Source organism: Trinickia terrae (genome assembly GCF_005144415.1).
Lineage (GTDB): Bacteria > Pseudomonadota > Gammaproteobacteria > Burkholderiales > Burkholderiaceae > Trinickia_A > Trinickia_A terrae.
In genome coordinates this window covers 57,672-111,882 of sequence record NZ_SWJE01000021.1, presented here as the reverse complement: position 1 = coordinate 111,882, position 54,211 = coordinate 57,672, and the positions used below count along the sequence as shown (strand labels likewise).

The 54,211-nt window shown below is 62.6% G+C and carries 49 protein-coding genes (1 of these 49 running past the window's edge); 16 read left to right on the top strand and 33 right to left on the bottom strand.

The window, feature by feature from the left end; translation table 11 throughout:
• From FAZ69_RS29815 to FAZ69_RS29805, 3 genes are all read right to left on the bottom strand, one after another.
• On the bottom strand, window positions 1–376 hold a 376-nt coding region (locus FAZ69_RS29815; RefSeq protein WP_136898682.1), incomplete at its 3' end, for an NAD(P)/FAD-dependent oxidoreductase.
• A 17-nt stretch (window positions 377–393) separates the two neighbouring features.
• Window positions 394–1,632, bottom strand: a complete 1,239-nt coding sequence (locus FAZ69_RS29810; protein WP_136898681.1) for a CaiB/BaiF CoA transferase family protein — start codon at window positions 1,630–1,632, stop codon at window positions 394–396.
• Between the two features lie 14 nt (window positions 1,633–1,646).
• Window positions 1,647–2,834, bottom strand: a complete 1,188-nt coding sequence (locus FAZ69_RS29805; protein WP_136898680.1) for an acyl-CoA dehydrogenase — start codon at window positions 2,832–2,834, stop codon at window positions 1,647–1,649.
• Between the two features lie 127 nt (window positions 2,835–2,961).
• On the opposite strand from FAZ69_RS29805, the gene FAZ69_RS29800 reads away from it, so the two are divergent.
• Window positions 2,962–3,873 (top strand): LysR family transcriptional regulator, encoded by a 912-nt coding sequence (locus tag FAZ69_RS29800; protein WP_136898679.1) that lies wholly within the window; start codon window positions 2,962–2,964, stop codon window positions 3,871–3,873.
• A gap of 18 nt (window positions 3,874–3,891) precedes the next feature.
• On the opposite strand, the gene FAZ69_RS29795 is transcribed toward FAZ69_RS29800, so the two are convergent.
• From FAZ69_RS29795 to FAZ69_RS29765, 7 genes are all read right to left on the bottom strand, one after another.
• The gene (locus FAZ69_RS29795) at window positions 3,892–4,812 is read right to left on the bottom strand and encodes a LysR family transcriptional regulator (protein WP_136898678.1); all 921 of its coding nucleotides are present in this window, start codon (window positions 4,810–4,812) and stop codon (window positions 3,892–3,894) included.
• Window positions 4,813–4,841: 29 nt separating this feature from the next.
• Entirely contained in the window at window positions 4,842–5,534 is a 693-nt protein-coding gene (locus FAZ69_RS29790; protein WP_136898677.1) for an EthD family reductase, read from the bottom strand.
• Entirely contained in the window at window positions 5,531–6,070 is a 540-nt protein-coding gene (hpaC, locus tag FAZ69_RS29785; RefSeq protein ID WP_136898676.1) for a 4-hydroxyphenylacetate 3-monooxygenase, reductase component, read from the bottom strand. Before hpaC ends, FAZ69_RS29790 begins: the two co-directional genes overlap by 4 nt.
• Before the next feature lie 42 nt (window positions 6,071–6,112).
• Window positions 6,113–7,333, bottom strand: coding sequence for an acyl-CoA dehydrogenase family protein (locus tag FAZ69_RS29780; protein WP_136898675.1), 1,221 nt, complete (start codon window positions 7,331–7,333; stop codon window positions 6,113–6,115).
• Window positions 7,334–7,398: 65 nt separating this feature from the next.
• Window positions 7,399–8,748 carry an MFS transporter gene (locus tag FAZ69_RS29775; protein WP_136898674.1) on the bottom strand — a complete coding sequence of 450 codons (1,350 nt, stop codon included), beginning with the start codon at window positions 8,746–8,748 and terminating at the stop codon, window positions 7,399–7,401.
• Window positions 8,749–9,078: 330 nt separating this feature from the next.
• Window positions 9,079–10,200 carry a 4-hydroxyphenylpyruvate dioxygenase family protein gene (locus FAZ69_RS29770; RefSeq protein ID WP_136898673.1) on the bottom strand — a complete coding sequence of 374 codons (1,122 nt, stop codon included), beginning with the start codon at window positions 10,198–10,200 and terminating at the stop codon, window positions 9,079–9,081.
• Between the two features lie 154 nt (window positions 10,201–10,354).
• Window positions 10,355–11,782 carry a cytochrome P450 gene (locus tag FAZ69_RS29765; protein ID WP_136898672.1) on the bottom strand — a complete coding sequence of 476 codons (1,428 nt, stop codon included), beginning with the start codon at window positions 11,780–11,782 and terminating at the stop codon, window positions 10,355–10,357.
• Window positions 11,783–11,898: 116 nt separating this feature from the next.
• On the opposite strand from FAZ69_RS29765, the gene FAZ69_RS29760 reads away from it, so the two are divergent.
• Both FAZ69_RS29760 and FAZ69_RS29755 read left to right on the top strand, forming a co-directional pair.
• A complete protein-coding gene (locus FAZ69_RS29760; protein ID WP_136898671.1) occupies window positions 11,899–12,837 on the top strand; it encodes a helix-turn-helix domain-containing protein in 939 nt (312 codons plus the stop codon).
• Window positions 12,838–13,287: 450 nt separating this feature from the next.
• On the top strand, window positions 13,288–14,430 hold the full coding sequence (locus tag FAZ69_RS29755) for a porin (protein WP_136898670.1): 1,143 nt from the start codon (window positions 13,288–13,290) through the stop codon (window positions 14,428–14,430).
• 88 nt (window positions 14,431–14,518) lie between these two features.
• Here the strand turns inward: FAZ69_RS29755 and bktB are convergent, their stop codons facing one another.
• The 3 genes from bktB to FAZ69_RS29740 form a co-directional block, all read right to left on the bottom strand.
• Window positions 14,519–15,706: a beta-ketothiolase BktB gene (gene bktB, locus FAZ69_RS29750; protein WP_136898669.1), complete on the bottom strand. Its 1,188-nt coding sequence runs from the start codon at window positions 15,704–15,706 to the stop codon at window positions 14,519–14,521.
• A gap of 16 nt (window positions 15,707–15,722) precedes the next feature.
• Window positions 15,723–17,513, bottom strand: coding sequence for an acyl-CoA dehydrogenase (locus FAZ69_RS29745; protein ID WP_136898668.1), 1,791 nt, complete (start codon window positions 17,511–17,513; stop codon window positions 15,723–15,725).
• 198 nt (window positions 17,514–17,711) lie between these two features.
• Complete coding sequence (locus tag FAZ69_RS29740; protein ID WP_136898667.1) at window positions 17,712–18,728, bottom strand: AraC family transcriptional regulator; 1,017 nt, start codon at window positions 18,726–18,728, stop codon at window positions 17,712–17,714.
• 220 nt (window positions 18,729–18,948) lie between these two features.
• On the opposite strand from FAZ69_RS29740, the gene FAZ69_RS29735 reads away from it, so the two are divergent.
• Entirely contained in the window at window positions 18,949–21,678 is a 2,730-nt protein-coding gene (locus FAZ69_RS29735) for a winged helix-turn-helix domain-containing protein (protein ID WP_136898666.1), read from the top strand.
• A 20-nt stretch (window positions 21,679–21,698) separates the two neighbouring features.
• On the opposite strand, the gene FAZ69_RS29730 is transcribed toward FAZ69_RS29735, so the two are convergent.
• From FAZ69_RS29730 to FAZ69_RS29680, 11 genes are all read right to left on the bottom strand, one after another.
• A complete protein-coding gene (locus FAZ69_RS29730) occupies window positions 21,699–22,055 on the bottom strand; it encodes a BON domain-containing protein (RefSeq protein WP_169708811.1) in 357 nt (118 codons plus the stop codon).
• Between the two features lie 73 nt (window positions 22,056–22,128).
• Complete coding sequence (locus FAZ69_RS29725) at window positions 22,129–23,187, bottom strand: porin (protein WP_439654814.1); 1,059 nt, start codon at window positions 23,185–23,187, stop codon at window positions 22,129–22,131.
• A gap of 330 nt (window positions 23,188–23,517) precedes the next feature.
• Window positions 23,518–24,987: an aldehyde dehydrogenase family protein gene (locus tag FAZ69_RS29720; protein ID WP_136898663.1), complete on the bottom strand. Its 1,470-nt coding sequence runs from the start codon at window positions 24,985–24,987 to the stop codon at window positions 23,518–23,520.
• Window positions 24,988–25,037: 50 nt separating this feature from the next.
• Window positions 25,038–25,619, bottom strand: coding sequence for a YceI family protein (locus FAZ69_RS29715; protein WP_136898691.1), 582 nt, complete (start codon window positions 25,617–25,619; stop codon window positions 25,038–25,040).
• A gap of 73 nt (window positions 25,620–25,692) precedes the next feature.
• Entirely contained in the window at window positions 25,693–26,940 is a 1,248-nt protein-coding gene (locus FAZ69_RS29710; protein WP_136898662.1) for an MFS transporter, read from the bottom strand.
• Window positions 26,941–26,980: 40 nt separating this feature from the next.
• Window positions 26,981–27,970: a fumarylacetoacetate hydrolase family protein gene (locus FAZ69_RS29705; RefSeq protein WP_169708810.1), complete on the bottom strand. Its 990-nt coding sequence runs from the start codon at window positions 27,968–27,970 to the stop codon at window positions 26,981–26,983.
• 79 nt (window positions 27,971–28,049) lie between these two features.
• Complete coding sequence (kce, locus tag FAZ69_RS29700) at window positions 28,050–28,994, bottom strand: 3,5-dioxohexanoate:acetyl-CoA acetone transferase (protein ID WP_136898660.1); 945 nt, start codon at window positions 28,992–28,994, stop codon at window positions 28,050–28,052.
• Entirely contained in the window at window positions 28,991–30,034 is a 1,044-nt protein-coding gene (locus FAZ69_RS29695) for an NADP-dependent oxidoreductase (protein WP_136898659.1), read from the bottom strand. The genes kce and FAZ69_RS29695 overlap by 4 nt, the downstream gene beginning before the upstream one ends.
• A gap of 29 nt (window positions 30,035–30,063) precedes the next feature.
• Window positions 30,064–31,086 (bottom strand): amidohydrolase family protein, encoded by a 1,023-nt coding sequence (locus FAZ69_RS29690; protein ID WP_240702523.1) that lies wholly within the window; start codon window positions 31,084–31,086, stop codon window positions 30,064–30,066.
• Window positions 31,083–32,018 carry a VOC family protein gene (locus tag FAZ69_RS29685; RefSeq protein ID WP_136898657.1) on the bottom strand — a complete coding sequence of 312 codons (936 nt, stop codon included), beginning with the start codon at window positions 32,016–32,018 and terminating at the stop codon, window positions 31,083–31,085. Before FAZ69_RS29685 ends, FAZ69_RS29690 begins: the two co-directional genes overlap by 4 nt.
• A gap of 197 nt (window positions 32,019–32,215) precedes the next feature.
• The gene (locus FAZ69_RS29680; protein WP_136898656.1) at window positions 32,216–33,214 is read right to left on the bottom strand and encodes a GlxA family transcriptional regulator; all 999 of its coding nucleotides are present in this window, start codon (window positions 33,212–33,214) and stop codon (window positions 32,216–32,218) included.
• Between the two features lie 93 nt (window positions 33,215–33,307).
• Here FAZ69_RS29680 and FAZ69_RS29675 point away from each other — a divergent pair, with 93 nt between their 5' ends.
• From FAZ69_RS29675 to FAZ69_RS29655, 5 genes are all read left to right on the top strand, one after another.
• Complete coding sequence (locus FAZ69_RS29675; protein WP_136898655.1) at window positions 33,308–34,033, top strand: NAD(P)H-dependent oxidoreductase; 726 nt, start codon at window positions 33,308–33,310, stop codon at window positions 34,031–34,033.
• On the top strand, window positions 34,030–35,214 hold the full coding sequence (locus FAZ69_RS29670; protein WP_136898654.1) for an acetyl-CoA C-acyltransferase family protein: 1,185 nt from the start codon (window positions 34,030–34,032) through the stop codon (window positions 35,212–35,214). Before FAZ69_RS29675 ends, FAZ69_RS29670 begins: the two co-directional genes overlap by 4 nt.
• Before the next feature lie 99 nt (window positions 35,215–35,313).
• Window positions 35,314–36,165 (top strand): 3-hydroxybutyryl-CoA dehydrogenase, encoded by an 852-nt coding sequence (locus FAZ69_RS29665; RefSeq protein WP_136898653.1) that lies wholly within the window; start codon window positions 35,314–35,316, stop codon window positions 36,163–36,165.
• Window positions 36,166–36,186: 21 nt separating this feature from the next.
• Complete coding sequence (locus FAZ69_RS29660; RefSeq protein WP_240702520.1) at window positions 36,187–36,999, top strand: enoyl-CoA hydratase/isomerase family protein; 813 nt, start codon at window positions 36,187–36,189, stop codon at window positions 36,997–36,999.
• 136 nt (window positions 37,000–37,135) lie between these two features.
• Window positions 37,136–38,068 carry a helix-turn-helix domain-containing protein gene (locus FAZ69_RS29655; RefSeq protein WP_169708809.1) on the top strand — a complete coding sequence of 311 codons (933 nt, stop codon included), beginning with the start codon at window positions 37,136–37,138 and terminating at the stop codon, window positions 38,066–38,068.
• Window positions 38,069–38,103: 35 nt separating this feature from the next.
• Here the strand turns inward: FAZ69_RS29655 and FAZ69_RS29650 are convergent, their stop codons facing one another.
• From FAZ69_RS29650 to FAZ69_RS29625, 6 genes are all read right to left on the bottom strand, one after another.
• Window positions 38,104–39,306: a DUF445 domain-containing protein gene (locus tag FAZ69_RS29650; protein WP_136898651.1), complete on the bottom strand. Its 1,203-nt coding sequence runs from the start codon at window positions 39,304–39,306 to the stop codon at window positions 38,104–38,106.
• Between the two features lie 83 nt (window positions 39,307–39,389).
• Complete coding sequence (gene phaZ / locus FAZ69_RS29645) at window positions 39,390–40,232, bottom strand: poly(3-hydroxyalkanoate) depolymerase (RefSeq protein ID WP_136898650.1); 843 nt, start codon at window positions 40,230–40,232, stop codon at window positions 39,390–39,392.
• An 82-nt stretch (window positions 40,233–40,314) separates the two neighbouring features.
• Window positions 40,315–40,737, bottom strand: coding sequence for a phasin family protein (locus FAZ69_RS29640; RefSeq protein WP_136898649.1), 423 nt, complete (start codon window positions 40,735–40,737; stop codon window positions 40,315–40,317).
• 57 nt (window positions 40,738–40,794) lie between these two features.
• Window positions 40,795–42,501, bottom strand: coding sequence for an alpha/beta fold hydrolase (locus FAZ69_RS29635; RefSeq protein ID WP_136898648.1), 1,707 nt, complete (start codon window positions 42,499–42,501; stop codon window positions 40,795–40,797).
• Between the two features lie 30 nt (window positions 42,502–42,531).
• Entirely contained in the window at window positions 42,532–42,996 is a 465-nt protein-coding gene (locus FAZ69_RS29630) for a MaoC family dehydratase (protein ID WP_136898647.1), read from the bottom strand.
• Window positions 42,997–43,026: 30 nt separating this feature from the next.
• Window positions 43,027–44,670 carry a fatty acid--CoA ligase gene (locus FAZ69_RS29625; protein WP_136898646.1) on the bottom strand — a complete coding sequence of 548 codons (1,644 nt, stop codon included), beginning with the start codon at window positions 44,668–44,670 and terminating at the stop codon, window positions 43,027–43,029.
• A 554-nt stretch (window positions 44,671–45,224) separates the two neighbouring features.
• Between FAZ69_RS29625 and FAZ69_RS29620 the strand changes: the two genes are divergently transcribed.
• The 6 genes from FAZ69_RS29620 to FAZ69_RS29595 all read left to right on the top strand — a co-directional run bounded on the left by FAZ69_RS29620 (window position 45,225) and on the right by FAZ69_RS29595 (window position 49,011).
• A complete protein-coding gene (locus tag FAZ69_RS29620) occupies window positions 45,225–45,896 on the top strand; it encodes a PAAR domain-containing protein (protein ID WP_136898645.1) in 672 nt (223 codons plus the stop codon).
• 207 nt (window positions 45,897–46,103) lie between these two features.
• Window positions 46,104–46,679 carry a PAAR domain-containing protein gene (locus tag FAZ69_RS29615; RefSeq protein WP_136898644.1) on the top strand — a complete coding sequence of 192 codons (576 nt, stop codon included), beginning with the start codon at window positions 46,104–46,106 and terminating at the stop codon, window positions 46,677–46,679.
• Between the two features lie 131 nt (window positions 46,680–46,810).
• Window positions 46,811–47,749, top strand: coding sequence for a 3D domain-containing protein (locus FAZ69_RS33625; protein ID WP_206171247.1), 939 nt, complete (start codon window positions 46,811–46,813; stop codon window positions 47,747–47,749).
• A 4-nt stretch (window positions 47,750–47,753) separates the two neighbouring features.
• Window positions 47,754–48,176 carry a hypothetical protein gene (locus tag FAZ69_RS29605; RefSeq protein WP_136898643.1) on the top strand — a complete coding sequence of 141 codons (423 nt, stop codon included), beginning with the start codon at window positions 47,754–47,756 and terminating at the stop codon, window positions 48,174–48,176.
• A 12-nt stretch (window positions 48,177–48,188) separates the two neighbouring features.
• The gene (locus FAZ69_RS29600; protein WP_136898688.1) at window positions 48,189–48,497 is read left to right on the top strand and encodes a lysozyme inhibitor LprI family protein; all 309 of its coding nucleotides are present in this window, start codon (window positions 48,189–48,191) and stop codon (window positions 48,495–48,497) included.
• A 205-nt stretch (window positions 48,498–48,702) separates the two neighbouring features.
• Window positions 48,703–49,011 carry a tautomerase family protein gene (locus FAZ69_RS29595; RefSeq protein WP_369407768.1) on the top strand — a complete coding sequence of 103 codons (309 nt, stop codon included), beginning with the start codon at window positions 48,703–48,705 and terminating at the stop codon, window positions 49,009–49,011.
• Here FAZ69_RS29595 and FAZ69_RS29590 read toward each other — a convergent pair.
• Window positions 48,999–50,471 carry a benzaldehyde dehydrogenase gene (locus FAZ69_RS29590; protein ID WP_136898642.1) on the bottom strand — a complete coding sequence of 491 codons (1,473 nt, stop codon included), beginning with the start codon at window positions 50,469–50,471 and terminating at the stop codon, window positions 48,999–49,001. The two genes, FAZ69_RS29595 and FAZ69_RS29590, sit on opposite strands and share 13 nt — an antisense overlap.
• Before the next feature lie 187 nt (window positions 50,472–50,658).
• Between FAZ69_RS29590 and FAZ69_RS29585 the strand changes: the two genes are divergently transcribed.
• Complete coding sequence (locus tag FAZ69_RS29585) at window positions 50,659–51,351, top strand: Crp/Fnr family transcriptional regulator (RefSeq protein WP_240702519.1); 693 nt, start codon at window positions 50,659–50,661, stop codon at window positions 51,349–51,351.
• A 27-nt stretch (window positions 51,352–51,378) separates the two neighbouring features.
• On the opposite strand, the gene FAZ69_RS29580 is transcribed toward FAZ69_RS29585, so the two are convergent.
• Both FAZ69_RS29580 and FAZ69_RS29575 read right to left on the bottom strand, forming a co-directional pair.
• A complete protein-coding gene (locus tag FAZ69_RS29580) occupies window positions 51,379–52,527 on the bottom strand; it encodes a porin (protein ID WP_136898641.1) in 1,149 nt (382 codons plus the stop codon).
• Window positions 52,528–52,817: 290 nt separating this feature from the next.
• Window positions 52,818–54,211 carry the 3' portion of a long-chain-fatty-acid--CoA ligase gene (locus FAZ69_RS29575; RefSeq protein WP_136898686.1) on the bottom strand. The gene runs 310 nt beyond the window's last position, so the window shows 1,394 of its 1,704 coding nt (coding positions 311–1,704); its start codon lies beyond the right edge, outside the window; the stop codon is at window positions 52,818–52,820.

Below are 54,211 nucleotides of genomic sequence, written 5' to 3'. Positions count from 1 at the left end.
CGTTGGCGAGGCTGATCACGTAGTTGCCGTGGTTCTTGAAGTTGTCCGGCAGCGCCCAGTTCGGGGTCTTGACGGCGCCTGTCTCGGTGAGAAAGAGGAAGCGGTCCTCGGTCACTTCGACGTTCAAAGGCGCGCCTTTTTCCTTCCAGTCGGGCATCAGCTCATTCAGCGCTCGTGGGTCCATCACCGCGCCGGAGAGGATATGCGCGCCGATCTCCGAGCCCTTCTCCAGCACGCAGACGCCAATCTCGACGCCCTTTTCCGCCGCCAATTGCTTCAGGCGGATCGCCGCCGAGAGCCCCGCGGGGCCGCCGCCGACGATCACGACGTCGTACTCCATCGACTCGCGCGGGCCGTATTGCTCGATCAGATTCATGTTTTCGCCCGTGCGCGTCATACGATTTTCTTGAGATGCAGATCGGCGATTTCCCCCTCGGTCATGTCGAGCCAGCCATGCAGCACGTCCTCCGTGTGCTCGCCGAGCGTGGGCGGAGAGCGCCGGTATTGCACCGGCGACTCGGACATCCGGATCGGGTTGGCGACCAGCGGCACATGATCTGCAAGCGCATGCGGCATCTCGATGCGCATCTCGCGGGCCTGCACGTGCGGATCGGCGAACACCTTGTCGAGGCTGTTGATCGGGCCACATGGCACGCCCGCCGCTTCCATCACCGCGACCCACTCAGCGGTAGTGCGGCTCACCGTGACACTGTGAATCAGCGCGATCAGCGCGTCCCGATGCTTCACGCGCTGCGGATTCGTCGCAAAACGTTCATCCCCCGACCATTCCGGCCTGCCCAGCGAATTGCAGAGCTTGGCGAACTGGCCGTCGTTGCCGACCGCGATAATCATGTATCCGTCGGCCGTCGGGAAATCCTGGTAGGGCACGATGCTCGGATGCGCATTGCCCATGCGTCGCGGCACCATGCCGCCAACCAGGTAATTCGCCGCCTGGTTGGCGAGGCAGGCGATCTGCACGTCGAGCAGCGCCAGATCGATATGCTGTCCCTCGCCGGAGCGCTCGCGGCGCGCCAAGGCGGCAAGGACCGCCACCGTCGCATAAAGCCCGGTCATGACGTCCGTCAGCGCCACGCCCACCTTCAGCGGGCCTTCGCCTTCAGTGCCATCGGCGCGCCCGGTCAGGCTCATCAATCCGCCCATGCCCTGGATCAGAAAATCGTAGCCGGCGCGCGCGGCATAGGGCCCGGTCTGGCCGAACCCCGTGATCGAGCAATAGACGAGCCGCGGATTCGCTTCCTTGAGGCTCGCATAGTCGAGGCCGTACTGAGCGAGTCCGCCGACCTTGAAGTTCTCGAGCAGGACGTCCGCCTTGCTCGCCAGCTGCTTCACGAGACGCTGCCCGTCGGGCTCGCTGAGATCGATCGTGACGGACCGCTTGTTGCGATTGGCGCTGAGATAGTAGGCGGACTCTCCCGTTGGCTGCCCGTCGGCGTCGTTCAGCCAGGGCGGCCCCCAGGCGCGCGTGTCGTCGCCCCCGCCGGGGCGTTCGACCTTGACCACGTCCGCGCCGAGATCCGCGAGCAGCTGGCCAGCCCAGGGACCCGCCAACACGCGCGACAGGTCGAGCACGCGCAGGCCCGCCAGCGCCCCTTGTTGCGATGTGTCGTTCATGGCCTTGGCTTCATTCAGAAAGCGGCGATGCCGGTGATGGCGCGGCCGAGAATCAGCGCGTGAATGTCATGCGTTCCTTCATACGTATTGACGACTTCGAGATTCACGAGATGCCGCGCGATCCCGAACTCGTCGCTGATGCCGTTGCCGCCGAGCATATCGCGCGCGACGCGGGCAATATCGAGCGCCTTGCCGCACGAATTGCGCTTCATGATCGAAGTGATCTCCACCGCGGCGGTGCCCTCGTCCTTCATGCGTCCGAGGCGCAGGCAGCCTTGCAGGCCGAGCGTGATTTCCGTCTGCATGTCGGCGAGCTTCTTCTGGATCAGCTGGTTCGCCGCCAGAGGCTTGCCGAATTGCTTGCGATCCAGGACATATTGGCGCGCGCGATGCCAGCAATCCTCGGCGGCGCCCAGCGCGCCCCAGGCAATGCCGAAGCGCGCGCTGTTCAGGCAGGTGAACGGCCCCTTCAAGCCGCGGACTTCCGGAAACGCGTTTTCCTCAGGGCAGAACACCTCATCCATGACGATCTCGCCCGTGATCGAAGCCCGCAGGCCGACCTTGCCGTGAATGGCGGGCGCCGACAGCCCCTTCCAGCCCTTTTCCAGCACGAAGCCGCGGATGGCGCCTTCGTCGTCCTTCGCCCAGACGACGAACACATCGGCGATCGGGCTGTTGGTGATCCACATCTTGCTGCCCGTAAGCTGGTATCCGCCCGGCACCTTCTTCGCGCGCGTCACCATGCCGCCCGGATCGGAGCCGTGATTCGGCTCGGTCAGGCCGAAGCAGCCGATCCACTCTCCGCTCGCCAGCTTCGGCAGGTATTTCTGCTTGGCCGCCTCATTGCCGAACGCCTCGATCGGCACCATGACGAGCGACGATTGCACGCTCATCATCGAGCGGTACCCCGAATCGACGCGCTCCACTTCTCGCGCCACCAGCCCATAGCAGACGTAGTTGAGCCCCGCGCCGCCATAGGCTTCCGAGATCGTCGCGCCAAGCAGCCCCAGCCCGCCCATCTCGCGGAAGATCGCCGGATCGGTGCTTTCATGGCGAAACGCCTCGAGCACGCGCGGCGCGAGACGCTCCTGGCAATACGCCCGAGCCGATTCGCGCACCATGCGCTCGTCTTCGGTCAATTGCTGGTCGAGGAGCAGCGGATCGTCCCATTGGAAGGATGCCGACTTGTGCTGATTACTCATTTCATACTCGCGAGAAGTGGGTCGTGCGGCTAATCTAACGATGCCCATACGCCACCGCAAGCGATTTGTTCGCACCCACCTGTGCGAAAATCGCACAAATCAGCCACCCCTCGTATGAGCCCGCGCCATGCGCCGAAAAATCCCCTCCACCGCCGCGCTATCCGCCTTCGAGGCCGCGGCGCGCCATCAGAGCTTCACCAAGGCCGCGGACGAGCTGGCCGTCACGCAAAGCGCGGTCTGCCGGCAGATCGGCTCGCTGGAGGATTTTCTGGGCGTCAAGCTGTTTCGCCGGGACCGGCGCGGCGTGACCCTGACCGAAGCGGGTCTCGCGTATAGCCGCAAAGTCGCTTCCCGTCTCGACGGCGTCGAGCAGGACACGCTGGAGATCATGGCCAAGGGCGGCCACGGCGGAACGCTCGAGCTCGCCGTCGTGCCGACGTTCGCGACCAAGTGGCTGCTGCCGAGGCTGCCGCTCTTCATCGGCGAGCATCCGGACATCACCGTCAATCTCACCGCGCACACGCGGCCATTCCTGTTCGACGATACGGAGTTCGATGCGGCGATCCACGCGGGTGTCGCCGCATGGCCGGGAACGGAGGGGCAGTTCCTGATGCGCGAGAGCCTGATCGCCGTATGCAGTCCGTCCCTCATCGCGCCGCGCACGCGGCTCGCGCCCACGGACTGGAAGCGCTACCCGCTCCTGCAGCAGAGCACGCGGCCCTACGCGTGGCGCGACTGGTTCGCCTCGCGAGGCCTCCAGATCGAAGGGGACATGTCGGGCCCAAAGTTCGAACTCTTTTCGATGCTCGCCGAAGCCGCGGTGCATGGCATCGGCATCGCGCTCATCCCGCGACTGCTCATCGAAGACGAGCTGCGGCGCGGCGTCCTCGCGCAGGTGGTCAAGTATGAACAGCTGAGCGATCGCTCTTATTACTTCATCTATCCGGAGCGCAAGTCCGACAACGCGGCATTGACCGTGTTTCGCGATTGGATCGAGGGCCAGGCGCGCCGATACCGGGAATCCGCCGGGTTGAGCTGAGGGCGATTAGCGGGGGCGCTACGCGCCCGGGAGATGAAACATGCCGTAGATCGCGTCGCGCAGCCACGCGATGCCCGGGTCCGCCGAAAACTGCGTGTGCGAGTGCACCTGAATCTCGATCGGCGGCAGCGCAAACGGCAGCGGCAGGATGCGGAAAGCCTTGTTGCGATTGAAGCGCTGCGCGATGCTCTTCGGAAAAATCACGGCGAGGTCGGTATGGGCGACGATCTCCGGCGCGACCACGAAATGCGGCAAGCGCAGCACGATATCGCGCTTCAGGTTCAATTCGGAAAGCCATTGCTCGACCATCCTGTGCCCAGTCGCATTCGTGCTGGCGTAGACGTAGCGCAAGCCGGCGAGATCCTCCTTGGTGGGCTTGCGCTTCTTCAACGGGTGACCGGCGCGCACGACGCAGACATGTTCGTCGACGAACAAGGTCCGGCTCACGCAGCCCGCGTCGAGGCCGGGCACGTAGCCGAGCGCAAGATCGATCTCCCCGCCGCGCATGGCCGCGCTCACCGATTCGACCGGCACGTTGGCGATCTCGATCCGGATGCCGCGCGCGGTCCGGTCCAGCATGGCGGCAAGCGGCGGAAGAAAGTAGAACTCGGACATGTCCGACATCGACACGCGAAATACACGCTGGGCCGTCGACGGATCGAACTTCGACAGCTGCTGCACCGCGAGGTTGATGATGGCGAAGGCCTGCGTGAGCGGAGGATGGAGGCGCTGGGCCGCGTCGGTGGGCACCATGCCCGAAGGCGTGCGCACGAACAACGGGTCTTCGAACATCAGCCGCAACCGGCGCAGCGCATGGCTGACGGCCGGCTGAGTCAGGCCGAGGCGGTCGCCCGCGGCGGTCAGGCTGCGCAGATCCCATATCGTCAGGAACACGCGCAGCAGATTCAGATCGGCAATGCTCTGGTTCGCCTTGGTCATGGCCTTCGATACCGGTTTGCGTCGATCGGTCAGCTCGCCGGCAGATTACCGTAAATGCTGTGCATCGGGTAATGGAGGGCGTCGCCTCGATATCGCGGCAAGGCGTCGAAATCGGCTTTCATCTTCGCGCGGACCGGCGAGGCCAGGGCTGCCGACAGCGCGGAAAAATCGTCGAACGCCACCTTGTTGCGCTGCATCGCGGCCGCGCGCGCAAAGGCGAGGCCCGTCCGGTAGTCGACGCGCGTATAGATCTCCAGCTCGCGGAGCCCCGGCAGCTGCATCATGAGCGGCGGATGATGCGTCATGTAATGCGTGAGCCACGCGTTGAAATCGTCCGCTTCGCCTTCGTAGCTGACGAGGTAGGTGCAGCGCTCGGCCGGTGCCTGTCCGTCCTCGGCTTTGAGCTTGCGCACCGCCATGACCTGCTGCACGAATGCGCCATGATCCAAGAGCATCCGAGCGGCGACTTCAAGTGCGGACTGAATAGCCCCTTGACGTTGCAGCGCCGCCTCGAGCAGACCCAGATCGTCGAAATACCACTGGAAAACCAGGTTCGGATGATTCGCGGGCGACTTCAGAAAAGGATCGCCGCTCGGCGATTCATCGCGGCAATGAAACACGAAGCGCTTGAGTCCCGCGATCTCCTGTGCGGCGGAACTCAACGCCCCGACATCGATGCCGGGGCCGCCGCCAATCAGAAAGAGACACGCCTCCACGCTCATTCCCCCTGACTCGCAACAGCAACCGGCGACACCATCTCGCCTGGCCGCGCCAGCCGATGGAACTGCCTGCCGAAATAGATCAGCCCGTCGCCTCCCCCTCGCATCGAAATATGATCGATGCGCACGAACATGACCGAGTGCGATCCCACGGTCTTGATGTCGACGATCTCGCCTTCGAGGCTGGCGATCGCGTCGGACAGCACAGGCACCGCCAGGCTCCCGTGCTCCCAGGCGCATCGATCGAAGCGCTCGGCCATCGAGCCCCCCGTCATGCCGGCGAAGCTGCGCGCAAGCTCCTGGCACTCCGCTGCGAGCACGTTGATGCAGACGTTCCGGTTCTCGCACAGCACGCCGTGCACGTAGCTCGTCTGGTTGATGCAGACGAGCATCGTCGGCGGCGTGTCGGTCACCGAGCAGACCGCGGTGGCGGTCATGCCGCAGCGGCCGTGCGGCCCGTCCGTCGTGATGACGTTGACGGCGGCCGGCAGGCACGCCATCGCGTCGCGGAATTGTCGTCTGGATTCGTCGTTCTCCATCTCGTCCGGCTCCTTTCTCCTATGGCGAGGCTGCGGCTGCGCTCAGGGATACGGCGTCACGACAGGCGCAATGCCGACGAACAGCGCCCCCGACGCGTCGTAGGTGCCCTCGCCGAGAAACGCATGCTGTGTGACGACGATCGAATCGCGAACCAGTTGCTGCAGACGGTTTTCGCGGTAGATCGCGGCAATGCCCGCCATCTGGTAGGCCTGCATCACGACGTCGGCGCAAACCTGCGCCGCGTGCGTCGCGCTGAGCCGCAGCAGGTTGGCCTGCGCCGGTGTGACGGGGTCGCCCGCCATGATGGTTTCCCACGCCGCGTAGGCGGATTCGAAGAAGAACGCTCTCGCGGCGCGCCAGTTCGCCTCGCCTTTCGCGAGGCCCGAGCGGTAGTACGCGCGGTCGGCCAGACGGGGCGCGCCCGTCGTGGTTTGCGTCACGCCCGACATCTCCGTCAGCAGATCGAGCGCGGCGCGCGCGAGTCCCACGTTGACCGCAGCGTGCACCTGCGCCTGATAGGCGACGGCGGGATAGCGGTAGAGCGGCTCGTCGATCAGCGCTTCGCTGCCGCGGAAGAATGTCCAGCGGGCGTCGACGAACTTGTCCTGCAGGCGCAGATCGTGACTGCCGGTGCCTTGCATGCCGACGACGTTCCAGTTCTCGACGATCTCGACCTCGCTTGCCGGGAAGACCGCTGTGAACGGCTTTCCGACGCCGGTTCCGCCCGCGTCAGCAGGCGCTGCGCCGATGCCCACGCCGATCCAGTCCGCGCCTTTGCAGCCGCTTGCGAAGCGCCATCGGCCGCTGACCCGGTAGCCCCCCGGCGCCGCTGCCGCTTTTTGCGGCGGATAGAGGCCGCCTGCGAAGACCTGGTCGGGCCCGGACGCGTAGATCTGCTCCTGGGTTTCGACGGGCAGTGCGGCCAGGTACGTGTTCGCCGACCCGAACGCGGCGACCCACGCGACCGATCCGTCGGCGATCGCCAGCCGCTCGAGCATTTCGAGGAAGCGCGGCGGCGGCAAGGCATCGCCGCCGAACCGGCGCGGCGTGCTCGCCCGGAAAATGCCGGCGCGTTTCATCTTGGCGATCATGTCGCGCGGAACGTGCGACAGCCGGTCGAATTCGTCCCTGCGGCGCTCGATCTCCTCGATCAGCACGTCGAGCGGGATGGGGCCAGGGTACTCGGGATAGTCGGTGTTCGCGTTGGCCTCGCGGGCGTCATAAGCCCAGGTCGAAACGCTCGCGCGTTGGACGCTTTGCATGATTCGGTACCTCGATGGATGGTTGAAGCGATGTGCGGATTGCCGCTTTTGCCGCGACGTCGTTATCAGGCGTCGCCTTGAACGCTTTGCTTGGCCCCGGGCCTCAGCGGCTTCGGCAAGGTCTCCGGCGCGAGACACGTGGCCAGCACGGTCACCAGCCCGAGTGCGACGAGATAAATGGCGACGGGCGCCGCATTGCGGTAATGGGCCAGCAGCGCCGTGGCGATCATCGGCGACAGCCCGCCGCCGAGCACGGAAGAGATTTCGCGGCCGATGCCGAGGCCCGAGAAGCGCAGATGCACGGGCAGCAATTCGCTGATGAACGCGGGCTGCGCGCCTTCGAGGATGCCGAGCGTGATGCTGTTGGCGAGGATGAGCGCCGCCATCACTTTCCACAGCTCGCCCGATTCGAGCAGCGCGAAGTAAGGGTAGGCGACCAGCACCATCGCAATCGCCCCGGCGAGATAGACGGGCTTGCGGCCGACCTTGTCGGTGAGGCGTCCCATCGCGAGCGCGACGGGAATCATCAGCAGCATGGAGACCGTGAGCCCGCCGAGCACCCACGACGATTTCAGGCCGAGAAACTGGCCGTATGCGATCGAGAAAGCGAAGAAGACATACGACGCGCCGCCTTCGCCGAACCGCAAGCCAAACACCGTCAGCACCTGGCGCGGGCAGCGGCGCAAGACCTCGACGATCGGCATGCGGGCGTCGCGATGCGCGGCGCGGCTCTCGGAGAATTCCGCGCTTTCGCCGACGGAACGGCGCATCCAGAGGCCGAGCGCGACGAGCGCCGCGCTGGCGAGGAACGGCACGCGCCATCCCCAGCTCTGGAAGTCCGCGGGCGGCAGCGTCTTCACGAGCATGAACGCGCCGGTGGACAGCACGAAACCGAAGGCCGCGCCGCTGGGGCTCCACGCGGCCAGCCCGCCACGCTTGGAGGCGGGCGCATTCTCGTAAATCAGCAGAATGCTGCCGCTCCATTCGCCGCCCGCCGCCAGGCCTTGAAGCACGCGCAGCAGCACGAGCAGGACGGGCGCGAGGATGCCGATCTGCTGGTAAGTCGGCAGCAGGCCCATGCACACGGTCGCGATGCCCATCGTCAGCAGCGTGAGCATCATGACCGTCTTGCGTCCGTGACGGTCGCCGATGTGGCCGCACAGCACGCCGCCGATCGGGCGCGCGATGAAGCCGACCGTAAAGCCGCCGAAGGCGGCGATCGTTCCCGTCAGCGGATCGGTGCCGACAGGGAAGAACAGCTTGCCGAACACCAAGGCGGCAGCGGTGCCGTAGAGAAAGAAGTCGTACCACTCGAGGATCTGGCCGAGCACCGCCGTCGTGACCGCGCGGCGAAGCGCGCTCGTCGGGCGATGAGTCGAAGGGGAAACGAGCGGGGCTATCGCGTCAGGATTCATGGTGTCGGGCAAGCATGAAGTGGAAGTGCCTGCCTCGTTGCAAGCGCAATCGGCAGGGTGGCGATACACGTCAAAGCGACTTGGAGCCAACGATAGGAGTGCTGCCGTACGCGGTCAAATTCGGGACAAAAATGAACGGTATGAATGGCTTTTATGGGGAAAAGCCGCTCGCGCACAGGTCAGGCAGGAAGGCGCCGCGCAATGCGCGGCTCAGGGAAATTCAGCGGGGCCGACGAAGCAGTGGCGTGCCGGGATTGCCGCCGGCACGTTTGATTGACAGGCAATGAAGCCTTGGAGAACGGGCTTTGGTGAATGCGCGTCTACAACGCTTTAACCCGCCGCGCGCGCGCGGGCGAGCGCCGCGAGATTGCCCGCGCCGAACCCATGATGCCCCTGCCGCTGGACGATCTCGATGAAAATCTCGCCGGGCCGCGGCTTGATGAAGGTCTGAAAAAACAGCTTCGGCACGCCGTCTGCGCCGATCTCGCCGTCGATCAGCACCGCGCGGCGGCGCAGCGCGTCCAGATCCACGCCGTGTCCCGGCAGACGCGCATCGACTTGGTCGTAATAACGCGCGGGCGGCTCGATCAGCTCGACGCCGTTCGCCTGCAGCGCATCGACGCATGACAGGATGTCGCCGGTGGCAAGCGCGATGTGCTGCACGCCCTCGCCTGGGTGGCCCGGCAGGTAGGCGTGCATCTGTGCGGTCAGCAGCGAGCCCTCTTCGTAGACCGGAATGCGCAGCGCGCCGCCCGGCGAGACCATCACGCGCGAATCGTCCGACACATCGCACGTCGCGTCGATCTCGTGGATCTCGCGGAAATGCAGCAGATCGCGGTAGAAATCGAGCCATTCCTGCATGCGCCCTTCGCCGACCGTCTGCGTGAAGTGATCGACCTGGACGAGCCCGGTGCCCACGCAATCGAGGTCCGCATGGGCGGTGGCGATGTCGATCGGCCGGAAATCGATGTCGAAGATCGAGATATCGCCCACGCCGCCGCGCTGGCCGCCGCGGCCGCGCCAGCGGTCGACGAAATAGAGGTGCGAATCGCCGATGCCCTGGATGGCCGGAATCTTCAGCTCGCCGACCCCGACACGCTCGCCTTCGAACGCCCACGCGCCCAGCCTGAGCGCCCGCTCGAACGCGCGCCGCGCGTTGTCCACGCGGATGCCGATCGCGCACACGCCCATGCCGTATTCCTCGGCGTAGCGAGCGGCGAAGGAGTCGGGCTCCGCATTGATCAGGAAGTTCATCTGACCCTGCCGGTACAGCGTGACGGCTTTGCTGACGTGCCGCGCGATCGCCTTGAAGCCGAGCTGCTCGAAACGCTGCGCGAGCGCCTCGGGCACCGGCGCCGCGAATTCGACGAACTCCAGGCCCGCCATGCCGAGCGGATTGGCATCCGGATCGGCGGCGGGGGCGTCGTTGGACAGCGGGGGATTGGCGGACATTCCAGTCTCCGAGGGCAAAAAACGTTCTGTTGCGGTTTCGGCCAGCCGGCACGCGGCGCCTTGCGCCGCATCGCCGCCATCGTCACCGGCCGTTCAGTCGGGTAATTTTAACCAAACCGTTCAGACCGCACACCCTCGCCGCTTTCCGCGTCCGCTACATAACCCCGGAGCCGGCCGGCGCGACCGCCAAATGCATCGGCTGATCCGGCCGCAGCGTGACATTCAGCACGGGGCGCGGAGACGCCGTCCCGACGGCAACCGACAACGTGAATCGCTGCAACACCATCGCCGCGATGACCGTCATCTCCGCCGTGGCCAAGTGCTGTCCGAGGCAAACACGCGGGCCCGTGCCGAACGGCATGTAGGCACCGCGCGGCACTTCCGGCGCCTCGGGCGCAAAGCGCTCGGGCCGGAACGCGCCGGGCTCCGGAAACCATCGCGGGTCGTGATGCATCAGTTGCACCGGCAGCATGAACAGCGTACGCGCGGGCAACTGCCACGGGCCCAGCGTGATGGCCCTCGTGCTTCGGCGGCTGATGAGCACGGGGGCGACGGGATAGAGGCGCAGCGTCTCCTTGAGCGTCTGGGACAGGTAGGGCAGCGACGGGAGCGTGTCCGCCGTCGGCGCCGCGCCCTGCAGAACCCGCTGCGCTTCATCCCGCGCTGCCGCTTGCGCCGCCGGGTTCGACGCCATGCACCAGGCCCACCAGACCAGCGTCGCGGCGGTGGTTTCATGTCCGGCCAGGAACGTCGTCATGCATTCGTCGCGCACGGCTTGCAGCGGCCACTGCGACGGCGCATCGCCGTGCAATTGCAGAAGCCGCGTCAGCAGATCGTCGGGCCAAGCCTCGCGGGGCAGGCTCAAGCGCGTTTGCAGATGCCTGTCGATCAAGCCGTTCAGGTCCGCCACGGCTTGCCGCTTGGCGCGTTTCCAAGGCGCCCAGTCGGGCCAGCTCGCCGGCCAGTAGAACTCGGCGTTGGCCGCCGCGCTGACCACTCGGATGGCGTGTTCCGCGATGCGCGCGTCCTGGCCGATGCTGCTCGAAAACATCATCTGCAGGATCACCTCCATGGTCAGCGACGTGAATGCGCTTTCGATCGGCCAGCGCGGATCGTCCTTCGGCCACTGCGCGAGCGCCTGCCCGGTAGCGGCGGCAATCGTCGCCACGAAGGCTTGTGTCGCCTTCGGCGAAAAACTCGGTTGCAAGGCGTGCCGCTTGCCGCGCCACGCCTCGCCTTCGGAAACCAGCACGCTGTGCCCATGCACTTGGGAGAAGACGCGTATGCCGCGCTCCCACCGGACCAACGCGTCGTGGTGCGTGACGAGCAATTCGCGCGCGAGCTGCGGATCGGCGACGACGACCTCATGCTCCGGCCAGATGCGCAGATGCACCACGTCGCCAAACTCCTGCTTCCAGGCCGCCAGCGTGCCGAGCAGGTCGCGCGACATCCTGTTCAGCAAACGCCAGCCGGTCAGGCCAGCCGGTGGTCCCGGAGGCCACATGCCGGGCGGATGAAGTGCCGTCGCGGAAGACGGCGCATCTCGATGAAACGGGCAACGGGAGGAGGATGGCGAGTTCATGGGCATCTCTCAGTGACGGAGCAGTCGTATGTCGGCATGATTCGCCAACCAGCGCCTCCTGTCTTGAACGCAAACGACATCGACAGGCCCACGCCCCCTGCCTATACTGCGCGGTCATGTCCTCCCAGCCCTTGCCCGCCTTCCCGCAATGCCCCGATCCCTCCACGCGCGCGCCCCGCGTGCCGAGCGGCAGCCGGGGCCCTCACTCGCGGCTCTATCTCGCGCCGCCGGCCTTGCAAGGCGCGATCGTGGCAATTCTCTGCCGGGATACGCGCGGCTTCGAACTGAGCGACGCTCAACGCCTGTCCCACTTCCCAGCCTCACCGCGCGTGTGTCTTTCGTGGTTCCAAGGGCTCGATGCGGGACTCGTGGAGCAGGTGGACGGCGGCCCGCTATGGAGCCCATTCGGTACGGCGGTCACGATTTCGGGCAGCCAGTCCCGCCCTACCGTGTGCTGGGCGCCGAACAGCGGGCGCGGGGGCATGGTGTGTTTTGCCGCGGATGCGGCGCAGGCCTTGTTCGGCGTCGATCTGTCCATCGCCCAGGACCGCATCGTTCCGGCCGGCGAGCTGCTCGGGGAGACTTGGCGGCCGTTCCTCGAAGCGCTGCTCGCCGCCGATGGCGACACGGCGTCGCTGGCCGTGCTGGAACAACATCTCGCCGCACGCTGGCGGGCCCTCCGGGGCGGCGGCTCCGCCCTGTCCTCGCTGCGCGAGGCAGGCCGCTATTGGGTCGAGCGCCTTGCCTGGCAGGCCCACGAATGGCGGCGCACGCATAGCCCGCGTCAGGTCGAGCGCCGCATCAAGGCGCACAGCGGACGCTCACTGCGCGAGTGGCAATCGCTCGTCAAGACGGAAGGCTTGTTCTTCAACGCACGGGAGCGCTACGAGACCGGACAGCCCCTGGATTGGGCCGCGATTGCCCAGGACGAAGGCTTTGCCGATCAGGCCCACCTGAGCCGCGCGGTCAAGCGCAGCACGGGCTTCTCCCCGAGCGAGTTCACCCAGCGCTTCATCGAGGACGAATCTTTCTGGGTGTATCGGCTGTGGGTGTGACCTGCGCGCAGCTTGCGCGATCGGTCCACCGCCCGACCGGCGGCTCATTTCCCGATGTAAGGCGGAGTAACCTCGATTAACAATTGCCGACGGAAAATCGTGTAGGCGTCAATTATAAAACCCAGATTTCGATCATTAACCGCAATAATCAAATATTCAGAAAGAAAGTTAATGAAATATCATTACGAATCAAATTAACAAAACTCGACGGCACCCATGCTAATCTGGCCGTGCTTGATCTCCCAGAAGAGTCTTTGAATCAGGCACTTGGGGCGTTCTCACACAAGTGAGAGCGCCCCGTTTTTTGTCTTTCCATTTGCGCTTTTCATTTGAATATTACAATGAAATAATCTGAATGCAGCAAAAACACAACATTCAATCCATCGATGAAAAGCCTTGAGATATTCTCCGCATCTCAATAACAACCGATAGTCGGTTAACGGAGAAAAGATGAAAAAGATCGCTATGTCCGGCCTCTCGCTGGCGATTCTCGGCATGACCGGCGCGGCGCATGCTCAGAGCAGCGTCACGCTGTACGGCTTGATCGACGCAGGCATCACCTACACCAGCAATCAGGGCGGCTCGCACAACTTCCAGGAAACGAGCGGGTCGGTGAACGGCAGCCGCTGGGGCCTGCGCGGCTCGGAAGACCTGGGCGGCGGCCTGAAGGCAATCTTCACGTTGGAAAACGGCTTTAGCATCACGAGCGGCAAGCTCGGCCAGAACAGTCTCGAGTTCGGCCGGCAGGCATTCGTCGGCCTGTCGAGCGATCAGTACGGCGCCGTCACCCTCGGCCGTCAGTACGACTCAGTCGTCGACTACCTGGGCCCGCTCGCGCTGACCGGCACCGGCTACGGCGGCACCATGGCCGCACACCCGTTCGATAACGACAACCTCGACAACTCGTTCCGAATCAACAACTCGGTCAAGTACCAGAGCGCGAACTACGGCGGCCTCAAGCTCGGCGCGCTCTATGGTTTCTCGAACTCATCGAGCGGGTTCTCGACGAACCGCGCGTACAGCTTCGGCGCATCGTACAACTACGGTCCGTTGAATGTGGCGGCCGGCTATCTGCAGTTGAACAACTCGGGCACCTCGCTGAATTCGAGCGGCGCGGTCACCGCCGACACCACCTTCACGGCCGCCACCCAACGCACCTACGGCGCGGGCTTGAACTACACGTTCGGTCCCGCCGTCGTCGGCCTCGTGTTCACGCAGACCCACCTCGACGGCGCCACCGGTATCGGCGCATCGGCGTCGGGCACGTCGAGCGGCTTGACGCTGACGAACAGCAGCGCGCGCTTCACGAACTACGAAGTGAACGGGCGCTACAACATCACGCCGGCGTGGTCGGTGTCGGGCGCCTACACGTTCACCGATGCGCGTCTCGACGGCGTGAGCCCGAAATACAACCAGGTCAGCTTGCAGACGGCGTACGCGCTGTCGAAGCGCACCGACGTCTACCTGATGGCCGTGTATCAGCACGTCAGCGACACGGGCAGTTCGGGTATCACGGCGGATATCAACGGCCTGAGCCGGTCGTCGACGGACAGCCAGGTGGCCACGACGATCGGTCTGCGTCACCGCTTCTGAGATCGGTCCAGCGGCATCTGAAGCACGAAACCCGGCCGTGGCCGGGTTTCGTGCGTTCCTTCGCGCAGGCGCTGCGGCGGCAGCGCGCTTACTGAAGGTTTTCGAAGATCACCGCAATGCCCTGGCCGCCGCCGATGCACATCGTCACGAGCGCATAGCGCCCGCCGATGCGCTGCAGTTCATAAAGCGCCTTCACCGCGATGAGCGCGCCCGTCGCGCCGATCGGGTGCCCGAGCGAGATGCCCGAGCCGTTCGGGTTGACCAACGCCTGATCGAGCCCGAGCTCCTGCGTCACGGCGCACGCCTGGGCGGCGAACGCTTCGTTCGCCTCGATCACGTCGAGATCGCGAACCGAAAGGCCCGCGCGTTCGAGCGCGAGACGCGTGGCCGGCACCGGCCCGATGCCCATATGCAGCGGATCGACGCCCGCGTGCGCGTAGGCGACGAGCCGCGCCATCGGCTTGGCCCCGCGCGCTTGCGCAACACTTCGCTCCATCAGCACCACGGCCGCCGCCGCATCGTTGATTCCCGACGCATTGCCGGCCGTCACCGTGCCGTTCTCCTTCGCGAAGACCGGCTTGAGCTTGGCGAAGTCGTCGAGCGTCGCATCGTGGCGCACGTGCTCGTCGGTGTCGAAGACCACTTCCTTGCCCTTGACGGTGCGAACCACCGGCACGATCTGGCTCTTGAAGCGGCCCTCGGCGATCGCGCGTTCGGCGCGGCGGTGCGATTCGAGCGCGAGCGCATCCTGCGCCTCGCGCGAGATGCCGAACCTGCTTGCGACGTTCTCGGCCGTCACGCCCATCGGCACCGCATGGAACGGATCGTTGAGCGCGCCCAGCATCATGTCGACGAGGCGCACATCGCCCATGCGCGCGCCGAAGCGCGCATCGGGCGTGAGGTACGGCGCGCGGCTCATGTTCTCCGCGCCGCCGCCGATCGCGACATCCGCATCGCCGAGCAGAATCGTTTGCGCGGCGGACACGATCGCCTGCAGCCCGGAGCCGCACAGCCGGTTGACGTTGAATGCGGGCGTCGTCTCCGGAATGCCCGCATCGATCGCCGCCACGCGCGAAAGATAGAGATCCTTCGGCTCGGTGGCGATCACGTTGCCGAACACGACGTGGCCTACGTCCGCGGCGGCCACGCCCGTGCGCGACAGCGCTTCGCGCACGACGAGCGCGCCCAGCTCGGTCGGCGCGAAGTCTTTCAGGCTGCCGCCGAATTTGCCGATGGCGGTGCGCACGCCGCCGACGATCACGACTTCTCTGCTCATTGCTTCTCCTCCATTCTTAGAATTGGTCTTCGCCGAGCGCGAGCACGCCATGGCGGCTGTCCGCGCTGACGACCGAGGCTTCGATGCCCGCAGCCTGCGCGAGGATGTGCTCGGCGTAGAACTGCGCGATGGCGATCTTCGTGTCGTGGAACGCGGGATCGTCCGCGCGATCGCGATGCGCGACGATGAGCGCGCGCGCCATCTGCCAGCCGCACAGCACGATGCCCGCGAGCTTGAGGTAGGGCACGCTGCCCGCGAACACGGCGTTGGGGTCGCGCTTTGCGTTCGCGATCACGAAGTCGATCACGTTCGACAACGCGTGCACGCCCTTCTCCAGCCCGGCTTTCATCGATGCGGCTGCGGCACCGTCGATCTGCGCCAGCGCTTCGACCGTCCCCGCGATTTCGGCGATGAGCGCCTTCGCCACTGCGCCGTTGTCGCGCAGGGTCTTGCGGCCCACCAGGTCGTTGGCCTGGATCGCGGTCGTGCCTTCGTAGATCGCGAGAATGCGCGCGTCGCGGTAGAACTGCGCCGCGCCCGTCTCTTCGATGAAGCCCATCCCGCCGTGCACCTGCACGCCGAGGCTCGCGACCTCGTTGACCATCTCGGTGCTCCAGCCCTTCACGACCGGCACCAGATATTCGTAGATCGCCTGATGGCGCGCGCGCTGCGCTTCGTCGGGATGATGGTGCGCGTGGTCGCTGTGCGCCGCGGCGACGTATGCAAGAGCGCGCGCGCCTTCGGTCATCGCGCGCATCGAGGCGAGCATGCGGCGCACATCGGGATGGTGGATGATGCTGACCGCCTGCTTCGCGGAGCCATCGACCGGGCGGCTTTGCACCCGCTCCTTCGCATACGCCGCCGCCTTCTGATAGGCGCGGTCCGCGACGGCGATGCCCTGCATGCCGACGCCGAAGCGCGCCGCGTTCATCATGATGAACATGTACTCGAGGCCGCGGTTCGCCTCGCCGACGAGATAGCCGATCGCGCCGCCGTGATCGCCGAATTGCAGCACCGCGGTCGGGCTCGCCTTGATGCCGAGCTTGTGCTCGATCGAGACGCAGTGCACGTCGTTGCGCGCGCCGAGGCTGCCGTCGTCGTTGATGAGGAACTTGGGCACGATGAAGAGCGAAATGCCCTTCACGCCTTCCGGTGCGTCAGGCGTGCGGGCCAGCACGAGATGCACGATGTTGTCCGCCATGTCGTGCTCGCCCCACGTGATGAAGATCTTCGTGCCGGAGATCTTGTAGGTGCCGTCGCCTTGCGGCTCGGCACGCGTGCGCACGAGCGCAAGATCGGAGCCGGCCTGCGGCTCGGTGAGGTTCATCGTGCCGGTCCACTCGCCCGAGATCAGCTTCGGCACGTAGCGCTGCTTCAGTTCTTCGCTGCCGGCGGTCAGGAGCGCCTCGATGGCGCCGTCGGTCAGCAACGGACACAGCGCGAACGACAGGTTCGACGCGTTGAGCATTTCCATGCACGGCGTGGCGATCAGCTTGGGCAGACCCTGGCCGTCGTAGTCGGCCGGATGCTGCAAACCTTGCCAGCCGCCCTCGGCGAACTGGCGGAATGCGTCCTTGAAGCCGGGCGTCGCCGTCACCACGCCGTCGCGCCAGCTGCTCGGATTGCGGTCGCCCTCGACGTTCAGCGGCGCCAGCACTTCGCCGCACAGCTTGGCGGATTCGTCGAGCACGGCTTGCGCGGTATCGAAGCCCGCCTCCTCGAAGCCCGGCAGCTTCGCAACGCCGTCGATGCCGGCCAGTTCCTTCAGCACGAACAGCATGTCTTTGATGGGGGCGGTGTAGCTCATGATCGACGTTCCAGTGAGGGCGATTCGGGCCGGCGAAACCGGGGGCATGCGCGCTGCGGCTCGCCTCAAGGTGGCAAACAAAGCCAAGCGCAAAGGATGTACGGCGGATCGTAGCAGCAACGTCCCCCGTCCGAATTGTCAAAACCGGACCACATGGTGACAAATCCGGCCACTCTGCTCAGGCGGCTGCGAGGCCCGTCACGCCGGGGGCCGGTTGCGCGTCCGGTAGGTGCCGGGCGTGCTGCCCGTCCACTGGCGAAAGGCGCGATGAAAGGCGCTGGGATCGTCGAAGCCGAGCTCGGCCCCGATGAGCGCGATGGTGTCGTGCGTATCGGCGAGCCGCTGGATCGCGATGTCGCGCCGCAGCTCGTCCTTGAGCGCCTGGAAGCTGGTCTCCTCGGCGGCGAGCCGCCGGCACAGCGTCCGCACCGAGCAATGCAGCTTTTGCGCCGTCTCTTCGATGATCGGCAGGTCGGGCAGCTTCGCGGCGAGATACTGGCGCACCCGATGGCTCACCATCTGCTCGCTGAACGATTCGAAGATCCAATCGCCGGGCGCGCGGGCGAGGAAGCTGCGCAGGTTGCGCTTGTTCTGCCTGAGCGGCATGTCGAGATAGTCCGCGCTGAAGCGCATCAGCGTGCTCTCGCAACCGAAGCGCAGCGGCCCCGAGAAAAAGTAACGGTGATCGAGCGCATGCGGCGGACGCGGAAACGCGAAGTCGACTTGCAGCAGCGGAATCTTCTGGCCGATGAGCCAGGAAGACACGCCGTGTGCGAGCTTGAGCGTCAGCTCCTGGCCGAGCGTCCCGATCTGGCCATACGCGGGGTTCGGACGCAGCGCGACCTGGGCGACGTGGCCGTCGCGGCGCGACTCGACATGGAAATCGTCGAGAACGATATGGAAAAACTGGCCGAAGCGGTGCAGCGCGGTGTCGAGGTTGCGTGCATCGAGCAGACTCAAGCAGAGAAACTTCAGCGTGCCGCTGCGCAACGGGCGGCTGAAGATGCCGGGCATTTCGTCGTCGAGCTCGATGGCGAGCGTGCGGTACAGCGTCGAGAACTGCTCTTCCGTGACCCGCGCGCCGGGCCGCGCGAGCAGATCGGGCGCGATGCCCGCTTCGTCGAGATAGCGGCGGATCACCTCGGGTTGCGTGCGCGCGCCGGCCAGGAAGCCGTTGACGAGCGAGATGGGAACGGTGGCGCTGGGCGAGAGCATGCGGGTATCACGCGGATGGGTCGTTGGTCGATCGCCAATCCTACGAATGCAATAGATTGACCGCTTTGAAAAACCCGGTCTTTTACCTAGTGCCCTGGATTGTGCGCCGCAATAGGATTATCCCTCTTTGGCAAGGCCGCCTGGAATGGGTTGGCGTATTATCTATCGAGCCCCATGGTGGTTGGTGACACGTCAAACCGCGACGCAACCCAGACATGACATGACCGAAGCGATGCTCTCGACGAGGCAACCTGTCCTGCTTGCCACAAAGGTAGTCCCGCCGCGCTTGCCCACGGGCTTGATCGATCGCCCGCGCCTCGCCTCTCTTGCCGCGCAGACGGAAAAGAAGCGCCTCACGGTGATCAAGGCTCCCGCCGGATTCGGCAAGACCTCGCTCGCGCTCACCTGGCTCAATGCGCTCGGCACGAATAGCACGCGAGTCGCCTGGCTCTCTCTCGACGCCGACGATGACGAGCCCGCCCGATACTTCAATCACCTCGCGCGGGCGCTGCGGCAAGCCTGCGGGGACGTCGGCGCATCGGTGATCGGCTTGACCGCGGAAGCGTCGTTCGTGCCGGCCAATGCGCTGGCGTCGACGCTGATCAACGAGCTGATCGACGTAGACGACGAGGTCTACGTTTTCATCGACGACTACCACTTGATCAGCGAAGCGCCGATTCACGAAGCGATGTCGCTCTTCATCGCCAATCTGCCCTCGCAGGTCCACGTGGTGCTGTGCACCCGCACGGATCCCCCGCTTCCGCTCGGCAAGCTGCGCGCCCGCAACGAGCTGCTGGAGATCGACGCATCGACGCTCAGATTCAACTTCGACGAGACGCGCCGCTTCGTCGAGCACGAATGCCCAGGCAAGCTCCGCACCACGGACATGAAGTCGCTGTTCGCGACGACCGAAGGCTGGGCAGCCGCGTTGCGCATCTCCGCGTCGGTGCTGGCTCGGGACGATCGTCCGCGCGGCTGGAAGGCAAGCGTGCCGAGCGGTTCATCGAGGCCGCTTGCCGATTATCTCGAAGACATCCTTCAGTCCTTGCCTGCGGAGATGCTCGCATTCATGCTGCGCACGGCGATACTCGACCGCCTGAGTGCACCGCTTTGCGAGGCGGTCACGGGCATCAGGCCGAGCCAGGCCATGCTCGACGCCATCGTCGCGCGCCAGCTGCTGCTGGAGCCGATGGACCTGGAGGGGCACTGGTTCCGCTATCACCCGCTCATGGCCGAGTACCTTCAACGTCAACTGGAGGCGCGGCACCACGAGGAGATCGCCGAGCTGCATCGCCGCGCGTGGCAATGGTACGCGGCGCAGCGCCAGTGGACCGATGCGGTCAAGCACGCCATTGCGGCCGGCGCGACCGGCGACGCCATCCGGCTCATGGAACACTGCGCGAGATCGCTTCTCAAAGCGGGCGACCTGCTCACCCTGGTCGGCTGGCAGCGTCAATTCCCATCCGATCTGATGCGCGCGCAGATCACAGTCACGCTGGCGGCGGCCTGGGGCACGGTCCTCGCCATGCGCTTCGATGAAGCCGTCCCGCTGCTGGACTCGATCGAGCGCGATGCCGCGGACAAGTCCGTCGACGCCGACTACGTGCACTGGGAATGTGTCGCGATTCGCTCGGCGCTTGCCGCCTTGCAGGACGACCCGCAACGGGCGCTCTTGCTCGCCGGGCAATATCTCGACCGGCCGGCGCGCGATTCCTGGACCACCAACGCGGTCTCGAACGTAGCGCGCTTCGGCCATTGGAAAGCGGGCGATTTCGAGGCTCTGCACGCGATACCGTGGATTCCCGACTCGGCCGACGAAGACCACCGCAGCATCTTCTCCTCGGTCTATCGGCTTTGCCTGCTCGGCCACGTCGAAATGCAGCAGCTGCACTTCTCGCATGCGGAGCGCCGTTTCACCGAAGCGATGGAGCTCGCCGAGCAGCACTCGGGCCGGCAGTCGATCGCGGCTGCGCTGTGCGCCCCGATGATTGCGCAATTGCGCTATGAGCAAGGCCGGCTGGACGAAGCGGAAGCGTTGCTCGTCGAGCTCATGCCGATCATCGAGCTTGCCGTGTTTCTCGACAGCGTGCTGATCTGCTATCGCATCCTCGTTCGAATCGCCGTGGCGCGCGCCAATTTTTCGCGCGCGTATGCCTTGCTCGACAGTGCCCAGGCCCTCGGTCAGGCACGCGGCTGGAACCGGCTGATCGCCGCCGCGCTTTCGGAAAGAGCCCGGCTCGATCTCGTGGAAGGCAGGTTTGCCGAAGCGGGAGCATGCGTGGCTCAACTTCGCCAGTTGGCCGCGCCCGACGCCAAGCGCCCCACCCCGGTATCGGCGGAAATCGAGAACTACCGGGACCTCGGAGCCGCGTATCTCGCGATGCGGCGGCATCAGGCACAAGAAGCCGTCGGACTCTTGAACGGTGCGCTCGAACGTCTCGAACGCCCTCATGGTTCGTATCTCGCGCTGCGAATCCGGACCGTCCTCGCGCTGGCATGGCTAAGCGCAGGCAATCGCGAGCGGGCGCTCGAGATATTTTTCGAAGTCGCGGCGGTCGCAGCGCCCGCCGGGGTCTGCCAAACCATCGTCGATCAAGGGCCTGAGATCGGTCCGCTGCTGACGCTGGCGCGCGATAGCGTCCGCACCCACGCCAGAACGCAGGACACAACGGCCTGGCTGGATCGTCTGCTGGAAAGCTGGCGAGCGCTGCACGAACCCGGCAGCAAGCCGCATCGAGAAGCCGAACGGGACCGCCTCAGTTCGCGAGAGCGCGGCATCGTCGAATTGATCGCACAAGGACAATCGAACAAGGAAATCGCGCGCACGCTAGGCATCACGCCTGAAACGGTCAAGTCTCATGTCAAGAGCATCTTTACGAAGCTGGCGGTCGACAAACGCGCTCAAGCTGTCTCGCGCGCGCAAGCGCTGGGATTGGTGAAGCACAGCTAACAACGGAACACGAAGCCAGTTCAGTCTGTTGGTTGCACCGTCAGCTGGTTATCCACCGACTTGACGCCCGGTACCGCTTTCACCACGGATTCGACTTGCTCTCTTTGCTCAGCGTTATCCAGCCTGCCCCGCAGGAGCACGGTGCCGTCCTTCACGCCAACCATCACTTCGGATGCGTCGATTCCTTTGGTATGCACGAGTTGCCGGTGTATCTGATTAGCCAACGCTTTGTCAGCAGCACTTGGATGCGCATATCGGTGTCGCTCGGACATGGCCGTATCGGACGCTTGCTGGACCGGCGTCGTCTGGGCCAAGGCGACCCCGCCACAAAAACAGACCGCAAAAAAGATCGCCTGCGCGCTTAGTTCTGGTTTCATCTTCATTCCTTATTTTATGGAGCATGTAGGCTCCATGAGCCTTTACACAATCCTGGTTTCCCTTCCTGACTTTTCAAAAGAAATGCCTTATCCCGACGCCCACGCCTGTCGCAGTCCCCGCTGCCAGCCCGCCGACGCCGGAGGTGATAGCCAAACCGGTACCCATGTTGCCCTTGTTATCGACGACCGCGGCCTGCGCGTACAACGTGGTGCGAATCGACAGGTAGTACTCGACCCCGGCACCAAACAGCAACGCCTTGTTGGCTTTCACATTCCGATCGAATAATGCATACACTCCTGCACTGACAGCCCAGAAGGGGCCCAGGCTCGTACGGCCGCCAAAGCTGTAGACACTCACGTTCGACAGCGCAGTATCGATTGAAGGGTTCCTGAAGTTGGTGAACGCAGTTCGGAACGTCGCGGGCCCGAATGTATAGCCCGCCCCGGCAGTCCACGCTCTTGTGGTCACATCGCCGAGCACCGGATCTCGCGCTTCGTAATAGGCGAGATCCGCGGATATTCCATAGCGGTTATAGTTCAGAGCCGCTGACAACCGCCTTCCGGCGTCGAAGCTACCCGCCACTCCCCCGGGCGCGTATTCGAATTGAGCATCCAAGCCGGCAATCGTCGGCGTAAGATAGGTAATCGCATTGCTATCGAACAACCCATTTATCTTGATCAGCTGAACATACGGAACGGCTATGGTTCCCGTAAAGGACGTTTCATAAGGCGACGAAGACCGCGGATCAGATCGGATCTCCGCAATGGCAAATGGAGAAAACTGAACGCCTGCGCGGAAGCGTCCATAGTCGTTGTTTTGAACCTCAATGAACGCTCGGCGACCGAACAGATTGCCGTTCGAGTTCGAAAACTTGCCGGATGTCACGCTGAAACCGTCCTCAAGCACGAATCCTACTTTCGTGCCGCCACCTATGTCCTCCTCTCCTTTTAACCCGAATCGGGAAGGGGACAACCCGCTATCCATGAGTTGCAGATCCCGCCCCTTCCCTCCGGGGGATTTCGTCGTAAAGAATATCCCTGCGTCGACAGCACCGTACAACGTCACCGCGCTTTGAGCCCACGACTTGCTGACCGCAAACGACGCAAGCAATCCAACTGCACACCACGTCAGAATTCGCATTTCCTGTCTCCATCGTTTTTGTATAGGTAGGCATGGCGATAAGCGATAACGATCGACTAGTTGAGGATTGACTTATCGATCGATAATTTAATTATCAATATTTGTTTTTTTATCTTATTAATTTCTCATGCTTCAAATCGCAATCTCGATGCGATCGGACGCGCGCCGGCATCGAATGAAGCGGCGTCGGTCCTGCCGGACCGTGATATTCCAGTTGAAAGCGCTTATCCGGCGAGCAGCAACAACACCTGGCTACGATCGGAGCGCGGCTCGAAAGCGAGCGGCACTCCCTGCGCACGTAGCGCCGCCCCCTCTTCCACCTCAATGCCCGGCAGCGCTTTTACCATGCCCCGGGGACGCGACGACCTGAATCGTGGTCTTGGTCTCCTGGAATTCCTCAAGACTTGCGGAGCCGCGGGCTCGACCTATGCCGCTCTGCTTGAACCCGCCTTCCTCGTAGCTGTCGGAGAGCGTGGCCCAACCGTTCACCCATACCGTGCCTGCCTTGATGGCTCGCACCACGCGCTGCGCACGATCGAGATCACGGGTGAAGACGGATGCCGCAAGGCCATAGTCTGTGGCGTTGGCCAAGCGAACGGCATCGGCCTCGTCCTCGAAGGTCTCGAAGCTCAGCACCGGCCCGAAAATCTCCTGCTGAACCAGCGGAACGTCGACGCGGGACGGCTCGATCATCGCCGGCCGAAAGAACGAGCCCTCGGCCAAGGCTCCCTCGACGACGGCACCGCCGCGAACCAGTACGCGGCCATAGCTGGCCGCTTCGCGCACGAGCGCGTCGACACGCGCCACACTGGCCCTGTCGATCAGCGGCCCCATCTGGCTGGAGGGATCGTCGGCCGGCCCCAGCACGACCGCCTCCAGCATGGCGGCAAGCCTAGTGCGCCACGCATCGGCGACGCTGCGCTGAACCAGGATGCGCGATCCCGCCATGCAGAACTGGCCCGAGAACATGGTGATGGCGGCGACCGCGACGGGCGCCACGGCGTCGATGTCCGTGTCTTCGAAGACAACGAGCGGAGTCTTGCCGCCGAGCTCCAGGCTGACGCGCTTCAAACTCTCGGCTGCCTTGGCCGCGATCAGCTTGCCCGTCCTGGTGCTGCCGGTAAAGTTGATAGCGTCGACAAGCGGCGACTCGACCAGGCGCATCGCGCAATCGTTGCCGCTTTCCGTGATCAGATTCACCACGCCCGGCGGCAAGCTTTTGGTCGAAGCCAAAGCCTCGGCGATCAGGGCGTTGGTAAGGGCGGTCTGGGCCGGCATCTTGACGACGACCGTGCATCCCGCCGCCAGGGCCGGCCCCAACGCACGCACGCATAGCGCCAACGGCGCGTTCCACGGGATGATCAATCCCGCGACCCCGATCGGCTCGTGGGTCGAGACGCCGAAGACGCCCGGCAAGATCTCCGACGCCCCGCCCCGCTGAGCGAGGGCAAGGCCCGCGTTGTGCCGCAACGTCGCTGGAGCCGTATGAGCCTCGAGCGACGCGCCCGGGATCGTCTTGCCGGTCTCGCGAGCATTCATGCTGATCAGGACCTCGGCTCTTGCCTCGAGTTGGTCGGCAAGCTCCATCAGGGCGCGGGCGCGAAGCTGGCGGTCGTGCGCCCACTCGGTATTGTCGAACGCCCGGCGGGCCGCCGCGATCGCCGCCTCGGCCTCGGCGTGCCCCCCGTCGTAGAATTGGCCGAGCTCCTTGCCAGTCGAGGGGTTGATGGATACCCCGATCGCGCCCGATCGAACCCACGCGCCATCGATCCAGAGACCTGCAATTGTCATGTCATACCTCATGAGTCCAATATTCAAATCACTGCCTGCCTCACACCTGCTTACTCGGCCTTGATGCCTTCCACCTGGATTTGCAACGTCGTGGCCATCCTGAAACCGTATGACTGGCCGAAATTCATTCCATAGTCGGAGCGGTCAAATTCGCCCTTCGCATCGGCGCCGCACACTTCGCGCTTGAGCATCGGGTTCTGGAAACACTTGAACGAATCGATCTTGAGGTTCAACGGTTTCGTTACGCCATGTAGCGTGAGCGTGCCGATTACCTCCACGGGCGCATCACCTTCGAAGCGAATCGAAGTGCCCTTGTAGACGGCCGCCGGATACTTCCCGACGTCGAGCATTTCCGCCGACCTCACATGCTTGTCCAGCGCTGCGTTGCCCGTGTCGATCGACGAGGCGTCCACGGTCACCTCTACCGTTCCCGTCTTCGCCGCGGTGTCGAGCACGACCGTTCCCGAGCTCTTCGTGAACTTGCCGCGCCACACCGAGACACCGCCGAAGTGATCCGCCTCGAAGCTCGGGTAAGTGTGCGCTGGGTCGAGGCTATAGGTAACCGGGGCTGCAAATGCCGGCGCTGCGATCGCGGAAGCAAAAGCCACAAAAGCAAAAAGGGAAGGTTTCATGTAAGCCTGTGTCCTTTTAGGCAGATAAGATGAACGGCCGGCAGGCATCAGCGCGCGCGACCGCAAGATGAAGCTACACCGCACTGGCACCAGCACTCGCATCGCGGGGCGAACCGTATGAATAGGGCCCGACGGCCAAGATACAAACACTGGCAATGGCGAGTGCCAGGCCGCACCCGATAAATCCGATCTCATAGCTGTGGAAGCGAGTGAAAGCCGCCCCCAACAGCAACGGGCCAAGGCCCGCCCCTACGGTGAATATCGAAAAGAACACGCCGTACAGCTGCCCAAAGCGCTTCAGCCCAAAATAGCGCGACACGAAAAAACCAACCATGTCGACCTCAGCACCCGCGGCGAGCCCGATCGCGACCATGCCCAGCACGGGATTGGAATGGCTACCGAGCAGATAGAGACCTGCAATAGCGATCGCGAAGAAACTCGAGGCCACATATGCGGCAAACACGCGATCCATGAGGTAGCCCGCCAGCAACCTCCCGGCCAACCCTGCGACCCCGGCGGCCGCGAGGACTCGTGCCGCCGAACTCGGAGTCCAACCTGCATCGACGAGCAATGGCACCACATGCACGAGCGCACCGTTCACGGCGATCGAGACCAGCAGCACGGCGCTGGCGATGCACCAGAACGCGCGAAGCGCCATCGCCTGCCGAAGACTCAGACCGTGCCCCTGCGAGCTCCGTCCTGATTGGCGATGGACGTTTGGCTCGCGCAGCAGCAGCCCCACGGCCGGCATCGCCACAACGACGATCGCCGCTCCGAGACCGAGATACCCGATACGCCAGTTGTAGGTCCCAATGAGCCACTGCACGTACTGCGGGACGAGCGCGGTACCCAGCCCTATGCCGCTCATCGCGATGCCTATCGCCAATCCTCGCCGGCGGTCGAAGTGGCTTGCGATCGACTTGACGTACCCGATCGGGCTCTGGGCGGCGCCCATCGCGCCGGTAAGCGCAGTGAGCGCGATGAACCACACCAAACTGCTTGTCTGACCGATGACCGCGACATTGAGTCCAAACAGGCAAATCCCCAGCGCCAGCACGCGCCGCACGCCGAACTTGTCCATCAGCAGGCCCACGAACGGAAGCGACAGTGCCGACACCAGCGCACATAGCGCCGTCGCGACACTGAGAGACGCACGGCTCCAGCCGAATTCGCTCTGCAGCGGGCCCATGAAAACGCCGAACGCGAACACGCTGACCGGCCCGTTTCCCACGATCAACGCGATCGCTCCGCCAACGGGAACCAGCCACGTCCCCGCAGAGCCATCGGCGTCATCCAACCGGTCGCTGCTCGTCGTTCTCACCTACGCTTCCTTTCCTGGTTACCGCACCCACACCGCTCGACTAGAGCGGGGTAGCGCCGGCGATCGTGTTGCCGAGCCCGCCGAGATTCCGGCCGCTTTCCTTCTCGCTCAGCGTCGCGGTGACGACATCACCGGGACGCAGGAACGGGCGCCCTTTTGTCATCTCCGTGCGAAGCTCGTCCCGCCTGACGTCGTCATTCAGGAGATGGGTCTGGATGATCTCGACCATTCGCGCCGTAACAGGCGCCGTCACTCCGCCAGGCGTACCTGTCAACAACAGATCTCCAGCGCGCATGTCCTGAATCGTGCCCACGAAGTTGAGCGTTTCCACCGGCTTCCAGATCAGCTGCTGCGACGTCGCTTGCTGCCGCAGCTCCCCATTGACGTGAAGCTGGATTTCCAGCCGTTCGAGCGCGTCTGCAACTTCACTCGGTTCCAGGAGCCATATCGCCGGACCAACGGGGCAGAACGTGCGATAGCTCTTGCCGCGATACCATTGCAACAGGGACTCCCCAAACTGAATATCGCGAGCTGATACATCGTTGCAAAGTACGACGCCCGCAACATACTCCCCGATGTTCTCCCGGCTGATCCGATCTCGAGCGCCGAACTGCCTGCGCATCACGAGGGCAAATTCAACCTCGTAGTCCAGCAGCTCGACGTCCGCCGGGCGCACGATATCGTCGTAGGGGCCCGTGATCGAAGAACCCGCCTTGCCGAAGATGAGGTTGCTCTTGCGCTCAGCGTGCTTCGCTTCCTGAGCATGCGACGCATAGTTGAGACCCTGGCAGACCAGCGCGGCATCCGATGTGACGGGCGACACCAGTGCCGCTGCCTTGATCGTCACCGCCTGTGCTTCGTCGACGGTACTGACGTTGGACGCTTCAGCCAGAAATTCCGCCGTCGTCGCGCAATGAACCGGCAGCGGGACTAACCGGACATCGTCGTTTGCGCTCTGCGGCGCGGGGCCGATGAGTTCCCCCCACCGGACAGCTCCCCCGTGCTCGTACCGCACGATCAATCTCGACATGTTTTGACACTCCATTTCTCTAAGCTGATCGGCACCGTTGCGTGATGCCGCTCGATGCGCCGCAATGATTTGCTGAGCGTTAGAAACCCACGTTCTTCGCGCCCTTCAGATCAAGCAGGGCACGCGCTTCCGCAGGCGAGGCGATCTCCAGCGACAGCGCTTCGAGAATCCCGCGCAGCAGCGTCACCTGCTCCGCGTTGGAGGTCGCCAACCGCCCTTTGCCCGCATACAAGCTGTCCTCGAGACCCACGCGGGCATGGCCGCCGTTCAGGGCTCCCATCGTCGTAAAGCCAAGCTGGTGACGTCCAACGGCCATGATGGACCAGAGGTAGTCGGTACCGAACAGCTTCTCGGCCACCCGTTTGGCGTGCAGCAGGTTTTCCGTATCCGCGCCCTGCCCGCCGAGCACTCCGAAGATCGACTGCACGAACAGCGGCGGCGTGACCAGTTTCCGGTCCAGCAAGTGGGCCAGCGTGTACAGATGGCCGACGTCGTAGCACTCGAACTCGAAACGCGTGCCGTGCCCCTTGCCGAGCCGCTCGAGGATCTGCTCCATATCGGCGAAGGTGTTGCGAAAGATCCAGTCTCGCGAACGCTCGAGATACGGCGCCTCCCAGTCGTGGCGAAATTCCTTGTAGCGATCGAGGGCCGGATACAGCCCGAAGTTCATGGAGCCCATGTTCAACGACGCCAACTCCGGAGACGCACGCAGCGCCGCCGCCAGGCGATCGTCCAGCGACATGCCCTGCCCGCCTCCTGTCGTGATGTTCACGATGGCGTCGCACGCCTCCCTGATCCGCGGGAGAAACTCCATGAAGAGAGCGGGATCCGGAGACGGGCTTCCGTCGCTCGGGTTTCGCGCGTGAAGGTGCAGCACGGCGGCGCCTGCCTCGGCAGCCGCGATGGATTCGCGTGCAATCTCGTCCGGCGTCACCGGGAGATGCGGGCTCATCGAAGGCGTGTGGATGGAGCCCGTGACGGCGCAACTCAGGATGACTTTATGGGGTGCTCGCGGCTGGCTCATGACTTGCCCTCCTCGGCCAGCGCCTGCTCCTCACGAAGGCGGATGAGCAGCTTGCCGGCGTTGCCGCCGTCGTACAGCGTCCGGATCAGTCCAGGCGCGGTTTCGATTCCTTCACGGACGTCCTCGCGATACTTCAACTTTCCGGCGCGAATCCAGCTCACCAGATTGCCGATTGCCTCTTCATAGCGCTCTGCAAAGTCCGTCGTGAGAAAACCGCGCATGGTGGCGCGCTTGACGAGCAGGTTCCGCTCCGGGCGCGGGCCCACATTCCAGGGCTCCCAGCTTGCGAAAGACGCCGTGCCGCAGATCCCGATGCGCGCATGCACGTTGATCTGGCGCAGCACGGCATCCAGAGCCGCGCCGGACGTATTGTCGAAGTACGCGTCGATGCCATCGGGGCACGCCTTGCGAAGCGCCGTCTCCAGATCCGTCTCGCGCTTGTAGTCGATCGCGGCGTCGTAGCCGAACTCCTCGATGCATTGCCGGACCTTGTCTTCCCCGCCCGCAATGCCGACCACCTTGCAGCCCTTGATGCGCGCGATTTGCCCCACGGCAGAGCCTACGGCGCCGGCCGCGGTCGACACGACAACCGTCTCGCCCGGCTGCGGCTGACACACGTCGAGCAAGCCGAAATACGCGGTGAGCCCGTTGAGGCCAAGCACGCCCAGCGATAAAGACAACGACAGGTCGCGCTCGAGAACCTTGCGCATGACTTGTTGAGGGCGCACCGACGCATAGTCCTGCCAGCCGAAGATGCCCATCACCTGCTCGCCCACGGCGTAGTCGGGGTGCCGTGACGCGATGACTTCGCCGGCGGCAAAGGCGCGCATCGTATCGCCGACTTCGATCCGCGGCCAATAGGTGCTCGTGTCGGCGATCCAGCCTCGCATCGCCGGATCGACGGACAGGTAGCTGTTGCGGACCACGAATTCGCCTTCCGCCGGCGTGGGGACCGGGGTCACCCGGATGGCGAAGTCCTCGGCTTGCGGGATGCCGTTAGGCCTGGACTTGAGCCAGACTTGGCGATTGCCTTCTTCCATGATTGCACCGGTCTCTGAATTGGATGGGTTCATAGGGGATGAAGTGAAAGGTCGGGCGATGTCTCACCCAGGAAGCGCATCGCATTGCCCGACAGCAGGAGATGCCGCGTCTCGCTATCCAGGTCCAACTCGTCGAGTCGCTGCAACGGCCGGGTATCCTCGATCAGGAACGGATGGTCCGTGCCAATGCAGAGCTGTGTCGCCCCGAAGGTCGAAATCAGGTGAGCAAGCGTGGGGCCGTCATAGACGAGGGTGTCGTAGAACAGACTGCGCGCCTGCTCCCAAGGTGACCTTCGATGCTGCAGCGCGAGCTGCTCCCATCCGGCCGCAAGGCGCGGCAACGTGAGTGCGAATCCGCCTGCGCCATGGCTGAAGGCGATGCGCAGCCGAGGATGGCGCTCGAGCACGCCGCCGGTAATCAACGACGCTGCCGCCAGCGCGTTCTCGCTCGGAAAGGCCACGAGCTGCATCAGGCCCGGAGGACCCACCAGCCGGTTCAGCCCGGCTGGCCGCAATGGATGCACGAAGATCGAAGCACCGAGTTCTTCGGCGGCAGCGAAGAACGGCTCGAAGCGCGGATCGCCGATCACCACGTCGTCGACATTGGTCCCGATCTCCACGCCACGGAAGGTGCCCAGCTTCATCAGCCTCTCGAGCTCGCGCGCGGCAAGTTCAGGGTCCTGAAGCGGGACGCAACCGAGCGCGGAGAAACGCTCGGGCGCCTGCGCCACCATGTCCGCCATGACATCGTTGATGTGCCTGCATAGCACGAGCGCGTCCGGCGCCGGCATCCAGTACGACAGGAGCTCAGGCATCGGCGAAAGCACTTGCCGGCCGATGCCCGTTTTTTCCATGTGATGCAGGCGCTGCTCCACGTCCCAGCACTCGTGAGAGACCGTGCGAAAGAGCTTTCCGTCGATCATCACGCTGCGGTGATTGCACTGCGGGGACGCGCACATCTGCGGCCAGAACGCCCCCGGCGATGTGCCCGCGTACGCCGGAAAGTCGTACGGAACGACGTGCGTGTGAATATCGATGGCCGAGGCGCTCACGCTACACCCTCCACGAAAGCCTGCCACCCTGAGCCGGCGCGATAGGGCTGAATCAGCCCGGTCGCGGACATTCGCGGATCCCTGATACCGCCCCAGCCATCGATAGACGCAGGGACCGGAGGCAGCACCCTCGGCTCGCGCGGGGAGACCTCGGGAAACTCCTCCATGCCGAAGCTGTATTCGAGCGTCAGGCCATCCGGGTCCAGAAAGTAGAGGAAAACGCTCTCCGAGGCGGGATGGCGACCGGGACCGAACACGATGGGAACGCCTTCTCGCTTGAACCGGTTCATGGCTATGCCGATGTCGTCGATCGCGGACACCATGAAGTTGACATGGTGCAAGCCGTGCCGCGCGCCGAGCCCTACCCCCACGCCGTGGTGATAAGGGCTTGGCGGAGGCCGCATCAACGTGATGACGCCGTCGATGTCGTCCGACGTCGCGAACCCCAACACCTTCCGCATGAACGTTACCGCTTCGGCATGACGCGGCGTGCAGAAGACGACATGGCCGATGCGCTGGATCTTGGCGACCGTCGGCGTGAATGTGCGAGACATCGCGGTAGCGCGCGGAAGACAGAACTCGAAGGCCGCGCTGGAGTTGGGCTCGGCAATTCGCCAAGCGCGCAAGAGATTGCGCGCGTCGCACTCTTCGGATGGCGCGACATCGTATGGGACGTTGTGCTCGCTCAGTTGGCGGTGCAGTCCTTCGAACGCCGATTCGTCCTCCAGGGACAACGCAATCGACCGGAAGCCCGGGACTGGGAATTCGTGCAGCACCACCAGACAATCGTCCGAGCCGCAGAGAAAGGACGCCGACCCGTCCGGGTTCCGCTCGATCGGCGTCAGCCCGACGATCTCTTCATAAAATTTAGAAGAGCGACCCAGATTCGTGACGTTCAACTCGACTCGAACGAGTCTCCGGTATCGAAGCATATTTGTCTCCTTTCAAGGAGGCTTGTATGCCTCCCTCTTGGGAAACAAGTGTAAGTAGGCCATTCGGCCGTTTCTATCCGATTTGCGCGTGAAAGGAGAGGCAGTATCCGATTTGCGCAGATACTTGACCGGCCGGATCGAAAAGGGGCTTCTTTTCAGTGCTCGGAGGATGGGTTAGGAACGGCTGTGCCGTACGCTCATTCTTCCGTCGAGGGTGACGTACGAAAGCGGCTACGATAAGCACCGGGGCTAAGCCCGACCTTGTCCTTGAAGAGCCGGCAGAAAGAGCTTACGTCGTAGTAGCCCACTTTAGAGGCAATCACCTCCACCGTAAGGTCGCCCCCCTCAAGCAGGCCCCGTGCCGTATCGATACGCAAGCTCTGCAAATAGCGCAAAGGCGCTTGACTCAGCGCAGCCTGGAACCGGCGAATCACCGTACGTTCGCTCACTCCGAGTTCATCCGCCATCTGCGAAATCCTCACCTCTTTTGCCATGTTCTTTTGCAGCCAGTGTTGAGCCCGATGGACCAAGGAGTCTGCATGAGCCTTGTCTGTGAGCAGCGGCAGATAGGGCGTTTGTTTGGTTTGACTGACGTCGATCAGCATGGCCTTGGCGCATTGCGACGCAATGATCGGACCAGACAATCGCTCAATGACGTGAACGGTTTGCAGAAGATACGACGCCGAGGCGCCCGCGCATATCAGCCTGTCGGCCTCTGTGATGACCGGTTCGAGTTGAAGGTTGACCCGAGGAAACTTGCTGCGGAACTGCTCTGCGAGCCACCAGGTCGTCGTTGCCGGCCGGGAGTCGAGAAGGCCGGTCGCAGCAAGAAGAAAGGTGCCGGTGCAGTTCGCCGCGACGAATGCACCGGAGTTCCACTGCGTGACGAGCCAGTCGCATGCCGAGGATTGACGCGCCAGCAAGCGGTCAAAAGCCTTGCTGCCCGCGTAGTGGGCGCTCGGAATGAAGACCACGTCGAACTTTTCCCGCGGGCGGATCGGTTGCGAATTCACGGCCAGGCCGTTACTTGCCTTGACGGGCTCACCCGTCGGCGAAACAAATTTCCACTCGAACAGAGGAGCTGCGGCGCCTTGCAGGCGGCGAATGTGCGAATTCGCAATCTGGAGTATGTCCGCGAAGCCGCTCAAGCTGGAGGCGTAGCAATCGTCATACGCAAGGATGGCAGCGCGGGGCATGTCTCGTTTCGCATACTTTATGTCACTTTAGACAATGTACAGCAAGCCGACGTGCAGGGAAACTCGATGTGTCCAAGCTAGGGATTGTCCACAATGAAAGTTTTCATCGTCCACGCCCATCCGGAGCCGAAATCGTTCAGCTCGGCTCTTAAGACCACCGCGGAAGAAGTATTCCGTGCAGCCGGGCACGAAGTCCTGGTCTCGGATCTCTACGCCATGGGATTCAACCCAGTCGCGTCTGCGAACGATTTTGGAACGAGAGCGGATCCGGAGTATTGCGTGTATGCCCTGGAACAGCGCCACGGCGTTTCGACGGGGACGATATCGCACGATATTCAGAACGAGTTAAAGAAACTCCTCGACTGTGACTTGCTTGTGTTGAATTTTCCGCTGTTCTGGTTTTCCACCCCCGCGATTCTCAAGGGTTGGCTCGATCGAGTCCTCGTCTCGGGATCCGTCTACGGCGGCATGCGCTTTTACGACCGCGGCGGCCTAAAAGGAAAGCGCGCAATCGTGAGCTTCACGCTCGGGGGGCAGGCCCACATGCTCGACACGAACGGCATACACGGCCCGATCGAGGGCATGCTGAAGCATCTTTTGCAGGGAACCCTCGCGTATACCGGGCTTGATGTGCTTGCGCCTTTCGTCGCCTGGCATGTGCCCTATGTGACGAACGAAAAGCGATTGGAATACCTGGACGCATGGCGAAAACGGCTCCCGTCTCTCATGGACGAAGAGCCGCTGCGGTTCCCGAGCCTCGATCGATTTGACGAGAACCTGTACCCGCTCGCACCAAGGCGAGAAAGGATCGAACAATGAGCAATCGTGAAGTCGTCATCGTCGGCGCAGCACGCACCGCCATCGGATCGTTCGGCGGGTCGCTCAAGGATGTGCCGATGACAGAGCTTGGCTCAACCGTCATTCGCGCAGCACTTCAGCGCTCAGAGGTGCCAGCCACTGAAATCGGGCACGTCGTCATGGGAAACGTCGTTCCCACGGAACCGCGGGATGCCTACCTGAGTCGTGTCTCTGCGATGGACGCGGGCATTCCCAAAGAGGTCCCGGCATTCAATGTCAACAGGCTTTGCGGCTCTGGTCTGCAGGCAGTGATTTCCGCGGCGCAGTCGATCATGGTCGGGGATGTCGACTTTGCCATCGGCGGCGGCGCTGAATCCATGAGCCGGGGTCCGTACATCGCACCTTCGACGCGCTGGGGTACCCGTATGGGCGACACCCAGATGGTGGACTACATGACAGGCATCCTTCACGATCCATGGAAGCGCATGCACATGGGCGTGACCGCGGAAAACGTGGCGCAGCGCCATGGCATCTCGCGCGGCGAGCAAGATAGGCTTGCACTGCAAAGTCAACTGCGCGCCGCGGCTGCAATTGACGCGGGCCACTTCAAGAGTCAGATCGTGCCGGTGGAGATCAAGACGCGAAAAGGCGTTGTTCGTTTCGATACGGACGAACACGTTCGCAGAGATTTGACAGAAGACAGTCTGGCAAAGATGAAACCCGTGTTCAAGGAAGGCGGTTCTGTCACTGCAGGAAACGCTTCCGGCATCAACGATGGCGCTGCAGCCATTGTGCTCGCCGAGTCGGGCAAAGCGATCGCGATGGGCCTCAAACCATTGGCCCGGCTCGTCGGCTACGCCCATGCCGGAGTGGAACCCGACTATATGGGCACCGGGCCAATTCCCGCTACGCGTCTAGTGATGCGCCGCACCGGCCTGAGCTTGACCGATATGGACATCATCGAGTCCAACGAAGCCTTCGCCGCACAGGCCTGCGCCGTTGCAAAGGAACTCGGTCTCGATCCGAGCAAGGTCAATCCCAACGGCTCGGGGATTTCTCTCGGGCATCCAGTGGGCGCGACGGGAGCGATCATCTCCGTAAAGGCGATCTACGAACTGCACCGGACCGGTGGCCGTTTTGCTCTGGTCACGATGTGCATTGGCGGTGGGCAAGGCATCGCAGCGATTTACGAGCGCGTCTGAGGCTTGCTTCATCAGGCTGCACAAAGACCGAATAGGAATGGTTGAACGCCGGCGATCGCGCCAATTGCGTGAGCGCGCCGCACCTGAAAGGAACTTCTGATGGCTATAAATAAAATCGCTGTCGTCGGCGCCGGCACAATGGGAAACGGCATTGCCCAGGTGTGCGCCACAGCGGGTTTTGAGGTCGCCATGCTGGATATCTCAGACGAGGTGCTGCAGCGCGGACTGGCAACGATCTCTGCGAGCCTGGACCGATTGATCAAAAAGCAATCGATTACGTCCACCGCCGCACCCGAGATATTGACACGCCTCACAGTGACTACCCGATATCCGGACCTGTCCGATGCCGATCTCGTGATCGAAGCCGCAACCGAAAACGAAACGCTGAAGCTTCGCATACTGAAGGAGATCGAAGCCGCCGTTGCCGCGGACGCAATCATTGCGACGAATACGTCCTCGATTTCCATCACCAAACTCGCGGCAGCGCTCGACCGGCCGGACAGGTTCATCGGGACTCACTTTTTCAACCCCGTTCCGATGATGGCCCTGGTGGAACTGATTCGCGGGTTGCAGACCTCGGCTGTCACCCAGCAGCGCGTCCAGGCATTCGTTGAAGCGATCGGGAAGACTGCCATTCTCGCGAAGAATAGCCCCGGCTTCGCCGTGAACCGAATCCTTTGCCCAATGATCAATGAGGCAGTCTTCGCCCTGCAGGAGGGCCTCGCCACTGCGGAAGACATCGACAGCGGCATGAAGCTCGGGGCAAACCATCCGATTGGGCCGCTGGCGCTCGCCGACCTCATCGGCTTGGACACGATGCTTGCGGTGATGGAGATCTTCTACCAGGGATTCAACGATCCTAAATATCGGCCCGCGCCGCTTCTCAAGGAAATGGTAGACGCAGGATTTCTCGGTCGAAAAAGCGGGCGAGGCTTCTTCCAATACAAGTGAGTCAGGAAGCGTGTTCACCCGATGGAAAGCAAAATGATGGAATGTAATGAAGACGCAGTTCTGCTGGAAGTGCAAAACGGTATCGCACGTGTCCGCTTCAACCGACCGCGTACCCTCAACGCGATCTCGCCGGAGCTGGCAACGTGCTTTCTGAAACGCTGCCGGGAAATCCAAGAGAACGGCGAGTGTCGCGCGGTAGTGATCAGCGGTGAAGGACGGGCATTCATGGCCGGCGGTGATCTAAGCCGCTTTTACGAGGACTTTTCTCGCGCGGCGGATACTGCCCAAAAAATCATAGAGCCGATGAATGAAGCGCTTTCGATTTTGGTCTCGCTCCCTCTGCCGGTGGTGGCTAGCTTACGGGGTCCCGTGGCAGGCGCAGGGATGAGTGTTGCGCTGGCCTGTGACTTGGCCATTGCATCCCGGGACGTGCGGTTTTCGTTCGGCTATACGCAGATTGGCACGAGTCCCGATGTGGGCTTGTCCTGGATGCTGCCTCGCATTGTCGGCTTGCGCAGAGCAATGGGGATAGCGCTACTCGGAGAAAGCTTGACTGCCGAACAGGCCTTGCAACTCGGAATCGTCAACCGTGTGACAGAGGAGGAAGATTTGGATGAAGCAACGAATGCGTTGTTGAACGCCCTTGCAGCCGGGCCCACGATTGCTTACGGACAAACGAAGCGGCTTCTATGCGCCTCATTCGGACACGATCTCGAGCAGCAGCTATCCGCGGAACTCAGGTCGTTTCAAGCTTGTGCCGAAACAGAAGATTTCGCCCGGGGAGTTTCAGCGTTCATTGAAAAGCGTAAGAAACCCCAATTCACGGGTGCGTAGCATCACGCCTCATGCGGCGCCGCTTCGTCGATGGCGGCACGATGCCGACGAGCACCGATTGACCACTTTGGATTTCGCCGCGTATGCTCGAAACGCAACCCAATAGCAGCCCCTGTCTATGCCTGGTGGAGCCAAGATGCACTTGCTCGTTCGCCACAAGCTCTCTTTACTGAGGTCGTATGAGCCCGCGGAGATGGGCCGACATCTGTCTCGCTACCTCGCGCCTACCGTGGTGACGCCACTGGGCAGCGTCGTGCGCCCGGCTCGCGTGAGCGGCATTCACCTTGGCGCGTTCTCGATCGCCATCGTCGCATTGGGAACAGCTACGTCGATCGAGGCCTCGGGGCAAGGCGATTACGCGGTAATGATCGCGTGCCTGGAGGGCTCCGGGGAAGTGACGGATAACGGCCGAGTCCTTCCGCTGCGCACCAACCAAGGATATTTGGCCTGTCCTCGGCGGGTGATGCGAGCGCGATTCTCACGTGACTGCGTCCGGATCGTGATTCTCATGGAATCCAGCTTGCTAGGGCGACATCTCATTCGTGATGGCGTTTTCTTCGACATCGCGAACCCCGCGCTTGGGCCTTGGTTCGAATACGTGCAGTTCCTCTTGTCCTCACAAGCGTCCATCGAAGCGATCGCGAAACACCACGGCGTACGTGAGCATACTGAAGCGCTCATGGTTGCGCTATTCGAGAGCGCGGTTCTTCCGGCCATCCAGGATAGCCAGCGGCGCCCCGATGTCAGTCGAGAGATACGGCGCGCCGAGATATTTATCCGAGCCAATCTCTCCCGGGATCTGAGCCTCGAGGAAGTCGCCGAGGCCGCGGGAGTCAGCGTACGAACCTTGCAAGCCAGCTTCAAGCGCGACCATGACGTCTCGCCGATGCGGTACCTGCGCGATCTCAGGCTGGACGTCGCGCGCGAGCAGATCTTGGCCGGTGCTACCGTGGCGGAAGCGGCGTTTGACTGCGGGATTCCTCATCCGGGGCGCTTTGCACAGTACTATCGGTCGCGGTTCGGACACCTGCCGTCTACGACAGGACAGAGGCCGGAATTCCCCTCTTGAAAGGCGGCCATCGCACGACGCCCGAATAGCGGCGCTTACCGCGAAGCAAAAAATACGCAGGCATGGATGAGCACCCCCACCGTGCCGCCAACGAACGTGCCGTTGATTCGAATGTATTGCAAATCCCGGCCGATCTCCGCCTCGAGCTTCCCGCTCACCTCCTTCGTGTCCCAGCCTTTCACGACGTCGGCGATCAGGCCCGACAGCTGATGACGGTGCCGCAGCACGAGCAGGTTCGCGATATCGAGCCACCATGCGTTCAGCTTGTGCTGAATCGAAGGCTCGCCCGCCACGCCTCTGCCGATGGCGACGAACGTACCCACCAGCATCTCGCGCACGACGGAGCGCCGGCCTCCGAGATCGGCAAGCACATGCGCGCGAACGTGCTCGAGCAGGACACGGTAATAGTCCCTGGCTTCGAGATGCCGAATGCAGTCGCGCAACAGCAGCCGGCCAAACCGGCGATACACCGCCGACGTTTGCAGGTCGTCGGAAAAATCCTTTACGGCTGCATCGAACTGATGCCGAAGCTCGTGCTCCGGATTCGCGACGACCTCATGGATCAGCGCAACGATGCCTTCGACAAACTTGTTGACGATATAAGCGTCCAGCGGCGCCGGCGTATATTTCGACGCTTCGCTGAACTTCGCCTTGATCAGGTCCAGGTTGCCGCTCAGCCACGCCTCCACAGCGATCAGTCCGCGGTCGAGCAAAGGCTGATGGCGATTGCCTTCGGTGAGGATATTCAGGAGCCGGCTCGCAACGCGAGTGACATCGAGCTCGCGCAATCGCGGAATCACGAGCCGCTCGAAGAGGTGCTCGACGTCCGTCTCGTCCATGCCTTCGAGCAATCGCGGCAGCGAAGCGGCCACCATATCCGCGATCTCCGCGCTGTTTTCCCGTACCGCAAGCCAGCGCGCCAGCGCTTCTGCCGCGTTGTAGCCGCTCAGCCGCCCGACGATGATTTCGGGTGTCAGGAAGTTCTCTTCGACAAAGCTGCCGAGACTCTCGGCGATGCGCCGCTGATTCCTGGGAATGATGGCGGTGTGCGGGACCGGTATCCCGCACGGGTGCCGGAACAACGCGACCACCGCATACCAGTCCGCAATCGCGCCGACTGTCGCCGCCTCGGCAAAAGCACGCGGCCATTCGAGCCATGGATACGCGTGCTGCCAAACCACGCACGTGAGCAGCAGCGCGATCATCGCCGCGAGCAGACAGGTCGCCGCCGTGCGCATGCGCTTCAGTCGAACGAGTTTTTCGTCTCTGACTGAACCACGCCCCGCGCGCCGGGCATTCCCGTCTCTCTCCGTCACGACGCTCACCCCGCCTCCTCCCGCAGGAACCGCTTCACCACTGGAGCGACTTCGCTTGCCCGCGTAATCAGGAAAAGATGCCCGTCGTCGATCACGTGCAGGGTCGCATGGCGAATCCTCGCCGCGAGAATCTTGGCGTTCGTGAGCGGCACGATCGGGTCGTCGTTGCCATGCATGACGAGCGTCGTCTGCCGAAGCGCGCCGAGCCAGGGCAAGCTGGTCCAACCCGATGCCGCCAGCAATTGATAGAGATAGCCACGGCCGCGCGGCGCCTGGATATGACGGCTGTGCTCCTCGAGCAGCGCGGGATCGCGCCGGTACGCGCCGCCGTAGATCTCCGCCCCGATTTGCCGCAGGTAGGCCGGATCGGTATAGCGCCGCGGCCCGATCAGCTTGGAGAGCACCGACAACCGCGCAGGCACCATGATCACCCCCGGCGAGGTGGCCGCGAGAATCAGCCTGCGGCACCGCCTCGGGTAAAGGTGCGCGAACTGCTGGGCCAGCGCCCCGCCCCATGAGACGCCCAACACGTCGACCGGGCCGGCGTATCCGAGCCGCGTCAGCAGCTTGTCGGACAGGACGGCAAGCGTCGAGAACCGGTACGGGATCAATGGGACTGGCGAGCCGCCGACGCCGGGAACGTCGAAGACGATGACCGTCACGTCATCCAGCGCCTCGACGAACGGCTCGACCAGTTCGAGATTCGCGCCGATGCCGTTGAACAGGAGCAGCGGCGGCGAGGCGTCGCTGCCGCGCCGGACAGCGACACGCAACAACTGGCCGTCCAGGTCGATCGTCTGGGTCTGCATCGCGTCGACACACTCCGGGCTTGTTTGCAGGTCGGTCATCGAGTAGGTCCCCTTGCTGGACGCTTCGCTTCGCTTCGCTTCGTTTCGTTGCGGCGGCGACGGCTCGCACCGTCCCGCCCGGTCACTTCTTGGACTGCATCATCGCCTTCAGTTCCTCGACATGCTCCGCAAAGCGCTTCGTGACGACGGCGATGCTGTCGGTTTGCGTCCGGTACGCCGCATCCGCGAGCTCCTGCATGTCCACGAATGCCTTTTGCAGCGCCTTCTGAACGCCTTCTCCCGTTGCCGCGGCGGATTCGCCGCCGGGGGACCGCAAGCGGGTCACGAGCGATTGCAGCTCGGTCATCGACGAGCGAACGATGTCGACCTGCTTCTGACCGAGTTGCTGCACGCCGGCGAGCGCCGTCATGTTCGCCTCCACGAGCGCTTCGATGTCCTTGCGGCGCGATTCGAGGATTGCGGCTACGTCGACGTTCGGCAGTTTGAACTGCGTAATGAGCTTCGTATATTCGGCAAAGAGGTTGCCGGGTTGGGTCGTTGCCATGTTGACTCCCTTGGAGAAGTGATCGAAAAAGTGTTTGCCGTCCGGCAATGAGACCGGTCAGGCTTCCAAAACATACGTGCCGGGCGCGTTCGCGCCGGCCGGATACCGCTTGCTGCCGAGCACCTTGGGCGCTGCGCGCTTTTCGCCGGAGCGCTCCGCGAGCCAGTCTCTCCAGTTGCCCCACCACGAATCCGTTTCAGTCTTTGCGCCGGCGAGCCATGCATCGGCGCTCACGGGCAGCTCGGGATTGAGGTAGTACTTCGCCTTCGGATTGCCGGGCGGATTGATCAGGCTCTGGATATGGCCGCTCGAACTCAAGACGAAACGGGTATTGCCGCCGAACGTCGTAGCGGTGTTGTACACCCCCTTCCACGGCGTGATGTGATCGGTGATGCCGGCCACCACATACTTGTCGCACTTGACCTGCGAGAGGTCGATCGGCGTGCCCAGCACCGTCAGCGCACCCGGCTTGCTGAAGAGGTTCTGCGTGAAGATGTCGAGCAATTGCCCATGCAGCTTCGCCGGGAGCCGGGTCGTGTCGTTGTTCCAGTAAAGGACGTCGAAGGCCGGCGGTGCGTTGCCCATCAAGTAGTTGTTGACCCAGTAGTTCCACACCAGATCGTTGGGCCGCATCCACGCGAACACGCGTCCCATCTCCTCGCCCGCCAGCACGCCGCGTGAAACGCTGTGCTGCTTGGCGGCCGCAATCGCCTCGGGCGTGGCGAAGAGACCGAGCTGCGAGTCGGCGATGTTGTCGAGCACGGCGACCATCAGCGTGGTCGCGTTGACCGTCGATTCACCCCGGCTCGCGAGATGTCCAAGCAAAGCCGAAATGGTCATCGCGCCGGAGCATGCGCCATGCAGGTTGACGTCGTCGCACCCGGTGATCTCGCGCACGGCCGCGATCGCTTCCACGAGCGCGCCGACGTACGTGTCGAGATCCCAGTGGCTTTGCGCCGCGGTCGGATTGCGCCAGCTCACGACAAAGACCTGAAGCTCGTTCTTGACCAGATAGTCGACGATGCTCTTGCCCTCGGAGAGGTCGAAGACATAGAACTTGTTGATCTGCGGCGGCACGATCAGTTGCGGCCGGCTGTAGACCTCCTGCGTCGCCGGCGCGTACTGAATCAGCTCGAGCACCTCGTTGCGAAAGACCACCGCGCCCGAGGCGGTGCCGAGGTTCTTGCCCACCTCGAAAGCCGTCTTGTTGACCTGCGCGGGCATGCCGCGATTCTTGAGCAGGTCCATCACGATGTTGCTGCAGCCGTCGAGCAGGCTCGCGCCGCCGGTATCGATGACCTTCTTGAGCGCAGCAGGATTGCCGAGCAGCGTGTTGGTCGGAGACGCGGCGTCCGTCAAGAGCGACATCACGAACCGCGCACGCTCCTTGTTGGCTGCATCCAGCCCCGAGCGCTCGACGAAACCCTCGAGCGCATTGCGCCACGCGAGGTAGCCTTGCAGCGTCATGCGATACAGCGAATTGTTCTGCCAGGCGGCGTCGGTGAAGCGTTTGTCGCCCTTTGGGGGCGCAGCCTGCGCGTCACCCGAGAACAGCCCCAAAAGCTCGCGAGCGAACGCCATCTCCTGCTCCATGACCAGCGCGGGCTGCTGCCATGCCTGAGCGCCGATTCGCTGCGCGGTGGCGACGATATCGCACGGCCGCAAGCCGACAAACGGGTTGGGACCCAGCATGCCATCGGCAGCCGATGCCGCGAGATCGTCGGCCTTGTCGCTTTGCCGCGGGCTTTCAGTGGTTACCGCCATGTTGCTGCTCCTTCAGAGAATCTTGCACGTTCACGCGACCAGCATCGCGAGGGTTTCGGCGACCAGCGCCGGCTTGTCCTCGCCCTCGATCTGCAGCTCGTTCATCGCCTTGATGAGGATGCGTCCGCCGCCCTTGTTCTCCACCGACACGAGCGTGACGCGGCTGCGCACGCGCGCGCCCGCCTTCACGGGTGTCATGAAACGCACTTTGTCGAGACCGTAGTTGAGGCCGGCCTTTGCATCCTTGGGCACGAAGCCGATCTCGATCGCGAGGCTCGCGAGCAGCGACAGCGTCAAATAGCCGTGCGCGATCGTGCCGCCAAACGGACTCTCGCGCCTGGCGCGCTCGACGTCGACGTGAATCCATTGCTTGTCGCCCGTACATTCGGCGAACGCATCGATGCGCGCCTGATCGACCACCACCCAGTTCGACACCCCCAGTTCACGACCCGCGAAGTCGCCGAGGGTGGCGACGCTGTAATTCCCGATACTCATCGCTTGCACTCCTGGAAATGGGCTTGCCGGTCAGGCGAACTGCTCGCGCAGCGACTTCTTGTTGATCTTGCCGACACTGGTCTTGCCGATCTCGTCGACGAACTTCACGATCTGCGGCACCGCGTACTTCGAGATCTTTCCGGACGTGCTGAACGAAAGCACGTGCTGCTTGATGTCTTCCTCCGTGACGGCCGCGCCCTCCTCGAGCACGACCAGCGCCACCGGCCGCTCGCCCCACTTGTCGTCCTTGATGCCGATGACGGCCACCTCCGACACGCCCTCGTACTGCGAGATCAGGTTTTCGATCTCGAGCGACGAGACCCACTCGCCGCCGGACTTGATTACGTCCTTGAGACGGTCGGTGATTTGCACGTTGCCTGTCGCATCGATGCTGGCGATGTCCTGCGTGTGGAGATAGCCGCCGGCCCAAAGCTGCTGTGAAGCCTCGGGATTGTTCAGGTAGCCCTGCGTCAGCCACGGCGCGCGCGCGACGATCTCGCCGCTGGCTTTGCCGTCGTGGGCGAGATCGCCCATGCTCTCGTCGACGACGCGAAGATCCACGAGCGGAACGGGCAGGCCGGCCTTGCAGCGCAAGCGAAGCTGCTCGTCGGCGCCGAGCGCTTCGGCCCCGGGCGGAAGTTGCGCGAGACTGAGCACCGGGCACGTCTCGGACATCCCGTAGCCGGCGAACACGTCGATGCCGCGATCCACCGCCGCCTGGGCGAGACCTTGCGGCAGCGCGCCGCCGCCGATGACGATCTTCCACTTGCTCAAGTCCGTCGCCTTGGCTTCCTCGCACATGAGCAGCATGTGCAGGATCGTGCCGACGCAATGCGAGAACGTCACGCCCTCGTCGCGCACCAATCGCGCGAGCCGGTCCGGCTGATAGCGCCCGGGATAGACCTGCTTCACGCCCAGCACCGTGGCGATATACGGCATGCCCCACGCGTGGACATGGAACATCGGGGTGAGCGGCATGTACACGTCGCCGCGATGGAAACGCTGTCCCGAGACCGGGCTCGCCAGCGCCGCCATGAGGGTGATGGTGTGCAGCACCAGTTGCCGGTGCGTGAAGTAGACGCCCTTCGGAAGACCGGTCGTGCCGGTGGTGTAGAACGTGGTCGCGCGCGTGTTCTCGTCGAAGTCCGGAAACGCGTAGCTCGCGCTGTTCGCCGCCAGCATCGCTTCGTATTCAGCCGAGAAGGGAATGCTGTGCGCGCCGGCAACGCTCCCCGGCTCGTCGATCCAGATGAACGCGCGCACGGTTTCCAGCTTGTCCTTGATCGCTTCGACGACAGGCAGAAAATCGGTGTGGACCAGCAGGACTTCAGCGCCGGCGTGATTGATCGTGTAGGCGATTTCCGCCGGCGAAAGACGCACGTTCACGGTCTGCAGGACGGCGCCCATCATCGGCACGGCGAAATAGCATTCGAGGTAGCGGTGGCTGTCCCAATCCATGACCCCGACCGTGCTGCCGTGCCGCACGCCAAGCTGGCTCAAGCCGTTGGCGAGGCGTCCGATACGCTCGCGCAGCGTCGCATACGTCATCCGCAGTTGGCCCCGGTAGACGATCTCCTGGTCTTGCGCCTGAGCGAACGGCGTGAGCAAGAGCTGCTTGATCAGCAACGGGTAGGCATAGGCGGTGGAATCGGTCATCTTGGCTTCGTCCTGCATCGATATCTCCTGTGTCGGCCGGAGTAAGTGCTTCAGCACTTACTCCAAGCCCGCGGCGGTCCCAAATGGATGCCGAGCGAACGCTGATCTCGTTGTTTTTCTCGGCTTGCTGCGACATCCGGTTGTGACAATCATCGGGGCGTCGAGACTTGGGGAGTACCCCCTGAATGGGGGAGAACCGCGGGGGCGGCTGGGGGGCAGGGCGTCGCGCAAGGCGGCCGCGTGACCGGCGCTATAGGTCACGCACGGTGAGCCTTTTCGGGCAATTTGGGGGCGCGGAAACAAAGGGGTCTGCATTGCGCGGACTTGTAGATGTTCGGGGCAAGGTTCGACCGTGCGAATAATTCGCCACATCAGACAGAAATTGTCGGATATCAAACCGCGTTCGTGTGTTTATGCAATTCGCATTGTTCGCACCCCTTTTTGATCATTTTCTGATTTCCTGCAGCCACTATCTCCACCGAGGATTTTGAGTTGGCGACGGCCGAGCCGTCGCTTGTGCGCCGGTCGCTTTGCTGGCCGGCTTTTTCATCTATCCCGTGGGAGGTTTTGAAATGTCGGAACAGGAACGTAAGGGAGTGCTGTATCGCTTCGCGACAGTGGGCGCGCTCACTGAGCGCGGCGGTCGCGTCACTAGCGGCGATAAGGCGACGATTTGTGGTCTTCCCGTCGCGCGGGTGGGAGACGTTGTGACCTACGCCGATGGAAGCGAAGCCGTCATCGTGGACGGCGCAGGATCTGCCGCCGTGTTTGACAACCAGGCCGCGGCACTTGTCGGCAGTCGTCTGAGCAACGGAGACTGGATCATCGAAACACCGTGGGGACACCTGGACATGGGCGTTTTCATCGCCGACGATGAAACGGTGCCGGGCCTGTTCGATGCGAACTGGACACCGCCGCCGCGCAAACCCCTGGATCGCTTCGCCGTGCGCGGCGCAACGACCGCGCGAGGCGGCATCGTGCGTGAGGTGTCGACCACATGGGAAGTCGAAGGGACGCACCGCAACGCTGCGGGCATTGGCGATTTTGTCGAGTATCAGGACGGAAGCCGCGCACGCATCATCACGGGTATCGGCATGCCCGGCAATGCTCAGAACCGGTATGCGGTCGTTGGCAGTCTGCTGGATAACGGCGACGTGATTACCGACAGCCCCCATCGCGATCCGCGAACGTCCACCATCTTTGTTCCCATTGACGAACACGGCGTTGCGCTAACGCGCCAATAACGGAGTCGCCATGCGTGTTCCTATTGTGCGGCACGGCGACGAAACAACTACGGGCGGCAAAGTCGTTGCGCTCACTGCGACGATTCACGACGACGGCCGAAAGATCGAGCTTCACGGCGATCAGGCGACGTGCGGTAACTGCCCACACAGGCGTGTCATTAACGGGCATGCGTTACCGCGTTGCGGCATAACCATGGAGAGGCGAAATTGACTGGCATCTACTATGCAGCGGTCGAGGATGACCCACTGACAAGCGGCAAAGGCAGCCGCGTATTTGCGTACAAACAGGCTGGCACGATCGAGGGTGACGATGGCAAATACCGCCGCATGGCGTTTATCGGAGACGAAGCCTATTGCTCGGCGTGCAATAGCACCGGCGCTATTGCCTACGGTGCTGGCGTGAATGATCGGCAACGCATGGTTGATCTCGTGAACGGCGGACGAAGGCAAGCGGTAGGCGGCGATATTGTTCTTTGCAAGTGCGCCGATCCTCCCAGGATCATTGCGGTGTATGGGCGCAAATGGATGATTCATGACCGGGGTGAAGAAAAGGTCGCGTCGGTTGCCGAAACCCCCGTACAAAGGCTTACCTATGACGAACAATTCACGCTAACCGACCATGCGGGCCAGCCAATAATTGGCGTGCGTTACCGCGTTTGCACAGGTTCTAAAATCATTGCTACCGGAACAACCGATTCCCGGGGGCGCACGCAGCGTATCGATACGGATGACGCGACGCGGATTCGTATCGACATCGCGACGTCGTCACTGGGGGGCAAATGACTGGCATCCACTATGTTGCGGTCGAAGGCGATCCACTTGACAACGGCGGGAACAGTCAAGTTGTCGGCGGCGCGCCACCGAGTACTAACGAAAGAAGCACCACGGCTAAAAATTCAAATTAGGACCGGAAAATGACTGACACTACAGAATGGCATACCGTACATGATTCGGCTGTGACGAATACGACGCCGAACTCTATGGTGGTTGTTAAGGTGCAAAAAAATACTCTCTCATGGGAAATTCCAGACAATCTCCTTGGGGATAAATTGCCTGTTATCCCGTCTTCCTCCCGAGTCCAACATGGAAAAGTCCTATATCGCTTGCCGATCAGGGTGACAGTAAAGACTCTTAGCGGCAATGCGCTAGCAGGACGCACCTTATCCATTTCCAGTAGCCGCACCCATGACACAATCAAGGTCGGGGGGCCGACCGATTCAAGTGGCTGCGCGATTTTGATACTCGAGTCGCGCGAACCAGGTGATTTAACTATTTCTTGCATCGATCAAGATATAGCAGCCAAAACCTTGTCAATAAATTTAGAAGAAGCGTGGTACGAAAGCGCTTTCCTTATCACCGGATATCACGTCTGCTTTGAAAGTGATTTTGCTGGGGAGCCTGCCTTCGCTCGCGGCACAAATGATTATCACAAAAAAGACTTTCTTTATAGTGCACGCGGCGTAGTCATGCAAGGCACAGGGAAGGCGTCAAACGGTCGATATATTCGACCAACCCAGGCAAACTCGGGATGGCATCGCAATAATCGCGGCAATCGAGATTATCTGGACAATCCGGACGGCGTTGTATTTTCTTATACCGATTCAGTGCAAGGCGCTTATGGTCCGGTCACAGAGAATCATTCAGTGGCGGTTGATCCAAATGTAATTCCAAAGCACGCTCAGGTAGACATTGAGATGGTCGGCCGTCGCTTCGCAGATGACACCGGAAGTGCAATTATTGGGCACCACATCGACAATTTTGTCGGCGCCGGCGCAGCCATACAGGCGGCGTGGGAAAGTGGACCAGTAAATAACACGCAACGCAAGGTTAAATATATCGGCATCCGGAGATGATTAAATGATGATCGGAAAATATCTTTCAGGCGCAATACTTACAGGTTGCCTCGGCATTGGATTAATTCCGTTCGCCTACGCAGACGGATCCGTTAGCTTTACAGCGGATATCACCCCCATGATGAAAGCACGTCCATTTTTCGAGAGATTTATAACACAGTCGTTTACAGTTGCAGATACTGGCTGGGGAACCAGAATTGATAGCCCGACGATGCCACATATGGGCGGAGCACGTATGGGACCATATAGATTTAATGCAATCTGGCACAGCCAAAAGGGAGACATCCCTGTTACTCTAATAATAGACACGAATATAAAATTCTTCGATGCCAATCATCGGGAAATTACTGGGAGTGATTTGCGAAAAGCAACCTCAATTAAGGAGACCTTGGACTCTATAGAAATCGAGCCGCCCAGAGATAACTAGCACCTCGGCTTCATTACGCCTACTCGGATATTTGGTCATGCCCCCCCGCATCGGGGGGCTAAGGAAAAGACACGCGCCAATATCTACCTACCGGATTCGCGCACCATTTGGCCGCATTTAAATCTCCAACATCAGCCAGCTTGGGCGTCACCTTACTCCGAGAAGGCGCAGAATGCTTGGGCGACGTACCGGGACAACGAGTGTTATAGCGAAACCTACTCAATGGGCGAAGCGGCGGAACGCTATATTTTCTTTTGGGAATGTATGGCGAACATTACGCAGAGCCGGGTAAAGGAGCTTGACGAACTACTCAAGGATTGAACATTAGATCGAGAATTCTGCCCCGTTTCGGCGGGGTTTATATTAATCTTGGATTCGCCAACCAATTGACGCTGGATTAATCACACTTCAGTTGCAACGATGTCTGCGAATCACACCAATGATTTGCAAACCTCATCGCAACAATGAGGAAGGATCCTTTAATGGCATCGGTCGACGCACCTAAGATGGGTTCGAGCAATGACCCATCGGAGCCTTCCATGCCCATGACCCATGTATCGATGCGCAGCGGCAAGCCTGCGCCCTATCGCACCGCCGTTCTCGAGGGAATCCACGAGACGCTCCACGAAGCGCTGACGAAAAGAAGCGCTTCTACGAGCGCCTCGTCACAAATCTTCAGGCCGACCCCGGCGTCGATCCCGCCGACGTGCTCATTAACATCATCGAGGTGACCACCGAAAACTGGTCCCCGAGCAATGGGATCGCAGGCCTCAACGCTGTCATCAGCAGCCCTGTGGCGCCGGTTGCCCCCGGACCGCCCGCTCAGATCGGATAGAGCGGCGCTTCGCCCTTCACGGTCAGCCATTGCCACTGCGTGTACTCTTCCAGGTTCGCCGGGCCGCCGACACTCGTTCCATTGCCCGATGCGCCGACGCCGCCGAACGGATTGATGACTTCGTCGTTGACGGTCTGATCGTTGATATGCAGCAGCCCCGTGCGCAAACGTTCGCCGATTGCAAGCGCGCGTCCGACGTTGGCGGAAACGATCGCCATCGAAAGCCCATACTCCGATTGGTTGGCCAGCTTGATCGCATCCTCGTCGCTGTCGAACGGAACCACGACGGCCACCGGCCCGAAGATCTCCTCCCTGAACGCGGGATTTTCCGGCGTCACGGCGGAGAGCACCGTCGGCTCGAAGAACAGATCGCGATAGCCGCCGCCGGCTTCGAGCCGGGCACCTGCGGAAACCGCATCCTTCACTACGCGAGCGGCGTGGTCGCGTTGATGAGCGTTGATGAGCGGTCCCAGCGCGACGTCATCGGTTGCGGGATTCCCGACCGTGAGCCCCTTGGCCTTCGCGGCGAGCTTTTCGACAAAGCGCTCGTAGATGCCGCGCTGCACGAGTACGCGCCCGGTCGCGAGACAGATCTGGCCTTGATGAAGATACGCGCCCCATGCCGTGTTGGCGACGGCCAGATCGATATCGGCATCGTCGAGCACGATGAGCGAGTTCTTGCCGCCAAGCTCCAGCGACACCTTCTTCAAGTGCCGGCCCGCTGCCTCGCCCACCTTGCGGCCTGCCTCCGTCGATCCCGTGAATTGAATCATCGCGACATGAGGATCGGCCGTGAGCGCGGCACCCGCGGCGCCGTCGCCCGGCAATACGTGCAGCACGCCCGCCGGCAAACCCGCAAGCTCGAACAGCCGCGCAACGACAAAGCCTCCGCAGACGGCAGTCCGGGGATCGGGCTTGAGCACCACCGCGTTACCCAGTGCAATCGCCGGCGCAACCGCGCGCATCGCAAGATAAAGAGGGAAGTTGAACGGCGAGATGACGCCGACCACGCCAAGCGGACGGCGCCGGGCCAGCGAAAGGCGCCCCGGAACCGACGGCAGCACCTCTCCGGCGGCGCGCGACGGCAATCCCGCCGCTTCATGCAGCGTCTTGACCGTCACGGAGGTCTCGAATTCCGCCTTGACGCGTGTCGAACCGCTTTCGCACATCACCCATTCGACGATCTCCGCAAAGTGCGCTTCGGCAAGCTGCGCCGCGCGGCGCAGCACGGCCGCGCGCTCGTCGTACGGCAGCGCTGCCCACGCCGTTTGCGCAGCGCTCGCGGTGGCGGCGGACTCGGCGACGAGCGCCGCGCCGGCCATGCCGATGCGCCCTAGCTTCTGGCCCGTGGCGGGCTCGATCACGTCCTGCCCGCTGGCGCTCTCTTGCCACGAGCCTGTGAAAAGGCGCCCCTGCCATATTCCCGCGTCCAAGAGTTTTGAAAGAGTCGTGGTGCTCATATTGGATCCCTTTTAGCCATCTGCGTAATAAAAGTGTTCATTGCCTGGAGGGTCAATCGAAAGGGTTTCTCTCCCCCATTTGCCCGCCTTGCGTTGCAATTTTCCGCACGTATAGAATGATTTGATCCCCTCGATCAGCAGCCTGAATCCGCCGTTCGAGGCGACCTTCCAAAAAGATGCAACTCACATGGCGCTCATGACCGACACGTCCGAGGAGATACGGACCAACCAATGGTTCTGCTCATTGCCCGCGGCCGAGCAGGAAGCGCTTATCCAGCGATGCGAATTGGTCACGCTGCACCCGGGCGAATATCTATTCCACCGGGGCGATACGCCGAGCGGCTTCTATGGTCTCAACAGCGGCAGGCTAAAAGCATCGACGCTTCGCGAAGACGGCAAGGAAGCGATCCTGGCCGTCATCGAAGCCGGCGACTGGTTCGGCCAGACCACGATGACCAGCCGTCAGCCACGCCTGCGCGATGTCGTGGCGATCGAGCGCGCGACCGTCTTGATGGTCAGGACACCCGCCTTCGACGAGCTGATGCAGAGTCAAACGTTTCTCGGGGCCATCAACGAGTTGCAGTCCATCCACATGAATTGGCTCTATCGCATCATCGAAGACGCCACCCTCCACTCGACGCGCGCACGCATCGCCCGGCGCCTTCTGCAGCTCGCATCGGGCGACGTGACGAAGTGGCCGCAAAGCCGCCAAGACGTCAGCGTCTCGCAAGACACGCTGGCGATGATGCTCGGCATCACTCGGCAGACGCTCTCGCTGGAGCTCAAGGCAATGGCCGAAAAAGGAGCGATCGCTCTCCGGTATGGCCGAATCGAAATATGTTCGAAGGACATTCTTTCGTCGTTCCAGGATTACCAGTGATCGCTCCTTCGTCATCCCGGCATCTCCTTAGAACATATGCCGCACACCAGCCATGATGCCCAGCTGGGTCGTGCCGAACGCCGAGCTCAGCGCATTGACGCCTTGGAACTGGGCGCCGACCATGCCGCCGCGATACAGCGAGTAGTCGGCCTCAAGATAGGTGTCCGTGCGTTTGGATAAGTAGTAGTCCGCGAGCAGCTGGAATTGCGTCGCGTTGCCGTTGGCCGCTTGCGTCTTGCCGGTCTGAATCGTGCGCCACACATTCGCGGAAAGATGAATCGAGTCCGCGATCTGCTGCGACACGCCGCCAAAGAACATTTGCCGGGAAGTGAACGTGTTGAATTCGAGCGCGGTCAATTCCGGCGCGCTGAATGGACCATTGGGGAAATTGCCTTGGAACCCGGCGTCCTGCCTGTTCACGGCCCAGCCGGCAGTGACCGTCGTAGCGCCGAACGAATATGAGCCGCCGGCAGTCCAGGATTTGAGGTGCGCGGAACCGTTCACGGCATCGCGCGAGTCCAGGTACGCGGCGGCAAGGCGCAACGGCTGGCCGGGCAAATAGATCAGCGATGCCCCGATCTGGCTGCCCGCGCCGAAGGCGCCTGCATTGCCGCCGAACGCGTACGACACCTCGGCCGTCAGGTATTGCCATCGCGCGGCGTACTTGACCATGTTGCTGGTCCACACGCCCTGGGCCATCGTGACTTCCGGCCGAAACTGGTAAAAGGTGGGCAGCCACGGATTGGTGATGAAGGCGCTCAGAACGGCATCGGCGAGCGGGTTGATCTGACGCCCCATCGTCAACTTTCCGTAACTGCTCGACTGCAAGCCGACAAACGCCGTGTTGAAGTACGGATAGGCGGGGTCGGTCTGCCCCGAGTTCGGAAAGAAGCGATCCTCGAGTTGGAATACGACCTTCGTTCCGCCGCCGATGTCTTCCACTCCCTTGAATCCGAAGTGGCTTTCGCTTTCGCCGGTGGTCATCTGGACGCGGGAATCGCCTTGCCGATCCGCATGCGTCGTGTAGCGAATGCCCGTATCGACAAGCCCGTAAAGCGTGACCGACGACTGTGCGGCCGACGAGACGGAATACAGCGTCGCAGTAGACGCGATGGCGGCCAACAGGCCGGCCTTGCGCCGATACCGTGCTCCAAGCAATCTCCTAACCTTCCTCATAAATAAACTCCGGATATTATGATTATGTCGTTATGCGAACGATATGAACTACATCTGCGAACTATCGATTGCTCCCTGAGCACGAGCGCCTGATGTCTTCTTGTTGTGCAATCAAATGAGCCGGCACAGCCAGATCCGGCCAAAGCATGGCGCCCACAGCCACACGTTGCCCGGAAACCCCGGCCGCAACTGCCAGAAAATTTACATTCCGCGGCGCGAGCGCATCGACCGCCGCGGCACGCCTTATTCCATCGCCTTGAGAAGGCGTGAGGGATAACCCTGGCAACAGGTCAATCCAGCCGGCGGCGTTCGGATTGAGCGTTGCGGCTTTGCGTTTCCTCTTCCTGCAACAGCCGCCACTGAATCTTTCCGCTCGCCGTGCGAGGCAGGCTGTCGGCAAACTGAATGACGCGCGGCACCTTATAGGACGCCATGCGCTCGCGGGCCCAGGACACGATGTCTTCTTCCGTCGCGTGCTCACCGTTCCGAAGCACGATGACCGCCTTGACCGACTCGCCTCGACGCGCATCCTGGGTCGCTATCACACACGCTTCCTGCACGGCGGGATGCTCGAACAGCATGGCCTCGACTTCGGCCGGCCAGACCTTGTAGCCGGAGGCGTTGATCATGCGTTTCAGCCGGTCGACGACGAAGAAATATCCGTCGCGATCCACGTAACCGAGGTCTCCGGTGCGCAGGTACCGCTTCCCATCGATCACGACGAACGCGTCTCGCGTGGCTTCCGGCGACTTCCAATACCCGTCGAATACTTGCGGCCCGCTGACGAGAATCTCGCCGGTTTCGCCCTCGCCGAGCGGCGCGAGCGTTTCGGGATCGACCACGAGCGAACTCGTATTGAAGATCGGCACCCCCATGCACTGCTGCTTGCTCTGCTTCGGCGGATTGATGTGGGTCGCCGCCATCGTCTCGGTGAGGCCGTACCCTTCCACGTACGGGACACCCCAACGCGCCTGGATCTGCTGCGCGACAGCCTGCGGCATCGCGGCGCCGCCGCCGCTCAGGTAGGTGATGGAGCTCAGGTCGAACTGGTCGACGTCCGCGAGATTCAGCAGGTCGATAAGCATCGTGGGAACGGTGACCCAGGTGCTGACGCGATGGCGTTCGATCAAGTACGCGGCGCATGTCGCATCCCAGCGGGTCATGATCGCCATCGTGGCGCCGATGAAGATCGGCATGTTCATGCAATTCTGCATGCCGGTGACGTGAAACAGCGGCACGGAGCACAGCATCACGCTCTCGTTGGCAAGGTTCGGCCATCGCGCGCACGCGACCGTCGAATGCATCACGCTCCAATGGGTATGGATGCACCCCTTGGGACGGCCGGTCGTGCCGGAGGTATAGGGAATGACCGCGAGATCCTCGGGCTTGGCTTCGTGGCCGCGCGGTACGCACGCGCTTAAGAGCGTGTCCTTCCAGGCGATGAGCGCAGTGTGGCCGTCGACGGATTCCGCATGGGGCCACGGCCCGGCCGAGGAGGTCAGGACCTCGGGCAACGGCAAGTCGGTCTGATCACGAAGATAGTCGGCATAGCGCGCAGAAATCACATGGTTCACCCGGCCGCCAGGCAGCGACCGGATGTGCGCCATGAGTTCTTCGCCGACGAAGGCAACGCTCGCCCCGCTATCTTCGAGTATGTGCTGCAGCTCCGCAGCACGGTTCATCG

Coding starts and splice junctions, on each gene's coding strand:
- FAZ69_RS29810 (WP_136898681.1), bottom strand. CDS start 1,632: ATGAACGACACATCGCAACAAGGGGCGCTGGCGGGCCTGCGCGTGCTC.
- FAZ69_RS29805 (WP_136898680.1), bottom strand. CDS start 2,834: ATGAGTAATCAGCACAAGTCGGCATCCTTCCAATGGGACGATCCGCTG.
- FAZ69_RS29800 (WP_136898679.1), top strand. CDS start 2,962: ATGCGCCGAAAAATCCCCTCCACCGCCGCGCTATCCGCCTTCGAGGCC.
- FAZ69_RS29795 (WP_136898678.1), bottom strand. CDS start 4,812: ATGACCAAGGCGAACCAGAGCATTGCCGATCTGAATCTGCTGCGCGTG.
- FAZ69_RS29790 (WP_136898677.1), bottom strand. CDS start 5,534: ATGAGCGTGGAGGCGTGTCTCTTTCTGATTGGCGGCGGCCCCGGCATC.
- hpaC (WP_136898676.1), bottom strand. CDS start 6,070: ATGGAGAACGACGAATCCAGACGACAATTCCGCGACGCGATGGCGTGC.
- FAZ69_RS29780 (WP_136898675.1), bottom strand. CDS start 7,333: ATGCAAAGCGTCCAACGCGCGAGCGTTTCGACCTGGGCTTATGACGCC.
- FAZ69_RS29775 (WP_136898674.1), bottom strand. CDS start 8,748: ATGAATCCTGACGCGATAGCCCCGCTCGTTTCCCCTTCGACTCATCGC.
- FAZ69_RS29770 (WP_136898673.1), bottom strand. CDS start 10,200: ATGTCCGCCAATCCCCCGCTGTCCAACGACGCCCCCGCCGCCGATCCG.
- FAZ69_RS29765 (WP_136898672.1), bottom strand. CDS start 11,782: ATGAACTCGCCATCCTCCTCCCGTTGCCCGTTTCATCGAGATGCGCCG.
- FAZ69_RS29760 (WP_136898671.1), top strand. CDS start 11,899: ATGTCCTCCCAGCCCTTGCCCGCCTTCCCGCAATGCCCCGATCCCTCC.
- FAZ69_RS29755 (WP_136898670.1), top strand. CDS start 13,288: ATGAAAAAGATCGCTATGTCCGGCCTCTCGCTGGCGATTCTCGGCATG.
- bktB (WP_136898669.1), bottom strand. CDS start 15,706: ATGAGCAGAGAAGTCGTGATCGTCGGCGGCGTGCGCACCGCCATCGGC.
- FAZ69_RS29745 (WP_136898668.1), bottom strand. CDS start 17,513: ATGAGCTACACCGCCCCCATCAAAGACATGCTGTTCGTGCTGAAGGAA.
- FAZ69_RS29740 (WP_136898667.1), bottom strand. CDS start 18,728: ATGCTCTCGCCCAGCGCCACCGTTCCCATCTCGCTCGTCAACGGCTTC.
- FAZ69_RS29735 (WP_136898666.1), top strand. CDS start 18,949: ATGACCGAAGCGATGCTCTCGACGAGGCAACCTGTCCTGCTTGCCACA.
- FAZ69_RS29730 (WP_169708811.1), bottom strand. CDS start 22,055: ATGAAACCAGAACTAAGCGCGCAGGCGATCTTTTTTGCGGTCTGTTTT.
- FAZ69_RS29720 (WP_136898663.1), bottom strand. CDS start 24,987: ATGACAATTGCAGGTCTCTGGATCGATGGCGCGTGGGTTCGATCGGGC.
- FAZ69_RS29715 (WP_136898691.1), bottom strand. CDS start 25,619: ATGAAACCTTCCCTTTTTGCTTTTGTGGCTTTTGCTTCCGCGATCGCA.
- FAZ69_RS29705 (WP_169708810.1), bottom strand. CDS start 27,970: ATGTCGAGATTGATCGTGCGGTACGAGCACGGGGGAGCTGTCCGGTGG.
- kce (WP_136898660.1), bottom strand. CDS start 28,994: ATGAGCCAGCCGCGAGCACCCCATAAAGTCATCCTGAGTTGCGCCGTC.
- FAZ69_RS29695 (WP_136898659.1), bottom strand. CDS start 30,034: ATGGAAGAAGGCAATCGCCAAGTCTGGCTCAAGTCCAGGCCTAACGGC.
- FAZ69_RS29685 (WP_136898657.1), bottom strand. CDS start 32,018: ATGCTTCGATACCGGAGACTCGTTCGAGTCGAGTTGAACGTCACGAAT.
- FAZ69_RS29680 (WP_136898656.1), bottom strand. CDS start 33,214: ATGCCCCGCGCTGCCATCCTTGCGTATGACGATTGCTACGCCTCCAGC.
- FAZ69_RS29675 (WP_136898655.1), top strand. CDS start 33,308: ATGAAAGTTTTCATCGTCCACGCCCATCCGGAGCCGAAATCGTTCAGC.
- FAZ69_RS29670 (WP_136898654.1), top strand. CDS start 34,030: ATGAGCAATCGTGAAGTCGTCATCGTCGGCGCAGCACGCACCGCCATC.
- FAZ69_RS29665 (WP_136898653.1), top strand. CDS start 35,314: ATGGCTATAAATAAAATCGCTGTCGTCGGCGCCGGCACAATGGGAAAC.
- FAZ69_RS29660 (WP_240702520.1), top strand. CDS start 36,187: ATGGAAAGCAAAATGATGGAATGTAATGAAGACGCAGTTCTGCTGGAA.
- FAZ69_RS29655 (WP_169708809.1), top strand. CDS start 37,136: ATGCACTTGCTCGTTCGCCACAAGCTCTCTTTACTGAGGTCGTATGAG.
- FAZ69_RS29650 (WP_136898651.1), bottom strand. CDS start 39,306: ATGCGCACGGCGGCGACCTGTCTGCTCGCGGCGATGATCGCGCTGCTG.
- phaZ (WP_136898650.1), bottom strand. CDS start 40,232: ATGACCGACCTGCAAACAAGCCCGGAGTGTGTCGACGCGATGCAGACC.
- FAZ69_RS29640 (WP_136898649.1), bottom strand. CDS start 40,737: ATGGCAACGACCCAACCCGGCAACCTCTTTGCCGAATATACGAAGCTC.
- FAZ69_RS29635 (WP_136898648.1), bottom strand. CDS start 42,501: ATGGCGGTAACCACTGAAAGCCCGCGGCAAAGCGACAAGGCCGACGAT.
- FAZ69_RS29630 (WP_136898647.1), bottom strand. CDS start 42,996: ATGAGTATCGGGAATTACAGCGTCGCCACCCTCGGCGACTTCGCGGGT.
- FAZ69_RS29625 (WP_136898646.1), bottom strand. CDS start 44,670: ATGCAGGACGAAGCCAAGATGACCGATTCCACCGCCTATGCCTACCCG.
- FAZ69_RS29620 (WP_136898645.1), top strand. CDS start 45,225: ATGTCGGAACAGGAACGTAAGGGAGTGCTGTATCGCTTCGCGACAGTG.
- FAZ69_RS33625 (WP_206171247.1), top strand. CDS start 46,811: ATGACTGACACTACAGAATGGCATACCGTACATGATTCGGCTGTGACG.
- FAZ69_RS29605 (WP_136898643.1), top strand. CDS start 47,754: ATGATGATCGGAAAATATCTTTCAGGCGCAATACTTACAGGTTGCCTC.
- FAZ69_RS29590 (WP_136898642.1), bottom strand. CDS start 50,471: ATGAGCACCACGACTCTTTCAAAACTCTTGGACGCGGGAATATGGCAG.
- FAZ69_RS29585 (WP_240702519.1), top strand. CDS start 50,659: ATGGCGCTCATGACCGACACGTCCGAGGAGATACGGACCAACCAATGG.
- FAZ69_RS29580 (WP_136898641.1), bottom strand. CDS start 52,527: ATGAGGAAGGTTAGGAGATTGCTTGGAGCACGGTATCGGCGCAAGGCC.